Here is a 42,373-nt window from a genome sequence, read left to right on the forward strand (position 1 = left end):
TACCTCAAATTTTCAATCATCTCAGCACCTTGTTTCCTCAGTGCGGTGTGGGAATCTAAGTGAACCCGCACCCGATGTCAACAACTTTTTAAGATCTTTTTTTTCAGTTCAAATCGAAGCTACTCTTAAACGTCATACCCGTCAGGGCTGTATTCGTTTTAAAACCTCAACTCGTCCTATATTAAATGATCTTAGCACCTTACTTCCGTTTGGCGCGGAGAGAGAACCTATTCGGAACCCCGTCCAGTGTCAACAACTTTTTGATTTTTATTTTGCTCAAGCTCTATTTATATAGATGCTTGATTCAAGCGATGCTTTTTAAACTTATTCCAGCTCGTTTGCATCGATCTAAATATCAAAAAGTTCAATGATCACGTTGCCTTACTTTCGTTCAGCGCGGAGATGAAACTTAGTGAATCCATCCCCGAGTGTCAATCACTTTTTAAAACTTTTTTTGAAGCGTTCAAACAGTTTGCTTGAAGCACTTCAGCAGGCGGCAGGGACTAATCAAAGTATGCGTTCTGCTCTCTTAAAATTCTAAAAAGTTTAATGATCACTGCGCCTTACTTTCGTTCAGCGCGGAGATGCAACCTAGTGAAACGTCCATCTCCTGTCAACCGTTTTTTTGCTTTAAAACAAAAAAAACCTCAGTCGCCCGCGAGCCAATTTCTGGCCCTCAACAACCGGGAAGCAGGTTCTATAAAAACTAACCAACTCAGTCAATACGTTTTTGAATTATTATTGCTAGATCTTGAATGGAGATACAACGGGGAGAAACTATATAAATAGATAAGCCTAGAAAAGCTTTAGAAACAACCATAAAACATAATAATTCTAAGCCCCCATATAGTCGCATAGCTGCCCCACTACTCAGTTTAGAAAAATGAGCAGAACATGGACCACCGACCATCGACACTGTACTTGCTACATTAAATAGTTATAGGGCTAGGTATCCTTTATAAAGAATAGAGAGGCAGGAATTGTTCGTGCCGCTCAAACATTGCAGCAATCGAGGAGTAAGCAAGAAATTGCTATAACTAGTACTCAAAAAAAAGGCGCGATTCTTATCGCGCCTTCAGGTGACCTATTTAGGTTTATTGCTTTCATCAAGCAAAATGACATTAGGATGATGCTGCTTGATTTCTTCATCATCAAGCCATGTATAAGTACATACAATAATCTTCTGTCCTGGTTTACCTTTATGAGCCGCAGCTCCATTCAAACAGAATTCACCTTTTTTGCCTTCGATTGCGTAAGTTGTGAGACGTTCTCCATTATCGACATTTAAAACATCAACACGCTCAAATGGAACTATCCCTGCTAATTTAAGAAGTTCAGTATCAATAGAAATAGAACCTTCGTAATCAAGGCAAGCCTCAGTAATAGTGGCCCTATGAAGTTTGGACCGTAAAAGACAGCGTTTAGCCATCGTACACTCCTCCTATGGATGTATACTTTCGCTATGCAAAAAAAGGCGGATAGCACGGAGGGTTGATATTTGCAAACATCAATACCCCAAACGAAAAAATAAACATTCTTAAAGAGGAGACAAGCGCGATAAAAAAATTAGATGAAATGATAGCCTTTAACTATTCAAATGATGGTACTTAATTCTGTTTTAAAAAGATTCTTTTATGTCTGATCCAAAATAAGAGCAAAAAACCAGCAGCTAAAATAGATGCACCCTCCGGGATCGGTGTCGGAGAATTCGTTATGTCACCCTTGCTATAAAACCATTTTCCGGAAGAATAAGTATTTGTTCCTGTTAGATAGGAACCTTCAGCTATCTCAGCCCACTCAACTGAAAACTCATTAAAAACATTTGGAGCTTCAAAATAAATAGTAGGTAAAACTTCCTTAACACCTGCAATGCTCGAGCCTGTAAGGATAACGCTTGAATGAGTCTCATCAGCGTAATCCCAGCTCCACCCTTCTAGGCTTTTACTGCTGAATTTAACATTCTTTATAGATACATCATCATTCGTAACCCACAACTGCATCTTGTAAACGCCTGAGGACTCATTATACCAATTGGAACCTTTAATTGTGGAAGCGATGGAATTGCTAGCAAGAGAAAGCAAAAAGATTAAACTAAAAAGAATTAAAATTTTGTGATTCTTGTTCATATCGCCTCCTAATTATTTTCACCCACCGCCTACAGCGGGAAAAATTCCCAAACGATCACCATCTGATAAAACAGAATCCAAGCCTGATGAAATCCCATTTATGAAAATTATTTTAACATCATCAGTATCAATACCAATTTGATTTAAAACATCTTCAACTTTTGAATCTTGCGATATTGGAAATTTGTCAGCATTTTCCGGACACTTATCAGCAAGAGTAGCATAACATAATAAATTTATATTCACTTCTAAACCCTCATAAAATCTAAACCATTTAACATTATATTTAATGTACTTTTTTATAACTATTGTCAAATAAATATTTTCCTACACCAGATATAATCTATTTATGACAAGTTTAAATTTTAAGCAAAAAAAATCCCCCGCCAAAAGGCGGGGGATAAATAAAACCTAATTGAAAATCTAACGGCTTAGGCGAAAGCTTTTTCAAAGTTAGGAACAACCTGTTTTTTACGGCTCATTACACCGTCAAGCCATACGGATGTTCCTTCAGGAGCAACACCGAAAGCTTTTTCAACAACTGCAGGATTATCAGAAACGATCAGCATTTCTGAACCTTCCTTCATGATGTCAGTCAAAAGCAGGAAGCAGCTGTGACGACCGTCGGCTTTAACTTTTTCAAGTTCAGCGTAGAGGTCAGCTTTAATGTCATCAAATACGGAAAGATCAACAACTTCAAGCTGTCCAATACCGATTTTGTTACCGGACATATCGAAGTCTTTGTAATCACGGAAAACGAGTTCATTCATTGAAGCACCAGCAACAGCGGACTTAACGTTGAACATTTCCATTCCAAGAGCAGTTACGTCTGCAACACCGGCAATTTTAGCCAGTTCTTCTACAGCAGCTTTATCAGCATCGGTGCAGGTTACAGATTTGAACATAACTGTATCACTAAGAATTGCACAGAGAAGAACTCCAGCTACTTCTTTAGGAACTTCTACATTGTAGAATTTGTACATGGAATTGATAACTGTACCGGTGCAGCCTACAGGCCAAACCCACATTTCGAGGGGATTTGAAGTTGTAACATCACCAAGTTTGTGATGGTCAACAACTGCAACAACTTCACCCTTATCCAGGTTATCAAGGCTCTGAGCAAGGTCAGAGTGGTCAACGAGGATGATCTTTTTGTCAGTAGCATCGGTTACAACTTCAGGAGCTGCTACACCGAACTTTTCGAGAACAAAAGCTGTTTCAGGAGCGAGTTCACCCTGTGCAATAGCTTTAGTTTCTTCTTTAACTTTAGACCAGAGGTCTGCCATAGCAATCGCGGAAGCGATAGTATCGGTATCCGGATTTTTGTGTCCAACAGCATAAATAGCCATAATAAAATTCCTCCTCAAAATTTGCTAGCTTAGTTGAGCTTGTGTCTTCTATCACAATCTTTTTGTACTGCCAAGTCATACAGGAACAGCGAGTACAAAAAAGCCAGATAAAACTATACCGAATGCCAACGTAGCATAGGCTTTACGGAGCCTAAGAGCCAGAAGGCCTCCAAGACTTGCGGCAATCCACAGATAGGACCATTGAAGATCAATGGCTGCAATGGTCAAACCCCATTTGTGAAAAATTGCCCGAAGCACATAATAAAGAATCAGTACACTTGACCAGAAGAAAAAGAAAGAGGCAATAAAGGTTCTAAAAATGGAAGAATAAACAAGCTCACCGGGGATAGGATCATTCGTGCTCCCCTTCCGTGCCCAGTTAATCAGCTTCTGGTAGCCTTTATTGTGCAACTGCCTCAAAGAAGATTCTATCAAAACTCCAATTTTAGCTAAAGGCATACATGCCAATAAGACCAACGCAATTTGACGCGCCTGAGTAAATTCAAATTTAGTAACGAGAACACATGCAGCTAATGTAGGAGCTATAAGCTGAGGAGGGATATAAGTACCAGCGGGTATATTATCGAGCCAAAAAAGTTCAAAGAAAATAGCAATTCCAAGACTTGCCGAATAATCTCCAGTCAGGGCACCCCATAGGAAGCCGATCACAAGAGGTCTTTCAAGCAGACCTATACTTATTGAAGTCCTGAATAGTGAAAACAGCGCAAAAAAAAACTTACACCCGCCAGCCATAGGGGAAATATGCTCTGCCAGTCAATTAACATGCTCATGAGAACCTCACCTGAACAGGATCATTGGGGACACATCGGAAATCCAACTCAATACCTATGTTAACGAAATATCTAAGACATGATTCTTCTTCGGAATTTAAAGCAACGCTCGGAGAAATCTGTTTTTTACCAGGACTATAGTGAATGTTGCCAATATTTAGGGCATCAAAGCTCAATCCTTTATCCAAAGCTCGCTTAACATCATTGCAGGATGAAAAAATAATTAAGTAACTTGAATTCTCTGATGACGAATCAAGCTTGGCAACGGCTTCGGAAACAGCATCAACCCGAGTAAAGATGCAATTTACAGATTGGGGAATAGCAAGCGACATAATCTGCTGCTGCAAACTGTCTTCAGCAGTTTCATCATTAGCAACCAGCAAATATTTAGCATGAGTATATGGTAACCAGGTTTCGATAATCTGACCATGAACAAGCCTGTTGTCAATTCTTACCCACTGCATGACAATCCTAGCCTTTTTTCCTTTTTCGCAACATTTCTCCGGCCACAACAATTCCCTTGATACCGGCCTGAAGAGCCTGCTCCGCCATTTCATGCAGAGGGTCTTCTCTACGCTGTAGGGCTTTCAGCAACACAGGAAGGTTGACACCACTCACAACTTCGACCTCATCAGAAAGAAAAGATAGGCTAAGATTGCTTGGAGTCCCTCCAAACATATCAGTAAGGATCAATACTCCCAGACCTGATTTTACTTCTGCAACAGCTTTTTTGATGGAATCAACAGCGGCATCCATCCCTTCAGAGACATCAACACTCAATCCAACACAATTAGCTATAGGACCGACTATCAATTCCGCAGCCTTTATCAAGGCTTTTCCAAAGTCTCCGTGTGTAACAATGACAATTCCATTACTGCCGGCGGTTTCACTCATTTTTTTACCTAGAAAAACTGGTATTAATCCAGATCAATATGTTTATGCTCAATACTTACTGAATACCCGCAGGAACTCAGATCTGCATATATAGTCTCGGCCACGGCTACGGAGCGGTGCCTTCCACCGGTACACCCCATTGCAAGGGTGAGTCTATACCGCCCTTCTTCTTCATAAAGTGGCAATATATACTTAAGAAAGTTAAGGTATTTATCAATAAAGACAGACCCCGGTTCTTTACCAAGAACATAATTCAAAATTGATTTATCCTTACCGGACAAAGGGCGTAATTCAGGCTCAAAATAAGGATTGGGCAGAAAACGTAAATCCATGACCATATCCGCTTCGGTAGGCACATCATATTTAAAACCGAAGGACATGACATGCACTCTCAACCCTGAGCCTTTTTCTGTTAAAAAGACCCATTTTTCCTGAATTTTTCTACGTAGATCGTGTATGGAAAAATGGGTGGTATCAATTATGAGATCAGCTTCATTGCGTAATGGATTTAAAATAATTTTTTCTTCCTCAAGAGCCTGTTCAAGACCTATGGCTTTAGACTCAAGAGGGTGAGGTCTTCTGGTTGTCGCAAATCTTCTGACCAGCTCAGGAAGCCTCGATTCGAGAAATATTAAAGCTGGATTAATACCCTTCTCAACAAGTTCGTTTCTGGTCTGTGACCACTCTTCGACAAAATTTTTCTGCCTGAGATCCATACCAAGGACTAATCCACGATATGTTATGTCATTGCCTTTAAACAACTTGACCAGACGAGGCAGCATACTTGCCGGAAGCCCGTCAACACAGAAAAATCTCAAATCCTCAAAAACTTTGAGGGCTGTTGATTTACCTGCTCCGGACATACCACTTACAACAATGACCGGAAAAGAATCCGCGCTATCCACCTCTGCCTCCGCAATCAAACGCTTTGAAGAACCTTCCAAAGATCATCTTTACTTTCAGTCTGCATAAAAGCTTTCCTGAAAGCATCATCCTTAACCAGTCTGGAAATCTGAGCCAGAGTTCTTAAATGAGAACCGGCACCCTGCTCAGGAGCCAGAACCAAAAAGAAGATATGACATGGTTCGTGGTCAAGTGAATCAAAATCAATACCCTTCTCACTTCGACCAACAACAACATACATATCTTCGATGGAGTCAAATTTACCATGGGGGATGGCAATGCCATCCCCTATGCCTGTTGTACCTAATTTTTCACGGTCAATAAGGACCTTGTAAGCTTCGTCAGGGTTCATATCAAGACCTGAATCTATCAGGACCGAAACCATTTCCTTTAGAACACCTTCCTTGCTATCACTTTCAAGTTCATGAATAACAAGATCCTTTGCCAAAAAAGCACCTATTTTCATTATACTAATATCCTGGGTCTATTAAACCGAAATCGCCATTATCACGACGATAGATTACGTTTATTCCCTCGCTGTCAGCATTGCGGAAAACGAGAAAATCATAGTCTAATGAATCCAGCTGTAAGGCGGCCTCTTCGACCGTCATTGGCTTGGGTTCAAACTGATCCGACTCGACTATACGCGGAGGTCTGTGTTCCTTATCTTCAAGGTCAAAACTGATCACATCCATCCGAGCCGATGTAACTTCACTACGCCGGTAGCTGCGCATCTTTTCACGCATCCGCCTCAACTGGGCTTCAAGCTTATCAAGGACCATATCAATAGTAGAATACATATCTTCAGACTCTTCAAATGCAGAGATGTGAATATTGTCTGAATAAAGTACAACTTCCGATATATGCCTGAATCTATCCACGGAAAGATTCACCTGCAACTCAGTATTATCTGGATTGGTAACAAACTTCTCAAGCTTGCTAAAACGGGTATTTGCATATTCCTTCAGATGTTCAGACGGATCGAAGTTCTTAAAAGTGAATGCTACGTTCATAAGGATCCTCCTTAAGTTAGGGTGAATATGCTATTCCAGTATAACTGGCTAAAAGACCTTCTTGCGCTTGGAAGAAGATTCTATACCCAGCGCGGTTCTGTATTTGGCTACCGTCCTCCTTGCAATATTAATTTCAAGCTTCTCTTTCAGATATTCAGCAATTTTTTCATCACTATAAGGCTTTTTGGGATCTTCTTCAGAAATAAGCTTCTTTATCATGGCCTTTACTGATTCTGAACCTACCTGTGAACCGTCATCCAATTCCAACGCACTGTTAAAAAAGAACTTAAGTTCAAAGACACCATGAGGGGTCGCAACATATTTATTTGTTGTTATCCTGCTCACAGTAGATTCATGCATATCAATATCTTCAGCCACTTCCTTCAGAATTAAGGGTTTGAGCTTAGTTACACCATTTCTAAAGAATTCATCCTGAAACCTTACTATTGATTCAAGAACTTTAAATAAAGTCCTCTGCCGTTGGTAAAGACTCTTCATGAGCCATTGGGCAGACCGCATCTTATCCTGAAAATATTCTTTATCGGCTCCCTTTGCAGCTTCTGTTGTTTCCACATAAAAGGAATTCATCTGCAATTTCGGCAGCCCGTCATCGTTTAGTACAATAACAAATTCTCCATCATACTCATAAACATAAGCATCAGGACTGATATAGAAAGGGTCACCCCCGGAAAAACTTGCACCGGGAAGCGGGTCCAGAGTCTGAAGCAAATCCAGATAGCTTTTCAAATCTTCCATGCTCAATTTAAATTTTCTGGCCAGAGGCTTATAACGCCTTCTTTCCAGATCTTCTAAATGATCACGAACCAGAGAAACTAAAATAGGATCGTTGTCCAACTTTAAAACTTCGAGCTGTACGGTCAAGCATTCTTTTGGTGTTCTTGCTGCAACACCAACAGGATCAAACCTTTGAATTCTATGAAGAACTGATTCAACCTCATCGACTGAAGCAGAACAGATCTCACTTATTTCTTCAACCCCTATGCAAAGATAACCGACCTCACTCAAGTTACCTATTATGGCTTCTGCTATTTCACATTCTTTCTCAGTAAAATCGGAAAGAGTCATCTGCCAGCCAAGATGGCCATCAAGCGTTGTCGACTTGGTAAGACGGGCATCATAAGATAGACCGTCTTCATAAGCTTCAGACTCTCTAACTATTGATTGCTTGGAAGAGCTGGAAAATTCTCCCAGATAATTCTCCCAGTCAGCATTCTTCATCAGCTCTTCAGTCTCTCCACTTGCGGAAGACTGATCCTTGTCACGAGCTTCAGAAACCTCCTTCTCTTCATATTCTTCAAGAAGGGGATTTTCCATGAGCTCCTGCTGAACTGTATCCACAAGCTCAAGACGGGAAAGCTGTAAAAGCTTGATCGCCTGTTGCAATTGTGGAGTCATCACAAGTTGCTGAGTAAGCTTAAGCTGTTGTCTTAATTCCAATCCCATATTTTACCATTACCAATAAAGTCTTAACACATTATTTTTATTAACTAAAAAAGCATTAAACAAAGAAAAAAGAAAAAAAATACATTTTTAAAGAATAATATAAAATACTACTTGATTTTAGAATGACATACTTAATTAAATCTTGCAACAAAGAGTATGAATATTACTGTAATATATAGTTTTTTATAAAAACAATTTTACACATGAAAAAAGTGTACCAATGTTCTGAACGCCTGTAAATCTACAAACTATAAATTACTTTAAAAACAATTTTGAAGATACGCTAGCACCACTCGATATAACCACCTAAAAAAATTATTTTTTTAGATAAGCACCATAAGTATAATATTGAATATTTAAAATAATTAAAATTCGAAATAGCTATCCAAATCCATTAGTTAGAAACAAAATTATTATCTAAAATTAGGAACGATCATTTTTTCCCAAAATCCATAAAAAAAAGACAGAATTTACACTATGTGCAAAAATCCTGTCTCAATTTAAACCTATAAAAGCTTTTTATCAGCACTAAAAAAACATCGCTACAACCGAAAACTATCTCCCAGATACAAACGTCGAGCCTTAGTATTCTTTACTATATTTTCAGGAGCTCCACTCAAAATAACCCGCCCTTCATAAACAAGATAGGCTCTATCGCATATTGTCAGTGTTTCTCTAACATTGTGATCTGAAATCAAAATCCCGATTCCCATCTCTTTCAAAGTGGAAATAATATCCTGAATCTCGATAACAGCAATAGGATCAATACCGGCAAAAGGTTCATCAAGCAGAATAAACTTGGGATTGTTAATTAGAGCCCGGGCAATTTCCAGTCTGCGCCTTTCACCACCGGACAGGTACATCGCTTTTTGATCTGCCAGACGCAAAATACCAAGCTGATCCAAAAGTTCATCCGCTCGCTTTGAAACGTTTTTAGATGATATTTTGGTATGTTCGATTATTATTTCAAGATTTTTACGTACTGATAATTTTTTAAAAATAGAACTTTCCTGCGGAAGATAACTCAATCCATGCCGCGCCCTTTCATGAAGAGGCCAAGTGGTTATTCTATGTTTATTAAGATAAACATCACCCTCAGTAGGCTTTACCACGCCAACAAGCATGTAAAAAGTTGTTGTTTTACCTGCGCCGTTAGGGCCGAGTAATCCCACAACTTCCCCTTCATCAAGTTTAAGGCTGATTCCTCTGACAACTTCTTTAGGGCCGTAAGATTTGACTATTTTATTTGCTATTATCGAAGGCATAATAATTCCGGAATAGTTACTGGTTCAACATCAAGAGGCTAAGGGGAAACATCCTTCGGAGTGAAGAAAATAGCTTCTACAGGTTTATCGCCACCGATAACTTCGCTTCTGCTGTCTTTCAAATAAAATTTGATAGTCTTTCCCTGAACAATATTTTTGCCATCAGCAAGTCGAGCTTTTCCATCCATAATAATTATAGACTGATCAACTAAAAATGTAAGCTTATCACAAGTCCCTTTGCGATTACCCATTACGACGTCAACATTTCCATAAGCAACAATTTTTTTAATTTTATTACTTGCATCATTTAAAGATTCGCTCCCCTGACGCAGGAAAGCTGTCAAGGAATCAGAAGTCAGAGTAATATCAAGTCTGGTAACTTTTACATTTCCTAAAAAGGTTACCTGATTTTTGACTTCACTAAAGGTCATCTTTGTTGAGACGATTTTAATCGGAACCTGATCCTTTGGAGAAGCTTTCTGCTTTTTGGCCGAATCATCAGACTTTATCTGCTTAGGAGCCTCGGCCTTCAAATAAGTACCATAAACATACCCGATGGCCTGCGATTTATTGTGAACAGCTGCGCCTGACTTATAAACCGGATACCATTTTCCCTCAGCCTGTCCAACCAGAACAGTGTCACCTTTTTCAAGCTTACCAACTATCAGCGAATTAACGTCAGGTTCGGAACGAAGATTCAGCACTGTAGAGGGATACATTTTTTTTGTGGGTAGAATGTCTTTAGCCTTTACAGCCGCTGATTTATCCTTTTTTACGGATGCTATAGTCATCCCTGAGAGTTTCTTATTCTCAATACTTGAAGGGTATTGAGCAAGAAAAGGCCCCCAGACATATCCCCAGACAGGAGTATTTTTCTGAACTGCTGTATCTATTCTATAAACAGCAAACATACCGTCATGCTCTTCACCAACCTGAACCCTATATCCGGGGAAAAGAACTCCAACAGCTTTTGCTCCTGCTGACGGCTTGGCTATTACCGAAACTTTTCGTACAGCATAGCGGATTGTTGAATCTGAATTATCAAGATCAACATCCGAGGATTTGATAAACCCGATAGCGCGACTTTCTGCTTCAACCTTCTGTCCGCTTTTAAAAACAGCATACCAGCCTTCCCGCAAAAAACCGACCTTGATCTCATCACCTTGTTTTAATTCACCGGCAACTTTTGATTTTTGAGATCTCTGAGCAAAATATTTTATTTTCCTACCAATATATCGAACATCGCCCCAGTCTACAGTCTCTGCAGATTTAGGAGCTGTGGAGACAACTTTTTCGGAAATAAAACCGACAGGTACAGACTTTGCTTTTGCAAAAGCAGGGTAAACTGAATACCAACCCTTCTTTGCCTTACCTACTTTAAAAACTTTTCCAGCAGAAAGAATCCATGAAACAGAAGAGTCATAATTCGGCTTTTCTCTAAGATTTGCAATTGTTCTGGTAACCATAAGGTTTCCTGAAGCTGCGAAAGATGCAGCAGAAAAGACCAGTGTTACAAAAAAAATAAGTATTACCGGGATAATGAAAGATATTTTGGGGAAGATTCTGGTAAAGTTGTTCATAGCTTTTTTCAAATATTGCTCACTTCTGCTTAGATGTGGTTAGAACATCAGGAGAAATCAAGGCTTCAACATTATTATCAACTGTTATTTCACGTGTTTTTAAATTTACGCTGACCTTAGGGGCCTCAACAAACAGCGAATGACTGTTCAAAATAACATTGCCATTTAAGATCAGAAAATTTTTTTTCGGATTAAAATGAAGATTTTCAGCTTTTAAAGCTAACTCCCCATAATGACCGCGAACATTTTTCCACAAACGAAGTCCTTTACCTTTCTGGCTGACTTCACCGTGAACAGCTCTGACCACAACTTCCTTGCGATCACGTCCAAGAAAATAAGTTACTTCAGGTTTATCGGCAATAACAAGTCCCTTCTCCTGATCATAATCAGCACTACCGGCTTTAAGCTTCCATTCAATATCGCCGCCGGTTCCCTGAGTAAGTTCGATACCATCCACGGAAACATCAGAAGTCCCGTTACTTCTCACGGGAGGAGCTTTTATTTCCTGCCTGATACCATAGAAAACAGGGTTATAATGCCGGGCAAGATAAGCTCCGACAATAACGCCACAAACAAGCATGGCTATGCCAAGGCCCCAAACTCTGCGCAGGCTCATTAAAAGGCCCACTCCTTCCAGACTTTTTCAAGAGTACCCTGACATTGCATTATAAAGGATAGAGCTTCACGGACAGCACCATTACCGCCTTTCCTTGATGATATCCATCTGGCAAGCCCTTTTATTTCAGGCTGAGCATTGGATACAGCCATAGGTAATCCGACTCGCTTCATAACAGCAGCATCAACCCAATCATCACCAACATACGCAACCTGTTCCGGGCTTAAATTTTTCATAACTAAAAGTTTTTCAAAAAAAGGAACTTTACGAGGGTTGCCCGGATAATAGTCGGTGATACCCAGCTCTGTTATCCTTGTCCTTACGGCTTCGTTATCAAGACCTGTTATAACAGATATTTCAAGTCCGGTGGATTGAGCCAGCTTAATTCCTAATCCATCCTGAACGTTGAACCTTTTTGAAATATGTCCCTCATGGTCATAATAAATTCCCCCATCAGTAAGGACACCATCAACATCCAGAATAATCAGCTTGATATTTCTGGCGATATCTTCAGCACGCATAATTGATGCTCCATCCTGAAAGCAGATCTTTTATCAGGTTTTCAGTTTTAGAAAGCGGCCAGCTGTTAGGACCATCACAAAGAGCTTTGTCCGGATTAGGATGCACTTCCATAAAAACACCGGATGCTCCGGCTGCAACAGCTGCTCTGGCCAGAACAGGCACAAACTCTCTCTGTCCGCTGGAACAGCCGTCCCCTCCGCCCGGAAGCTGAACAGAATGAGTGGCATCAAAAACAACAGGACATCCAAGAGACTTCATCAATGAAATGGAACGCATATCAACAACTAAATTATTGTATCCAAAACTTGAGCCTCTTTCTGTAAGCCAAATTTTTTCATTACTTGTAGATTTTATTTTACCTACAACATGCCGCATATCAGCTGGAGCCACAAACTGTCCTTTCTTAACATTAATGACAGCTCCGCTACGGCCTGCTGCAACAAGAAGATCTGTCTGGCGGCACAAAAAAGCCGGAATCTGGATAACATCTGCAACTTCTCCAACAGGTCCGGCCTGATCAGGAGTATGAATATCCGTTACAACCGGAAGACCTGTCTCAGATTTAATCTTTTCCAGCCATTGCAGCCCCTTTTCCATTCCAGGACCTCGAAAACTATCTACAGATGTCCTATTGGCTTTATCAAATGAACTTTTAAAAACTAAAGTTAAATCCAAACGTGATGCTATTTCAGCAAGACATCTGGCAGCTTCAAGCGCAATATCAAAACCTTCAAGAGCACAAGGGCCTGCTAAAATAAAAGGACCGTGTAAACTTTTTTGAAAAAGCTCATCAGGAGTCAAATCAAAATCCCCTTTATTAAAAAATGGCTAGAGAAATTAAACACTATACATATTGAAAATTTAAACTATGACAGAAACAAAAACCAGCTTTCCGGGGTATAAATAGCACCGGAAAGCTGGAAAAGTATATCATAATTTTATCCCCGGGAAAAAACCGGGAATTTATTGGGATAAATCAATTACTTATTCTCCAGCGCAGCTTTGATGAAATCCCTGAATAAAGGATGTGGATTCATAGGATTGGATTTAAACTCAGGGTGGAACTGGCAGCCGACAAACCAAGGATGATCTGCAACTTCCACAATTTCAACAAGAGTTTCATCAGGAGAAAGTCCGCTCAAAACGAGACCGCTTTCAACCAGCTTTTCTGCAAAAGCTTCCTTGTTGAATTCGTAACGGTGACGATGACGTTCCTGAATTTCAGTTTTACCATAAGCAGCCATAGCTTTTGTTCCTTCCACAATTTTACATGGATAGGAGCCGAGGCGCATGGTTCCACCCTTATCACTATCTTCACAGCGGCATTCGGTCTTCTGTGTACGATAATCGTACCACTCTTTCATGAGGTAGATTACAGGATTTGGATTATACTTATCAAATTCTTCAGAGTTTGCATTCTCAATGCCAAGGACATTGCGGGCATACTCAATTACTGCACACTGCATTCCAAGGCAGATACCAAAGAAAGGAATTTTGTTTTCACGGGCATAGCGGATAGACATAATCTTTCCTTCCACACCGCGAGCTCCGAATCCTCCGGGAACAAGAATTCCGTCAATATCTTTAAAATTGCTTTCCAGATTTTCAGCAGTAATTTCTTCAGAATTGACATATTTAAGCTTAACAGCGACATCATTTGCCACGCCTCCATGAATAAGAGCTTCATGAAGACTTTTATATGCCTCTTTCAAATCAACATACTTGCCTACAATTGCAATATTGACTGATCCTTTCGGATTTTTAAGCTTGTGGACAAGATTTCTCCAAGGATCAAGGTTGCAATTTTTAGCAGGAAGACGAAGAAGAATTGCAATCTTCTGATCTAATCCTTCCTGATAAAATGAAAGCGGAACTTCATAAATTGATTTAACATCAACAGCGGTGAAAACAGCATCACGATCAACATCGCAGAAAAGAGCTATTTTACGTTTGAGGCTTTCATCAAGGTCAACTTCACTGCGGCAAAGAATAATGTCCGGGTGAATACCAATACTGCGTAGTTCTTTAACACTGTGCTGTGTGGGCTTGGTTTTTACTTCACCGGCAGCTCTCAGGTATGGAACAAGAGTCAAATGAATGTATAAAACATTTTCTCTTCCAAGTTCGGAACGCATCTGACGGATTGCTTCCAGAAACGGCAGACCTTCAATATCACCAACTGTTCCGCCTATTTCAATCAGAGCAACATCTTCTCCATTTGAAACACCCAGAATAGCCTGCTTAATTTCGTCTGTTACATGTGGAATAACCTGTACTGTTCCGCCGAGATAATCACCACGTCTTTCTTTTGTAATAACACTGTGATAAATACGTCCGGAAGTGAAGTTATTGTTCTGATTCATCGGCACGCCGAGATAACGTTCATAGTGACCAAGGTCGAGATCTGTCTCGGCTCCATCGTCAGTTACATAAACTTCGCCGTGCTGGAAGGGGTTCATTGTGCCAGGGTCGACGTTGATATAAGGGTCGAGCTTTTGAATTGTGGCAGTCATACCTCTGGCCTTCAATAAAGCTCCTATAGAGGCAGCGGCAAGGCCCTTTCCCAATGAGGACAGAACTCCTCCGGTGATAAATATAAACTTAGTCTTCATGTTCCTCCCGTCCATAACGGAATAATCTAATTTTTTTTACCTTATCTGTTTATAATAAAATAAACGATGAATAAAGTCAGTATCTATTAAACAAAACAAAGCGGACAGCGCCCCTGGCAGCCTAAATCAGGAACGTCAGGCATAAAAATTAATGTGGCCGATCGTCCTGTTTGTGATATAGACTGTTGACGGGAAGCTGACCCGCAATTATGTTCCTCTTCGCAAACACGGACAAGCTAGTCTGTGACTATTTCGATTGTCAACTCTGGAGGAGAAAATATATGGCCCGCGTCAAAGCTCTGGCTATTACCGGATATGGAACCAATTGTGAACAGGAATCAGCACATGCAGCAAAAAAAGCTGGAGCTGATCAGGCCGACATCGCATTCTTTTCTGACCTTGTAACAGGAAAAACAAACCTTGAAAGTTACAATTTCCTGATTTTTCCTGGAGGATTTCTTGACGGAGATGATCTCGGAGCCGCTCAGGCAGCAGCATTACGCTGGAAACATGCCTGCACAACAGACAACAAACCTCTAGTCTCTCAAATCAAAAACTTTTTTGAAAACGGTGGCATTATTCTGGGAATCTGTAACGGATTCCAGCTTCTTGTTAAGCTTGGCCTGCTGCCTGCTGTTGGAGGCGAATACTTTACCCGTCAGGTTTCCTTGAGCTACAATGATTCAGCTCGTTTTGAAGACCGCTGGGTAAAAGTTAAAGCTAATGCAGAGTCTCCGTGTGTCTTCACTAAAAATATTGATACACTGCATTTACCTGTCCGTCATGGCGAAGGTAAAATAATCCCCAAAGATGAAAATTTTCTTGATGAACTGGTAAAGAACAACCTCATAGCCCTTCAGTACGTTGACGAGGAAACTGATGAAGTGACTATGGAGTATCCAGCAAATCCAAATGGTTCCCCACTTGGAATAGCCGGTCTTACAGATCCTTCAGGAAGAATCCTTGGACTGATGCCGCACCCTGAAGCTTTTAACCACCCCACTAACTATCCCAAATGGACCCGCAGCGATGTTCCTACTCTGGGAACCGCTTTGATCAAAAGCGGAGTTGATTATCTTAAGAGCCTATAGTTAAAATTATTAATAAGATCCCCGACACTCCGGGGATCTTATTTTTTATTCCCTCAAATAAACTATGGTTACCCCCATATGTTGAAAAATAATCTTATCCAGCTGATAGGGGATGCGCCCCAAAATCCACCCGAAAAAATAAGCTGGCAGGAAATGATTGAAGTTGCTTTCAATCAGGCCTGCATGGCTTCAGCAAATAATGAAGTTCCTGTGGGAGCAGCTTTATTTTCTGGAAACGGAGATTTGATTGCAACAGGCCAGAACCGCCCGATTCAAGGCAATGATCCCACTTCGCATGCTGAAATAGAATGTCTGCGTGAGGCCTGCCGTATCACCCAAAATTACAGGATTCCGGCAGGGTCGATTCTCGCCGTAACACTTGAACCATGCATAATGTGCATGGGAGCTATTATCCATGCAAGAGTCAGTGGTATTGTTTTCGGTGCATACGACAAAAAAGCAGGAGCACTCATATCTAATCTGAGTCCATCAGACATAAACTTTTTAAACCATAAAGTATGGGCTGTTGGTGGAATTTCCGAAAATAAATGCAGGGAATTACTGCAAAGCTTTTTCTTACGCCGGAGAAAAAGACCCAATTGATTTAATTTTAAATCAAAGGCTTAAAATAATTTTTTAAAAAGAGCGTTATTACAAATGGAAAATATAGACTTCATATATAGTGCACTTGAAAAAGTAAGATCAACTTCACCACTCGTATTATCGATCACTAATTACGTTACCGCCAACATCAATGCCAATACTCTCCTTGCTGTCGGGGCTTCACCTATTATGTCTCATCAGATTAAAGAGGTTGAAGATCTGACTCGCATATCGGATGCTGTTGTCACTAATATGGGCATCCCGCTCGATAATCTTGTGGAATCAATTTTTTTAGCCGGGAAATGGGCCAATAAAATTGGTAAACCCTTAATATTTGATCCTGTGGGTGTTGGCGCGTCAAAGTTTAGAAATGAAATCTGTGCAAAAATGCTTAACTCGACTTCCCCTGATATCATTAAAGGAAACGCGTCAGAAATTATGGCCTTAGCCGGTCAGGAGAACTCAACAAAAGGCGTTGACAGCTCACATGCTTCAATTGAAGCCGAAGAAGCGGCCAGACTGATAGCCTTAAAATACTCCTGCACCGTATGTGTCAGCGGTGAAATCGATTTGATCACTGATGGCTGTCGAAAATTCCTTATAGAAAACGGACACCCGCTGATGGCCAGAATTACAGGTTTAGGATGTTCCGCCGGAGTTTTAGCCGGAGCCTTTGCAACAACTTCAAATGATAAGACTGAGAGTATGGTTTCATGCATGGCGGTTCTGGGTATTGCCGGAGAAATAGCAGCAGAAACAGCAGAAGGTCCGGCTTCGATGCAGCTAAAAATAATTGATAAGCTTTATACGATAACCAAATCAGAGATTGAAAACAGACTCAAACTTTCCTGCCAGAAATACAGCTAAAATTGTGAAAATTTGAATAGCTGCAATATTATTTAGAACATAGAAGAGAATAAAAGAAGGCCGTAACCATTTCGAATGGTTACGGCCTTCTTTATAATTTATGACAAAGAATTTTAACAGGCTTTGGAAGAAATGACCTCGTAAGCCTCTTCGTGCTTCTCGGGTGATTTCGCAAATTCTGCAGTAGCTGTGAACAGCACATCTGTGGAACTGTTAAGAGCTGTCTCAGCTGAATCCTGAATAACTCCTATAATAAATCCGGCAGCAACAACCTGCATTGAAACGTCATTGGGCACGCCGAATAAACTGCACGCCAGAGGGATAAGCAGCAGCGAACCACCGGCAACACCGGAAGCTCCACATGCCGAAACAGAAGCGACCAGACTCAATAATAAAGCAGTAGCCATATCAACATGAATTCCAAGTGTATGAACTGCGGCAAGGCTCATTACAGTAATTGTTACAGCAGCTCCACCCATATTGATTGTTGCCCCGAGCGGAATGGATACAGAATAAGTATCTTCATGCAGTTTAAGTTTTTTACAGAGATCCATGTTCACCGGAATATTGGCTGCAGAACTTCTTGTGAAAAATGCTGTAATTCCGCTAACCTTCAGGCAGGTAAATACGAGAGGATATGGATTTTTTTTAGTCAGAAGAAAAACTATCAACGGATTAATAATAAGTGCGATTATGCACATACAGGAAAGCAGCACAAAAATGAGGTGCTGGTAGCTTGCGAGGACAGAAAAACCAGTAGTTGAAATAATATTCGCGACAAGACCAAAAATTCCGACAGGGGCAAACCTGATTACTAACTTAACAACCCCAGAAACCCCGTCAGATGCGTCTTTCAATATTTTTTTAGTTGCTTCACTTGAATGCTTAAAGAAAAATCCGAGTGCAATGGCCCATGCAAGTATCCCGATAAAATTCCCTGTGGCTAAAGCATTTACAGGATTATCAACAATCTTGAACAGCAGAGTGCGCATAACTTCCATTATCCCGTCTGGAGGAGTTATTGCTGTCTTAGAAGCGGTCAGGGTCATTACAGTTGGAGAGAGGAAACTCATCACAACTGCTACAAGGGCTGCCATAAAAGTACCAACAAGATATAAAACAATAATGGACCTCATATTAGTATGAGTTCCTTTTTTCTGGTTGGCAAGTGAAGCCGCTACAATAACAAACACCAAAATAGGTGCAACTGCCTTTAATCCCTTAACAAAAAACAATCCTAAAATGCCGACTGATTTCCCGGCTTCTGGGGCAAGAACTGCAACCACAACCCCAAGTATAATTCCTATTAGGATTTGAAGAACGAGACTACCTGAACAAATTTTTTTAAACAAAGCCGCAACTGAACCCATGTTCTACCCCACAAGGTTTGAAAATTTGATTTGAGTGCTTTGCGTTTTAGCTCTGTTAAACTTTTTTGTCAATTTTCAATGACAAAAATGACAATACTCGTAATTATTCGTATTTTTTTTTCGCATTTATAATTAGTTATACTCAAATACAACTATATACGTTTTAGTATTTTTTTCAAAAAAATATACAAAATTGAACTAACACATTTTAATTTACTAGAAATTTGTAAGTGTTGATAGAATTTGGTCTGTAAAAAATATTATGAAAACTATTCAGAATAAATAATAAAATCCCTCACCATAGCTGGGAGCGATAAACTTCCAACGGCAGTGAACAAATATATTATTTAGAATGGGTGTATACTTTTCTTGCGGGTGAAATTAATTTGTGCAATGGTTAATCACTTACAAATAATAAAGAGAGTAAATAATATGGAACTAAGACCACTTGGCATAACAAAAGATATTATAGAAGAGATGGGCCTCAGCATCACACACATGTATGATGATCTGGTTTTTATTGATTACAATCCTTTCTTAATTCAATTTGATGATAGCAAGCCAAGTTCCTTAAAAATTTTCTTCAATATTGACTGCAAAAAAGATGTTGCGGAAAATCTGGAACAACAACTCAAGAATGCTGCGGAAAAAAAGAAATTCTCAATAGTTAACAGCGGACATTTTGAAATGAAACAAAAAGAAGGAACCGAAGAGATTGAACTGAAATTTATTGATTAGCACCAACTGGTTATATTTATGCCTTTAAGTTGGTCTCTGAGATGATAAAAATCTCATTCTAGGGAACCAAGCAGTTGTGCTGTTCCCCAGAATGAGAATAATTAAATTCTTTATGTTAGATATCCTTAACTGAAACTCACTTTCCATATCTCGGGCAAAGAGATGAAAATGCTAAGACCCTATGGATTATACCGTTAACAACTTTTCATTGCTTTTTATCAGTTTAGTTAAAGGGTCTCCCCAGAAAATAACTTCAATGCCCAAATCAAGAAGTGACTGCTTTACGTCCAAACGGTCTGCGCAAGCTTCGCAAGCACTAAATTCCACTCCTTCATTTTGAGCCTCAGCAATTAAAGAGCGTATATTCTCATCACTGGACGCCAACTGAGCAGTCGCACCCCAGATAATAACCCGGACATGCTTCCACCACCCCCGCATGGCAGAAGCTTTGGCATACATTAAAACCATCAATTCGGAAGTAACAGGGTCAGCATTAGTCCATAAAATATTTAATCTGTCATTTTCCATACCCATTCTTCTCCTGATTTTTAAAAGTAAAATTACTTTTAATTATGTGAGTACATTCATCAAAGATCTTATAACCTTTCTCGCCTACAACATACCTCAGCTTCTCATAAAGGCGAACTTTTACGATTAAAATAATTTGAAAAGAATTATACTCCCCTCTCACAGATCATTGCATCAAGCATCATGTAGCATCAAGAATGGTCGATTCTCGCCAAGCCACTCTACGCCAAATTCAAAGCTTTCTTGGACATATGGATTAAAAAGTTTTGGATTGATATGTTCGAGAACTGCAAGTTGACCATGACATTCTTGATGCTTCCGATGATCCCCAAATAGAGAAAAACTCTAAGACTGCAACGAAGATTAAGTAACCTCTTTAAAATTCAAACGCACATTAAAAAGCACATCACAAAGAGAAAAAACAAAACAAGGGTCTAGGAAAAACATCCTAAACCCTTGTTTTTATTATGGCGGAGAGGGTGGGATTCCCTCTTTTCGATATGTAAGCCCCGGAATTGTTGGCTTTTTATGTCTGCTTCCGATGTCTTGGTGTAGCAGTTTGGGGAGCAGTTGGTCAAGAGGAAGTCAGGAAGCACAATTGACAGTACATGTGTATAGTTATATCTAATCCTGCATAAAGCAGGAGATTGAATATGAAACCAACTACTACAGATTGTCGCAACATTGCCCGTGATGGTGGAGGGCTTATCCTTGATTCCAAGAACTTCACGGTTACAGATATGAGAAACATTGCTTGTGATGCAGCCAGCAGTGGGGCAAGAATCGTTATTAAAAATCCTGGCAGGCTCACCGTGACCGACATAAGAAACATTAGCCGAGATGGCAAGGGCTCCGTTGTGTTTGACTTTGCGTAATAGGTATAGCTGTTCAGCAACAGAAGCGGTGTTCTATTGATCACCTGCTTCTTACCACAGCAAATCATAAGAAGGATCAATGGCTGACGTGACGGAACAATTGGGGGCTGTGTGCAGAATCGCTGGCCCAAGCGATTACTCAACGATTTATGCTACCTGCGAAGGCTTTGAATTGTATCTTGGGATGACAGGGCAGGACTATTCTTATGCTATCCGATGCAATGAAAGCGGGAATGAGTTCGGACGGGATCGTTGCCCAAGCTGCTCCGAACTGCGTTCTAGCTTGTTGGATGCTTTGTATCGTGTTTTTAATAGTAACGATGACTTTGACGAGGACAGTAAGTTCTGCAGAGCTTGGGTCGAGGTAACAGAGCATACAAAACAATAGCTCCTTCCCCCTTCTCAACCTTATTACTGGCGGTATGGGGTCCCCTGTCGCCTTTCATTTTGCTCAGATTGTATCCTCCAATAGACGTTTGAAGCCACGCCCCTTGCCTGTGTTTTTCAGAGTTCGTTGATTGCCAGAGTTACCGACCCGCCGCCAAATCGTGAATTTCTTGAGTCGAAAAATGGGCAAGCAATCTTGCAATCGTTGAATCAAAGGTTCTTTCGAATGCCTTGTCGTTCGCGTAGCTCTTGTATAGGTCCAGCTCCCGTTTTCTTTCCGAGTTAACGGCAAGCTTGATGAGCTTCTTAAGAGCCAAATCGCTATTTAGCTGATCCGGATTATTGGCAACTTGTTCGGCGTATTTGGGATTGCTAACAACGTGTTTGGCAATATTGATCAGTTTTATTTTCTGCTCTTCCGGGGTGGCATCCCATCCATCGAAATGGCGTTCATTAAAAACCTTTATTATTTCATCAAGCTGATCCTTCTCCTCAAGGCCGTGCATACCTCTCGGGTTCGGATTCTGCGGTGGAAGCTCTGATCCTTCCGAGTCCAGTTTGATCTTTACGCCGAGTTTGCTTCTCTGCAAGCCATAGGTCGAGAGGTCGATACTGTTCAAGAGGTCGTCGATTTGATCGTCTTCAGGGTTCCTGACCTTGAGCTTGGGAATCAAGAATTTTAGGAACCAGTGCAGCATCTCCCATTCCATGTTTTCAAAAGGAATGATGCTGGCAACCTGGGAGTAGATTTTTACGAACTGCTTTGCCTTGATCTTGAAGTCGATCTTTTCATCGTCATCAAGGTCTTCTTCAAATCGTTCAACCGTCGTATCCAAAATCGGTGAAAGCTGATCAGCATCAGCTTTTTCAAAAAACAGCTTGTTAAACTCTTCAACTTCATCCCATTCGTAGACGCCGGTAATGTCGAGCTGTTCCTTGATGTCATGCAGGACATTCACGTCTGTTGGCTCAGACAGGGATGTTGCCGTATAGAACGGGTCAAAGGCGTTCTTGATCTCTTCCACGGAATTGAAGAAGTCGAGGACAAACGTATCCTTCTTGCCCATCTTGTCGTTGCAGCGATTCAATCGGGACAAGGTCTGGACAGCCATACCCCCTTGAAGCCGCTTGTCTACGTACATGGTGTGCAGGAGCGGTTCATCAAATCCAGTTTGGAACTTGTTGGCGACAACCAAAATTTTATAGTCGTCCAGCTTGAACTTTTCGGCAATTTCGCCGCCAGGAAATCCGTTCAGCGAGTTCTCAGAGAGCTTCACACCATCCACTGTTTTGTCACCTGAAAACGCCACCAGCGCGCCGAAGGGCATATTCCGTTCATTCAGCTCTTTTCGAATAGCGAAGAAATAATTAATCGCGCTATTGATGGATTGCGTAACCACCATCGCTTTGGCTTTGCCCTTGAGCTTTTTCTTTTGCCATACGCTGCTGATAAAATGGTCCACCATGACTTTGGCTTTGGCTTCGATGGTATCAGGATGCGACTCCACAAACGCCTTGAGCTTTCGTTGTGCCTTTGATTTGTCGAAAATCGGATTATCTTCGATGGATTTATGGATTTTGTAGTAGCTCTTGTAGGTCGTGTAGTTGGCAAGAACATCCAGGATGAACCCTTCTTCGATTGCCTGCCTCATGGAGTAGAGATGGAAAGGATTGAATTTCCCGTCTCTGTCCTGGGTTCCGAATTTTTCCAAGGTGGCAGGCTTTGGCGTAGCCGTGAATGCGAAGTAGGAGGCATTGGCGTTCATGCGACGACCTTTCATGGCGGCAAGAATCTTGTCCTGCCAATCCATTTCCTCTCCCTCTTCTCGTTCTCCGAGGCTCGTGTTCATCTGGTCTGCCGCCCTGCCGCTCTGGGAAGAATGCGCTTCGTCGATGAGTACCGCAAAATTTCTTTCGGAAAGGTCTTCAATGCCTTCCACGATGAAGGGGAATTTCTGAACCGTGGTGATGATGAGCTTTTTGCCTTTTTCGAGATTCTCTCTGAGTTCTCGTGAGCTGAAGGCAGGAGCGACGATATTTTTGACTTCGGCAAACTGCTTGATGTTGTCGCGTATTTGTTTGTCCAGCACCTTCCGGTCCGTGACTACGATCACGGAATCGAAAATGTTTTTCGCCCCGGCCTGATCGTAAAGTTCAATGAGCTGATATGCCAGCCAGGTTATGGAGTTTGATTTTCCTGATCCTGCCGAGTGCTGGATGAGGTAGCTGTTTCCCACTCCGTTTGCCTTTGCATGCGCCAGGATTTTTCGAACCACATCGAGCTGATGGTAGCGCGGGAAATAGAGCTTCCGAGTTTTTTTCTTCGTCTTCGGGTCTTTCTCAACCACCTCTTTGCTGAAATGCTCGATGATGTTGGTCAGGCTCAAGCGGGTAAGCACCTCTTCCCACAGATACGCGGTCTTGTGCCCGAGCATGTTCGGCGGGTTGCCCTTGCCGAATTTGTATCCCTTGTTGAAGGGCAGGAAGAAGGTCTTTGCTCCGTCAATCTTGGTGGCCATGAACACGAGGTCCGGGTCCACTGCAAAATGAACGAGACACCTCCTGAACTGAAAAAGCGTTTCTCTGGGGTCACGGTCATTGCAATATTGCTTCCTGGCGTGATTGACGTTCTGTCCGGTCCAGGGATTTTTCAGCTCAAAGGTCGCTATGGGAAGACCGTTTATGGAGAGCACCATGTCCACGGACTTGTGCGGCTCGCCGACAGAATAGTGAACCTGTCGGGTGATGGTGAAGATATTTGAGTTGAAAAGCCGAATAACCTCTGGGTTCAAGTCATTGTACGGAGCGCGGTAGAGGAGCGTCAAGTGGGCATTGTCAATGGACAACCCTTTCTTGAGTACGGACAGAATGCCGTCCGCCTTGATCTTGCGGTCCAGCCGTTCAAGGACCATGCGACGCCAATTATGTTGCGAGGAGAGCTTGTCCAATTCCTTGGGCTGGGTCGCCTCCAGGAATCGCCAGAACACTTCGGTATCCAGTGCAAAATGCGAATCGAAATTGGCAGGATTCCCGGCTTCATATCCATCAGCAAGGAATGCGTTTTCAATATGGCTCTCAAGAGCTGCTTCATCGGTTTGGCTGGGCATGGTGACTCCTAGACTTTGATTTCCCCTGTGACTGCTGAGGAGATGAGAGACTGTTTATACTCATGTAAAAGATCAATCTGGCGCATTTCTTTTAGATGTAGACTGTCATATTCTTTTTTTATTTCTTCTACGTATTGAACAATTTCCTCTTGCTCATTAATGGGCGGGACCAATGACTTCACATCATAAAAATTCTGGTTCGATAAATTCTGCAATCCAACAGTCATCCCATTTGATGCACCAGCATAAATACATTTATATGCTGGGGTGTGATAAAGATATTCATAATATCTTGTTTCGATTTTTTTTTGTGGTTCAAATACACCATAATGAAAAGTAACTATCCCTCTGTGTGTTGATGCAAAGAAGACACCTAAATGCCCTTTGAACCTATTTACGACTAAATCATCGGGAAGGCAGACTTTAAAATTGTTAAAATGAGCAGGTCTTAATGATCTTTCTTTCATTTCTTTTGATGGGATTAATCCATCAACTTGCGACAACGAAAGAGGCAGTTCGTGTCTATTTGTTACTTTTCTTGAATTTTCTCTGAATATGCGCCTGTTATATAACACCTCCCAATGAGCCGGAATCTCCCCAATCCATTCAACTCCGCTATCTTTCATGGGCGCATCAGGATTCAGCCCTTTGGTCACCGCCTGATTGATAAGAATGGACTTCTGCTCCTGAAGCAGCTCAATGAGCTTTTTCTTCTTGGCAATGGCTTCGTCGATTTCGGCTGTTTTTTTGTCGAGGAAGGAGACGATACGCTCTTGAACACCGCTTTCAGGGATTGGGATAATCATCCTTTTGAAGTCCCTGAAATCCAGGTTTTGTCTTAGCCCTGACCCCATACCATAGAAGACTTTAAGAAGGTCGTAAGCGTGAAGAACATAATACGTGAACTTTGGATTTGCAGTGCCGAGAGGCTTCAAAGATAGATATGCCGAAGTGATGATCCCTTTATCGTTTGCATATCCACATCGAAGGCTTGTTTTATCATTCTGTAAGTCCGTCGTTCTGATGATTGTGTCTGCTGGTTCTATGAGTTGGTAACCTTCAAAGGATTCAGGAACTAGGCCATGAAGCTTTTCTTCTGGTTTGATTACGATTCTGCCATAACTCAGCGAGAGAACAGTGTCTTCTATCATTCCAGAATTTTTATTTTTGTTCTCTTTGAACAGTTTGAACCCTTGCCAAAGGTTCCATTCCTCAGGAATCTCGCCAAGCCATTCGACACCACTGTCTTTGTATGATTCATACCGGGGTAGCTGCATCATTATTGCGCTCCCTCAAAGTTCATCAGTTTTTTCAGCAAGCCATCGGTTTCCGACTCCAACTGAAGAATGTCGGCGGCAACCTCTTCCAAAGAGCGAAGCGGGGTGTGCTTGTAGAAATGCTTGTTGAAACTGATCTGGTAGCCGATCTTGGTCTTTTCAAGATCAATCCAGGCTTCTTCCACATGAGGACGCACCTCTCGCAGGAAGTATTCGTGGATGTCTTTCTCAAGCGGAACCACTTCGGAATCCCGAAGCTCACTGTCTGCCTCGTATTCAATGAAGTTGTCCTTTTTATCCGTCGGATAATATCCATAATCAGGCAGATCGTCTTCTTCAGCTCTGAGCCTGTTCAGAAGCTGGTCGAGCTTGTCGCCTTTGAGTTTGTGAACTTTCTTGATTACTTTTTCCGCGTTTTCATCACGCCAGCTCATAGCGTTCAGAATTTGCTTTTTCTGCGGAGCGGCAAGCTTGATTTTCAGGCCCTTGAGGATGCTGTTAATCTTGTCCACGAACAGGTTATAGTCCATGAACAACGCATCGCCGATTGCGTCAGCAAGGCTTTGAGCCACCTCCATGAGCTTTTTTTGCTCACGCCATCTGGTCACCGAGAGCAATGCGCCTTTGTTCTTGGCGGTGATGCTGATTTCTTCCCGGTCGATATAGCTTTCAATGCGGTCCTTGTGCTGCTTCAAGTCCACGTACACGTCATCACCGAACTTTTCGTAAGCCCATTCCGAGATTTCCCGGATTGCTGGCATAAAGCGAAGAGAGGCAATGTGCTCTGGTGTGAATTGCGCAGCAAGACGCAATGGTCTGTCCACAACGATCTTGTAATATCCGAAGTCGCTATTCTTGAAGACCTTGGATATTTCATTCTGATCCATGCTCAAATAGAGCTTGGTAATCTGGTCAACATGATCAGGTGAAAGCTCACAGTTTTTAGCCCCAAGGTTCTTTCGAAGCGAACGATACATCTCCGAAGCATTGATGAGCTGAATCTTGCCTTTGCGCTCTTCCGATTTGTTGTTGGAGAGTATCCAAATATAGGTGGTGATGCCGGTGTTGTAGAACAGGTTTGTGGGAAGCTGAATGATGGCTTCCACCCAATCGTTCTCAATGACGTGCCTTCGGATATTGCTGGCCCCACCTCCTGCATCGCCCGTGAACAGGGAAGAGCCATTATGAACACAAGCAATCCGTGATCCCAGAGGGGATGAAGACGGACTCTTCATCTTGTTGACCATCTCCATCAGAAACAGGAGCTGACCGTCAGAAGAGGCCGGGGTAGCATCCTCCGTGTTTTCGTCTCCCCAATAATCTTCCAGCCGCACCATGAAGCGAGGATCAACGATTTCTTTGCCGTCCTTGATGAACTTTGCATCCGAACTCCAGGACTTTCCGTAGGGTGGGTTGGAGAGCATGAAATCGAACTTCATGCTGGAAAACTCATCAGTAGCCAGGGTCGAGCCAAACTTGATGTTCTCGGGATCATTGCCCTTAATCATCATGTCCGATTTGCAGATGGCGTAGGTTTCGCCGTTCACTTCTTTTCCGTACAGATACACGTCAGCGGTGGTTTTGACCCCACCATTCGGGTCAGTGATGTACTTCTCGGATTCCGTAAGCATCCCACCTGAACCACACGCCGGGTCATAAATGGTCAGGACGGGAGGCAGATTCCCATTAACGGGCTTGAAGAGCAGGTTGGTCATCAGGTGGATAACTTCACGCGGCGTAAAGTGCTCGCCAGCCTCTTCATTATTTTCTTCATTGAATTTGCGGATTAACTCCTCGAACACATAGCCCATACCGAGGTTGGTCAACGCCGGGAGCAATCGACCATCCGAGGCGCGTACAGGTTCTGGACCCAGATTGATCTCCGGCGAAACGAATTTTTCGATGACATCAAAAAGTACGTCCGCAACAGCCATCTTTCTGGCTTGGCTACGCAGGTCAAAATGCTGGATGATCTCTTTTACGTTGTCGCTGAATCCATCGAGGTAGTTGTTGAAGTTTGCTTCAAGCTGGGACGGATTGTTCAGGAGCGATTTTAAAGTGAACAAAGAAGTGTTGTAAAAGACATAACCAGACTCTTCGCACAACGGGCTTGAATCCAGCACCGTCATTCCAACTTCTTCTCTCTGATATTTTACTTCTTGAAGTACGGCTTCTTTGCTTGGCTCAAGCAGACAATCAAGTCGCCGAAGCACAAACATGGGGAGGATGACATCTCTATATTTCCCTCGGACAAAGACATCTCTGAGGCAGTCATCAGCAATTGACCAAATAAAAGAAACCAGTTTGTTATGTGCGGTATGGTCCATGAATATTCCGTTATATTTCAATTCAATTTTTGAGTATGAAGGAGAGTAGTTTGTCGCTCTCATTTTTTAGAGGCAACAGTATAGATTTTTGATTAGAACAGCAAACTATAAACCTCTAAAATGACACAAAAGTTACTTCATTGGCTTTGTAATTGTTTGCCAGCGTTCCTTGATCGTATATCACTCCACCCGATATTTGCTCCGTAGTCGTCAACCGACCGTTGGCAAGCTTCCCGGTCACTAGATGATTGATACGGATGAATAAAAAACAACATGCTATGTGGCAAGCATTCTGTAGAGCGTCTGACGGCTCACCCCGTACTCCTGCGCCAGGGCTTTCTTCTCTGCCCCTGCCGCCACTTTGTCCTTAATCTCCTGGATCTGTTCAGGCGTGAGCGTAGGCTTCCTGCCACAATGCTTGCCCTTTGCTTGGGCCTTTGCAATTCCTTCCCTTTGACGTTCCTTGATGATCTCACGTTCAAATTGAGCCACTGCCCCGATGATCTGTAATTGCAGGGTCTGGAATGGGTTGTTCTGCCCGGTGAAGGTCAAGCGTTCCTTGTGGAACTCTACGGCAACGCCCTTGCCCGTCAGGGTCTTGAGGATGGACAGGAGGTCGCCGAGATTACGCGCAAGGCGGTCGATAGAATGAACGTGGAGCGTGTCGCCTTTCCTAACGAATCTCAGACACTCTTCAAGGACAGGACGCTTCGTAGTCGCTGCGCTGGCCTTCTCCTCATAGACGTGGGCAAGCTCAACCCCGTCAAGCTGACGGTCTGTGTTCTGGTCTACCGTGCTTACTCTGATGTATCCTACATGTGCCATATCGTTACCCTCCTGATAGCTTAGCGTGTTACAGAAGGTCTAAGGGATACGGGAAAGTGTGTCAATAAAAAACAATGTGAGGTTTTGTTACACGGTGAAAAGCGGGTTGCGAGGTGTTGGGATAATGCTCCAGAAGGTGTATCTTGTGAGACAGTCAATCTCCATCCCTCCCCTCCTACCCATTGGTAAGACCCTCCCTGCCTATCGTTCACCTGTCGTCGGCTCCTGGCTCCCTGTAGGCCAGCGACCGCCCCCACCGGGGGGAAGCGGCGTTTCTGGTATATTGTAAAGCGTCTCAGATTTTTTAGTCAAAACCATCTATCAGATGGTCTCAGATACTTGACAAAAGCCATCCCGCGCATATATTGAAAGAATACGTTATAGGAGGATTTCAGTATGGGTTACGGGAAATGGATTTTAGGTGGTGCTGCGGTTGCGGTTGGTGGAGTAGGTTGCTTCTTCGCAGCTCCTCTCATAGCCGCAGCAGCAGGTGGAGCCGGTTTACTCGGAGCCGCAAGTACCGGAACGGCGATTGGTACATTATCAGGAGCTGCGTTAACAAACGCCTCGTTAGCGGCTTGTGGTGGTGGTGCCTTGGCTGCAGGAGGCGGAGGCATGGCCGCAGGAACCACTGTGATTGCAGCAGGTGGAGCTGCAATCTCTGGAGCAGCGACAGTTGGAGGAGCTGCAACAGTTGAAAAAATCAAAAAGGACTCATAATATTCTTGAGCCTTAGCAGAAATTATGAAACGGGAGAGTACGCTTATTGTCCCTCCCGTTCTCTTTCAGGTTACTTCCGGCCCACCTTCACAATCCCCATCTTGACCGCCGTCTTCCAGTTGATCTCACCATTCGTAGCCGTCAGAAGGACAATCTCATTGCCCACCTGTCGGGCCTCAAGGATACCTTCCCCAAGGTCAGCGTTCAGGATTGCCTCAGGGTTCACCTTATCCAGGTCTGCCATGAACTCCCCGGCAAGGGCTTTGTATCCGGCAGTGGTACGGCTCACGGCATGGTCCATGATGGCTTTGTGAAGTTCTCTGGGCATATTCTCACGGACCCATTCAAAACACTCGTCAGGGTCAATGCCCATGTCAGACACGGCCTTGTATGCCTGGGATTCAAATTGAGAGCGAAGGTTCCCTACGATCTCAGCCATTTCACCCGGTTCCTTGCCTACCTGGGAGGCGGCACGACCGATGTAGTTCTCAATGTCATCCCCGGCGGCAATACGGTCTAACGCGCCGAAGATGGTGGACTCATCGACCATGCTTCCGAGCGCATGAAGCATCTTCTCGTTACCTTCATCGAGAAGTTCCTCTCGGCTTTCAGGGGTGTCCTGAGAGGGCTTCTCCTGAGAGGTGTTGGGAGAGGTGGCCTCGGAGAACGTGCCGTCAGGGTTTTTGGTCAGGATGCCAGCGGCAACCATGTCTTTGACCCTGGCCTCTGTACCGTCTCGAAGGGTAACGATGGAATCCTCCGTCAGACCGTCACGGCCCATGATGGGTGTGCCGGAAGCGGTACGGGCGGTATCCAGGTAGTGCGCTCCGTTTCTCCTGGCCTTCTGCTGTTCATCCCATACGTCATACGTGGTCGGCTCATGGTGGATGGTCAGACGACCGGAGGAATCACAGGTCATGCCAGGGCCATTGGTGCTGATGTCTCCGGTCCTGGGGGTGACGGGTTCTTTCGGGGCGTAGATGTTAGACATGCCTTCGTCGTAGGTGTTGTAGTCGTACATGATATTTCTCCAAGTTATCGTGGGGTTTGATGGTTAATATGTTTCGGCTCAATTTTGAGCTGAATGATATAAACGATGTTTTGCCGTTTATTCCCTATAGTCTGTGAACGGTTCATTCATCCCTGTCACTCTGCCTTGCAGTACCTCCCGCTCTTCCCGTTCCCGCTTGAGGATGTACCGGGAGACACGCAGGGCTAGTACTCCGATGCCAGAGTTGCATAGCTTCTCTGACAGGAAGTCCTTCACTCCTACGGTGATGCGGTCCTTGCGGTAGATGGTCTTGCCTTCCCATTCCTTTCGGGAGGACGGAAGGCGAAGGATGCGGGTAACGAGGGAGTGACGAAACTCACGGTCGCTCTTGAACCGCCTGGGGTCATCTTCCTGCATGATGAACATGGCAATGATGACCGTCAGAATTTCGGAAGGGGTAACTCCGGCACTGCGAAGCCTGACAAGCCAGTTACTGACGCGAGGCCATACGGCTTGAGATTTGTGGTTGATCTCGTACCACTGGGCTTTTGCCATGAGGTCGCCAAGCATTACCCTGGCAGACGTGAGAGCGGCGTGGTTCTTGTTGGCCTCAGTGAACGCCTGGGCTTTCTCCAGGTATGGTTTGAGTTCTCCCTTGGTCACGGTCTTGCCAAGCGGGTGTCCGGTGTCTCGGTTCCTGTCGTCATGGTAGCGGCAATACTGTGAGAAGTTCTTGCGGTACTGGAAGCATCCAGGGACTGAGCAATGTGTCGGGTTGGCCTTGAGACGTGCAAGACGTTTCCGGTCCTTGTCGTTCATATCAGACCTCCCGCTATTTCTTGCCATAGTACCTGTTGTAGTTGTCCAAGGCAGAAGCTCCGATAGACAGACCAGCACCGATCATACTCGGTCGGCTTACAGGCGACGGGATGTAACGCTGGAAGCTGGAGCCACGGTTCTTGGCCTCACGTCGGAAGCCGGATACGGCGATGTCATTCTGGACTGCATCCATCTCCAGGTTCTGCCTCATGGCATCCCTGTAACGAGCCTCCTGGCGATAGAAGTCAGCCATGAGGTTCTCGAAGGAGACACCAGCGGATTCACTGGAAGCCATTGCCGTACCAGCCTTCTGGAGACGCTCGATCTGGAGGTTCTGTACCTCTTTGGCAGTCTGGTCCTGCTTCTGCATCTGCTGCATGTTGGCGGCAGCGGCTTGTTCAACGTAGTTCTTGTTGGCGATCTGAGCGTTCTGCATCATGGCCCGATTGTTCTCTTCGGCCATCCTGGACTGGTAGTTGGCCTGGGCCTGGGCTTGTTCAGAAGACATCATGTAACTCGCCCCGGCAGTTGCCGCACTCATCGCCATTGCTGACCAGAACATCACTGTAGGACTAATTGCGTCACACATGGGCTAGCCTCCTAATGCTTCCATTCTTCGTCGTCGTAGGTGGGGAGGTCTTCGGTCATCTTCTCAAGGGCCTCTTGCATAGCGAGAGGGTCACCGATGGAATCCAGGGTGATACCGTTGTCTCGCAGGAATTGCCGAACTACGTTGAGGAAGGATGCCTTCGGGGTGTCTTCTGCTTTCAGTTGGTCGATCATCGTATCTCTGAGAGCGAACCAAAGGGACTTGAGTTGTTCTTGATCTGCTTTATTCATTTCGATCTACCTCCACGCTACTTGATGGAACTCTTGCCCCTGGACCCTGCCAGCATGAGGAACGTGATAAGTTCTCGGTCTGACTCGTCTCCGGGCTGGAGGTTTCTGAGATGGTCGGCAAGGATTACGAGAGAACGACGAACGACCACGGAGGGCGACACGGAACGACCACTCATCTTATCGCCGTACCAGTTGCGGATGAACTCCAGGTCTGCTTCAAGCTCCGGGGTTGTGCAGAAGCCGTACTTCCGGTTTCTGCCGGAACCTTTCAAACGGACCTGGGGCTGATTGTTTTCGATCTTCAATGCGTCATTGTGCTTGGTGTTCTTGGACATGATGAAACTCCTGTATGTAGTGTTGAAAAGGCGCACATTCGATAAAAAGAGGCAGGACAGCCCATGTTTGAAGACTGCCCTGCCTGATGCCCCACGATGAGGGAGGAGACACGTAAGGGCGGGAGGAGAGGAACATGAAGGAAATTAAAGGCCCACCGCTCCCATGACTCGCAGACACAAGACGGGAGACAGTGGGCCTATGACTCTGCCAGGGGAGCTACCCTGGAACCAGAGACTGACCCAAAGGAGGAGGAGAAATATGGGCGCAGCTCTTACGAGCCACTGGAAGAGGGAGTAAGTGGGTGAAGGGCTTTCGTTCCTCGCTCCCACCTACTCCCATCGTGACGGGGTTACTGTAGGTGTTCTGTGGTCGTCCACTGGATTCACTGAAGCTAGCTGAAGGGCTACCAGTGTATTCTACAGGGTTACTACAGGTTTCTATGATAAGGGGTTAGAGAAGAGGTAAGATAGGTTACACCTTAGGTTATCTATAGATTTCTTTAGTATATCTATCTTTACCCTCACCCCCTATATCCCCCTCTCCCATCGGGAGGGAGGTCTTTCTTCTTACTAGTGGGCCTTAATTCCGTGGCCTCATTCTTCTTACTAGTGAGGGTTAATTTTAACTCACTGTAATAATGTGACTTTCGCTATCCGTAAATTGCCTTCGTTTGTTTTACCTCCGACCACCAGTCGAACACGGTAGGAAGCCCCTTCCCGACGAATAAAGCCCCGATGAAAGGAACCTGGATGTAGAGCCAGTTAAGGGTGATCTCAAAGATAAAGCTCTTGAACTCAATTAGCATGGTATACCTCCAGTTGATCTTGAAGTTTGAGTAAAGAAAACTGGAGTCAGTATATGCAGGATTGAGAATATAAAGTCAATAGTTTCAGTGTTGTATGCAATCTTGCCAAGTGATAATTGGCCTGGAGTTCAGGGCGAACCTTCTTGATCGTGAACAGCCAGCCATTGGCGTACTCGATGGGGAGCATGGTGTACTTCCGACGCTGACCGGAGCCGGGAAGCTGCGTGTTCATTTCCGACACGCAGGTCGAAAGAACCTGATCTTCCATGATCTTCACACGTTGGGTCGGCCAGCTAATACCAAGTGCATCGCACACATGGCGCGGCGAGAAGTACGCCTTGCCTTCCTCGGTGACAGCCGCCAGGACACGTTCGCCGCATTTCGCTCACATTTCGCTTCTGACGCATTTTACACAGGCCTCTCTTGTCGTTTATAATCTGGCAAAAGAAAATGCCTCAGAATCAAAATATGGGCGTTTTATGATTTCAAGTGGTCAATCTCCAGACCAGGATAACAGAGCTTTTCAACGCCTTCCTTCAATCGCTTGAGGGGATACCCATTGCCGCCATACTTGCGGCCTTCTGTGGTCGGAGCGTGGCCCGTCAGAGCGTCACTGACTTCCTCTTGGACTCCACCTTCACGAAGCCCATCCTTGAAGGCGTGACGGAAGCTATGAAAGACTTTGAGCTTGTCGAATCCACCATACTTCCTGGCGTATCTTCCCCACCACTTCGACCATGAAGCTGTGCGTTTCTCTCCCGAAGAGGCGAGGTAGGGGAACAGACGTTTACGTCCTGATTTTTTGATTTCTTCCACGTAGTCGAGGAAGCCAAGCTCTATGATCTTTGAGTGTATCGGGACACGGCGTTTTGAGCTTTCCGTCTTTCTGCGCTTCCCTTCGTCCAAGGTAGACATATCCAGGTATTTGATGTTCTGATCTTCCCGAATGTCATCCAGTGTTAATTGCCCGAGTTCTTCCAGCCGTGCGCCAGTGAAAGCCGCAAGCAAGGGCAACCACTTGGCCGCTTCTCCCGCTCCTGCCTGGGGTCTGTCGTTTTCGGTGTAGATCGGGAAACGGAATATCGTGTTGAGGTCTTCAACGGAGTACGGGAGACGTGCGGTCCTTTTCACTTTCATGGCCTTGACCTTCACGCCTGATGCCGGATTAGTCTCGATGTAGTCATTCGATTCTGCCCATCCGAGGACAGCTCCGATTGCTCCTAAGGCTCTGTCGTTGACAGTGCGAGGGGATATGACAGGGGTGTCTGGATGTTCCCGGACGTACTCCAGGAGCTGTGGAACCGTCATGTCCTTGAGCTTGCCCACTCTCCGGGATGGATACTTGAGCATGGCGTCCTTGTAGTCTCGGACATGCTTCTTCGTAATTTGAGATACAGGAAGATCGCCGTGAAGCTCCACGAACCGACGAACGTATGTCCCGAAGTCCTTGACTGTTTTCTCCGGTCCATCTGCTGCAAGGTGTTCCTCGGCCCACATTGCATGAACCTGGGTGATGGTAGGGTCATTCTTGTCGGTATCCATAGGGGTGACAGTGACGGGTAACGCTGATTCAGGTGGGGTCTTTACAACCCTTCCTTCATGCCGGGCCTTGAGAGCTTCCAGGGTTTCCACCTTGGCTTTCAGGAGGGCATACGCCAGTTGTTTGTAGACTTCGCTTCCCTTGGCAACCTTCATCCCGATCTGATCCAGGAGGTCATCGAGTTCTACAGAAATTCTGTTGAGATTTCCCGTAGCGAGACTTTCCCTTGCTTCGACATAGGCAAAGGTGATTGCGTCATCCCATGACTGAAATTCTGTAGGAGAAAGACCGTTAATGCGCGATTCTTCATCGGCTTGAAGAGCCTCATGCCTCCATATAGCCGTGATACGTTCAACTTCGATCTCGGACAGCTTATCGACTGCCTCAGCGTCCCTCTGGCGGCGTTTCTCGGCAAACTCTTGGTCGAGCTTCACTGAGGCAATACGAGTTTTTTCTAGGGCCTCCTGGTAGTTTGCTGTTCGGAGGCTGTAGGTGATCTCTTTCTTGCCATATACTTCTTGAAGATCGACCGGAATTTTGGCTCTAAATTGCCAGTTTCTGGTTCCCTTCCTCAACGTCATTCGTGGGTGTTTTGCCATCTCTTCCATGTCCCCCAGTGTAGCACTCTGGTGTAGCAGTTGGGAAGCAGAAAAGATAAAACCCCCGGTCACTTTCAATGATTCCGAGGGTTTAAATAGGCAATGGCGGAGAGGGTGGGATTCGAACCCACGTATGGTTTCCCATAACTCGATTTCGAGTCGAGCGCGTTACGGCCGGACTTCGCTACCTCTCCGCTCTATATATATTGGCCGAAAAAGGACTTCCGGCCTTGGGAAAGTTGGCTATATATACTCTAGACCTTAGGATTGCAAGTCATTTCAGCTGAAGACGCTGCTACTCCACAATATGCAGGACTATAGCTCCAGGTTATGATTCACAATCCAAGCTTCCCTGAAGGATACTTAGTAACTTTAATGTGCCTGATTGTTATAAACTTCTCACGGTGATACCAATTTTTTTTAAAACTAATCACAGGAGAATAAAATGAGTCTAATTACGGTTGATCTCAATAAATGCAATCATGATGGATTATGTACTAAAGTCTGTCCGGTTAATATCATTAAGCTAAATGACGGCATTCCATATTCGGACAAAGAGAACGAGCACAATTGCATAGAATGTGGTCACTGCGTTGCTATATGCCCAAAAGGAGCTTTAACCCACTCTACGATCAAAACAGATATTTTTTTACGAACACCAGAAAACATTCCCGAACCGAGTTCGTTAGAAGCACTTCTCCTATCTCGCCGCTCAACTAGAATTTTCAAACGCAAGCCTATTGACCGTCTGGAAATTGAAAAAATTATAGATATAGCTCGTTGCGCGCCTACGGCTTCAAACTCCCAGAATATTTTTTGGACAGTAATTTTCGATCCTAAAAAACTTGAAATAGTTAAAAAACTCACTTTGGAATGGATCGCGACAGATCCGAAAAGGTCATATCATCTTAGAGCTGCCGAATCAGGATATGATGTTGTTTTACGAGGAGCTCCTACACTTGCCATAGCACATTCTCCAGAAAACTATCTATGGACTGAAACCGATTGCGCTATTGCCCTAACCTATATGGAACTTTTAGCAACTTCTAAAAAATATGGAGTCTGTTGGGGCGGGCTTGTTACAATTGCTGCCAGACAAAATAGTGAACTTCAAAAAATTCTTGGAGTTCCCGCTGACCACAAAATAGGTGGAGCTATGATGCTTGGGAGACCTAATCAGAAATACAAATTGATTCCACCTAGAAATAAAGCAAATGTGAACTGGATTTAAAATGTGAACTGGATTTAATCAGCTTAATATTTAATTCTATTTACGGGTGGAGTTGTCACTACCCTGCTCTGCCCGTAATTCAGTTAATCTACATATATTTAATATCTTGAATTTATTTAAATAAAAAACAATATAAAAAACACTCTTGCCAATATTAAATGCAAACCTTTAATATGTTGCCGTGAGTAACGAACATAAAATAATAAGAACGATTTTAGTTGATGATGAGCTTCCAGCCATAGACGAACTTAAATACCTACTTTCGTCAGTTAATGATATTCAAATTATTGGAACGGCCGGAAACAGCAGTAAAGCGGTTGATATTATTCGTGAAAAAAAACCGGATCTTGTTTTTTTGGATATACAGATGCCGGGCAAAGACGGTTTTCATGTCCTTTCAGAAATAATGAAAGACCCGTTCACCCCACTTGTAATATTCATTACGGCATATGATGAATATGCTATCAAAGCTTTTGAAGAAAATGCCGTCGATTATATACTAAAGCCAGTACACATGGATCGACTGCTAAAATCTATCGATCGGGTCAGATCGCGCATCGAAGAAAATGACGAGGCAGAAACTTCATCAGCATCTTTGCAGAAACTTTTGGCTGAAGTTGGATTGAAACCCGGAATTTCAAGAATAACCGTAGAGCACTCCGGCAGAAACATTCTGCTCAATCCAGAAGAAATATTATATTTTGATTGTGAATCAAGGAAAGTATTTGCAATTACCGAAAAACATAAGCTCCCCTGCCAATCAGATTTAACTCTTGAAAGACTTGAATCACGGCTTGATAATTTTGCATTTTTCCGTGCAAACAGATCCCAACTTGTAAACCTTGCTTTTGTCCGTTCATTTGCGCCTTGGTTTAATGGTAAGTATATACTTACTCTCAACAATTTTGAAAAAACAGAAATAACTGTCAGTAAAGCCAGGGTTAAAAATTTCAAATCTGCGATAGAACTGTAATTAAATGAATACATACGAAATAATACTAACTCTCGCAGAAAGATTCGGCCTTCTTGTAGGCGGAGTTTTTCTGGTAATGACCTTCACTCCGGCACAAAAAATAGGCTTTACCCATGAGCAAGGCCCTTCAAGAACCTTCCTGATGACTTTATTTTTTGGAGCCTGCGGAATTCTTGGAACTTACACTGGAAACTCAGTTTTTGAATCTGTTGCAAACCTCAGAGCAATGGTTGTCATCACCGGAGGACTCTTTGGAGGACCACTGGTTGGGATCGGTTCCGGTCTTATAGCCGGAAGCCACCGAATCCTTATGGATATAAACGGATTCAGTGCATGGCCATGTGGAATTGCAACAGCCATCGAAGGTTTTGCTGCTGGCTATATCGGAACTTTTTTTTCATCCCGGGCCTTAAGCTGGAAAGTTGCCGGCACACTGGCCCTGCTTGGTGAAACCCTGCACATGTGCCTTATACTTATTCTTTCAAGGCCATACAGCGAAGCCATTAATCTTGTAAAACTGATAGCTCCTCCAATGATCATAATAAATACCATAGGTTCGGGGCTGTTTGTTGAAATTATAAATATCTTTTCCAGAGACAGGGAAAGACGTGATTCCGTTCATGCTCAAAAAATACTTGATATAGCAAACCATACAGTCAGCTACCTGCGCTCGGGACTAACAATTGAATCAGCTGAAGCTATGGCAGCCATAATCAAAACAAGAGTGGGAGTAGCTGCTGTAGCCGTAACAGATTCACGAAATGTTCTGGCGCATGTCGGGGCCGGAGATGATCATCATCTTCCGGGATGCAAAATAAGGACAGAGTCAACTCACGAAGTACTTGAACGCGGAGTATCATTATATCTAAACAGTAAAGAAGCTATCAGATGTGAGGAAAAATACTGTCCGCTCACTTCCGCAATGGTTGTCCCTCTTAATAAAGGCGGAAAAATTGTTGGCACACTAAAATTTTATGGAACAAAGGACATGCCACTCAATGTGACCCTCCAAGAGCTTGCCAAAGGGCTTGGAAACCTTTTTTCAACCCAGCTTGAACTTGAGGATATTCAAATCAAGGAACAGATGCTTGCCCATGCAGAAATAAGAAGACTTCACTCTCAAATAAACCCCCATTTCCTTTTCAATTCGTTGAATACAATAACCTCTTTCTGTAGAACAGATTCTGAAAAAGCCAGAAATCTGCTTCAGGATCTTTCTTCGTATATGCGCCGCAATCTTGATTTGAGTAGAGGATATGTTCCGCTCTCCGAAGAACTTGAACAGCTTAAAAGCTATCTGGCCATTGAACAGGCCAGATTCGGGGACAGAATAAATGTTGTACTGGACATCGAAGAAGAATGCCTTGAATGGCCAATACCTCCTCTTATCATTCAGCCACTTGTTGAAAATTCAGTCCGCCACGGAATTCTTTCTAAGGAGGAAGGTGGCACAATACATATTAAAGCCCGTAAGAACGATGAGTTGCTGGATATTGAAATAATCGATGATGGTATAGGTATGGATAAAAATACGATCCATAATGCTACGGTTAAAAGTGCCATGGAATCGAGATCACAGGGAATAGGCGTTCGTAACTGTATGACAAGGCTTGAGCAGATATACGGCCCACAGCACACTCTCAATATAACAAGCTCTCCCGGTCAGGGAACGTCAATTGATTTTCACATTCCGGCATTGAAAAATTCAATTCATCGCCAACAAAACAGAACATAAGTCAACTTAAGCATTCAAAAGGTCATTTCACGCAAATTGTGTAGAAAATGTCACAAACAATAATCTACTAGAAATATTCCCGCCACGGGGTAATAGTTTTCTACGGAGGTTTGTTTATGCTTTTCTTTTTTGTCTGTGTGGCTGCACTAATCATAGGTTATTATACTTACGGAACATTTGTTGATAAAGTATTTGCACCTGATGAAAATCGCACTACACCCGCCTATGCTATAAATGACGGTATCGACTATATGCCGATGCCCAAATGGAAACTCATCTTTATTCAGGTTCTTGATATCGCAGGCATCGGACCTATTTTTGGTCCTATTCTCGGTGCTCTTTACGGACCTGTTGCAATGCTCTGGATCGTCTTCGGATGTATATTTGCCGGAGCCGTTCATGACTATTTCAGCGGAATGCTCTCACTTAGAAACAATGGAGCAAGTGTTCCTGAGGTTGTTGGAGAATACCTCGGAATGTCAGCCCGTCAGGTAATGAGAGTCTTCTCATTCGTCCTTCTTATGCTTGTTGGTGTAGTTTTTGTTCTAAGCCCTGCAAAACTGCTCACAGGCCTCACCGGCGTCCACTCCGGTATTTTTGTAGCATGTATTTTCGCATATTATTTTCTGGCAACAATTCTTCCCATTGATAAGATCATCGGACGTTTTTACCCGATTCTCGGAGTCCTCCTTCTTACAATGACAGTAGCCCTTGTTATTGCTCTGTTCTTCTCAGATCATACAATACTTCCAAATCTTGATTTCGCAGTTAATACCCACCCTGCAGACAAACCTGTATGGCCGCTTCTTTTCATCACACTTTCATGTGCAGCAATATCAGGATTCCATTCTACACAGTCCCCGCTCATGGCACGTTGTGTTAAAAATGAACGTGAAGGACGCTCCGTTTTCTATGGTTCAATGATCATCGAAGGTATTATCGGACTCATCTGGTGTACTCTCGGACTTTCTTTCTACAACTCACCTGAAGCTCTTAACGCAGTTGTAACAGCTGGAACCCCTGCAGCTGTTGTCGCAGAAGTTTCTAAAACCCTTCTCGGACAGGTCGGAGGCTTTCTTGCCGTCATCGCGGTAATTGTTCTCCCTATTACAAGTGGTGATACAGCTTTCCGTTCAACCAGACTTATTGTTGCTGAAAGTTTCAATGTGGACCAGAAGTCGACAATTAAGCGTCTTGTAATTGCAGTTCCACTGTTCGTCCTCGGTTACATAATTTCAACCCAGAACTTCTCAACAATCTGGCGTTACTTTGGTTTTGCTAACCAGACACTGGCAATGCTGGTCCTCTGGACTGCCGCAGTATACCTTGCACAGCGTGAAAAAATGCACTGGATTGCAACCATTCCGGCAACATTTATGACCGCAGTCTGCGTCAGCTTCATATGCATGGCTAAAATAGGTTTCAACCTTGATTACAATATCTCACTGATTGCAGGAATTATCGCTGCGGTTCTGGCTTTTGGCATCTTTATCTTTAAGTATGTCATCAACCATAAACCGATAAACGACCCTGCATAAAACACCTTCAAGTGCACCGAAACAGAAAAGGCCGAATCCTTTAAAGGATTCGGCCTTTTCTATATAAAGAACCGTATGCAAATATTTATACAATCTTCTCGTAAAAAAACGATCACTAAAGACAGGCTAAAATTATTAAAAACTGATCAATAAGATAATTACTTTTTGTAGAGAGTGTTCTTATGGAAAAAGCAATAAAAATCTTCATCAGCAGACATTAACTTTTTGAAAAAACCAGATTTGCGGTTTTCTGACTCCTGCGCTTCCGGCGAAGCTGAGTTTAATATTTTTGCACCAAGCATTAAACATATTGAGACGACCATAAAAAAGCCAAGTCCGATAACAAAATCAATTTCAAATTCCATAATAGTCCTCCTGACAATGGTCAAACTATACTTTTATTGAGTATGTCAACAGGAAAAACTAATTATTTTTTTCACATAGTAAAAAATATGATTCATATTCAAAGCAATAAAAAATTTTATAAATAAAAATTCTTATAAATTACTATTTTAAACCTAAGTTGCATTATTACTTTCTATGGACAGTATTAAAATACATTTTCTGAATAAAAATTGATCAACTTACAATATAAAAAATTATGCCACAGAAGCATTAATACAATTAATATATTCCTAGTATAATTCTAAATAGGTTTTAGTGTTCCACAATGAAACATTACTATACAATGACCCATGAACTTTAAATAGCAGACCTTCACACAAAATTACTAACCAACACTATTCTCTAGCTACGGACAGACAGACATGGGACAATAAAAATACCATGTCAGCACTCCCGGGTTTAATCTGGTAGAATACCAGTAAAAGCGAAACTCACAAGGAGGGCTGACATGGCTAGACTTACAATATCATCAATTAGTAGGTTTGTGGAAGGCTTTCAAAGTCAACGTTTTTTCGTAGGTATTGATGTACATAAACGTAGTTTTAGTGTGGCCTTGCTTAGAGCAGATGGAATGGTTGAGAGCTGGACGACTCCAGCTGATGTTGAAGCTATTACCAACAGACTGGCATCACTTCGCATATATATTTCAGCTGTGTGCTATGAGGCTGGACCGACTGGTTTTGGGCTCGCACGCAGGCTTCGCTCTGCCGG

At 43.3% G+C, this 42,373-nt stretch carries 42 protein-coding genes, 1 tRNA gene and 1 pseudogene; 11 read left to right on the top strand and 33 right to left on the bottom strand.

The features are described 5' to 3' along the window. Positions 1-1,084 precede the first annotated feature (1,084 nt). The 17 genes from panD to G496_RS0112950 all read right to left on the bottom strand — a co-directional run bounded on the left by panD (position 1,085) and on the right by G496_RS0112950 (position 15,135). A complete protein-coding gene (panD, locus tag G496_RS0112865; protein ID WP_027179634.1) occupies positions 1,085-1,429 on the bottom strand; it encodes an aspartate 1-decarboxylase in 345 nt (114 codons plus the stop codon). A 178-nt stretch (positions 1,430-1,607) separates the two neighbouring features. Next, a complete protein-coding gene (locus G496_RS0112875; protein ID WP_027179635.1) occupies positions 1,608-2,126 on the bottom strand; it encodes a hypothetical protein in 519 nt (172 codons plus the stop codon). Between the two features lie 18 nt (positions 2,127-2,144). Then, positions 2,145-2,441 carry a MoaD/ThiS family protein gene (locus tag G496_RS0112880; protein WP_245577924.1) on the bottom strand — a complete coding sequence of 99 codons (297 nt, stop codon included), beginning with the start codon at positions 2,439-2,441 and terminating at the stop codon, positions 2,145-2,147. Positions 2,442-2,557: 116 nt separating this feature from the next. Then, complete coding sequence (locus G496_RS0112885) at positions 2,558-3,475, bottom strand: manganese-dependent inorganic pyrophosphatase (protein WP_027179637.1); 918 nt, start codon at positions 3,473-3,475, stop codon at positions 2,558-2,560. Positions 3,476-3,550: 75 nt separating this feature from the next. After that, positions 3,551-4,228, bottom strand: a complete 678-nt coding sequence (locus G496_RS0112890) for a PTS sugar transporter subunit IIC (protein WP_027179638.1) — start codon at positions 4,226-4,228, stop codon at positions 3,551-3,553. A gap of 34 nt (positions 4,229-4,262) precedes the next feature. Further along, positions 4,263-4,730, bottom strand: a complete 468-nt coding sequence (locus G496_RS0112895) for a PTS sugar transporter subunit IIB (RefSeq protein WP_027179639.1) — start codon at positions 4,728-4,730, stop codon at positions 4,263-4,265. Positions 4,731-4,737: 7 nt separating this feature from the next. Further along, entirely contained in the window at positions 4,738-5,160 is a 423-nt protein-coding gene (locus G496_RS0112900) for a PTS sugar transporter subunit IIA (protein WP_027179640.1), read from the bottom strand. A 23-nt stretch (positions 5,161-5,183) separates the two neighbouring features. Continuing rightward, the gene (gene rapZ, locus G496_RS0112905; protein WP_027179641.1) at positions 5,184-6,065 is read right to left on the bottom strand and encodes an RNase adapter RapZ; all 882 of its coding nucleotides are present in this window, start codon (positions 6,063-6,065) and stop codon (positions 5,184-5,186) included. 14 nt (positions 6,066-6,079) lie between these two features. Next, positions 6,080-6,529, bottom strand: coding sequence for a PTS sugar transporter subunit IIA (locus tag G496_RS0112910; RefSeq protein ID WP_027179642.1), 450 nt, complete (start codon positions 6,527-6,529; stop codon positions 6,080-6,082). 4 nt (positions 6,530-6,533) lie between these two features. Then, complete coding sequence (gene hpf / locus G496_RS0112915; RefSeq protein WP_027179643.1) at positions 6,534-7,076, bottom strand: ribosome hibernation-promoting factor, HPF/YfiA family; 543 nt, start codon at positions 7,074-7,076, stop codon at positions 6,534-6,536. A 48-nt stretch (positions 7,077-7,124) separates the two neighbouring features. Then, a complete protein-coding gene (rpoN, locus tag G496_RS0112920; protein WP_027179644.1) occupies positions 7,125-8,540 on the bottom strand; it encodes an RNA polymerase factor sigma-54 in 1,416 nt (471 codons plus the stop codon). A 542-nt stretch (positions 8,541-9,082) separates the two neighbouring features. Next, the gene (gene lptB, locus G496_RS0112925) at positions 9,083-9,805 is read right to left on the bottom strand and encodes an LPS export ABC transporter ATP-binding protein (RefSeq protein ID WP_027179645.1); all 723 of its coding nucleotides are present in this window, start codon (positions 9,803-9,805) and stop codon (positions 9,083-9,085) included. 38 nt (positions 9,806-9,843) lie between these two features. Next, positions 9,844-11,397, bottom strand: coding sequence for an LptA/OstA family protein (locus G496_RS19740; protein WP_245577925.1), 1,554 nt, complete (start codon positions 11,395-11,397; stop codon positions 9,844-9,846). Between the two features lie 7 nt (positions 11,398-11,404). After that, positions 11,405-12,001, bottom strand: a complete 597-nt coding sequence (gene lptC, locus G496_RS0112935) for an LPS export ABC transporter periplasmic protein LptC (RefSeq protein WP_156900651.1) — start codon at positions 11,999-12,001, stop codon at positions 11,405-11,407. Continuing rightward, a complete protein-coding gene (locus tag G496_RS0112940) occupies positions 12,001-12,522 on the bottom strand; it encodes a KdsC family phosphatase (RefSeq protein ID WP_027179647.1) in 522 nt (173 codons plus the stop codon). The genes lptC and G496_RS0112940 overlap by 1 nt, the downstream gene beginning before the upstream one ends. After that, on the bottom strand, positions 12,512-13,324 hold the full coding sequence (gene kdsA / locus G496_RS0112945; RefSeq protein ID WP_027179648.1) for a 3-deoxy-8-phosphooctulonate synthase: 813 nt from the start codon (positions 13,322-13,324) through the stop codon (positions 12,512-12,514). The genes G496_RS0112940 and kdsA overlap by 11 nt, the downstream gene beginning before the upstream one ends. A gap of 179 nt (positions 13,325-13,503) precedes the next feature. Further along, entirely contained in the window at positions 13,504-15,135 is a 1,632-nt protein-coding gene (locus G496_RS0112950) for a CTP synthase (RefSeq protein ID WP_027179649.1), read from the bottom strand. 281 nt (positions 15,136-15,416) lie between these two features. Between G496_RS0112950 and G496_RS0112955 the strand changes: the two genes are divergently transcribed. The 3 genes from G496_RS0112955 to thiM all read left to right on the top strand — a co-directional run bounded on the left by G496_RS0112955 (position 15,417) and on the right by thiM (position 17,696). Then, positions 15,417-16,226 (top strand): phosphoribosylformylglycinamidine synthase subunit PurQ, encoded by an 810-nt coding sequence (locus tag G496_RS0112955; RefSeq protein WP_027179650.1) that lies wholly within the window; start codon positions 15,417-15,419, stop codon positions 16,224-16,226. A 78-nt stretch (positions 16,227-16,304) separates the two neighbouring features. Then, entirely contained in the window at positions 16,305-16,829 is a 525-nt protein-coding gene (locus tag G496_RS0112960) for a nucleoside deaminase (protein WP_051295036.1), read from the top strand. A gap of 54 nt (positions 16,830-16,883) precedes the next feature. Then, positions 16,884-17,696, top strand: coding sequence for a hydroxyethylthiazole kinase (gene thiM / locus G496_RS0112965; RefSeq protein ID WP_027179652.1), 813 nt, complete (start codon positions 16,884-16,886; stop codon positions 17,694-17,696). Positions 17,697-17,809: 113 nt separating this feature from the next. On the opposite strand, the gene sstT is transcribed toward thiM, so the two are convergent. After that, positions 17,810-19,066: a serine/threonine transporter SstT gene (gene sstT, locus G496_RS0112970; protein WP_027179653.1), complete on the bottom strand. Its 1,257-nt coding sequence runs from the start codon at positions 19,064-19,066 to the stop codon at positions 17,810-17,812. Between the two features lie 432 nt (positions 19,067-19,498). Between sstT and G496_RS0112975 the strand changes: the two genes are divergently transcribed. Further along, positions 19,499-19,804: a hypothetical protein gene (locus G496_RS0112975; protein WP_027179654.1), complete on the top strand. Its 306-nt coding sequence runs from the start codon at positions 19,499-19,501 to the stop codon at positions 19,802-19,804. Positions 19,805-19,990: 186 nt separating this feature from the next. On the opposite strand, the gene G496_RS0112980 is transcribed toward G496_RS0112975, so the two are convergent. Further along, a complete protein-coding gene (locus G496_RS0112980; protein WP_027179655.1) occupies positions 19,991-20,332 on the bottom strand; it encodes a DsrE family protein in 342 nt (113 codons plus the stop codon). A 653-nt stretch (positions 20,333-20,985) separates the two neighbouring features. On the opposite strand from G496_RS0112980, the gene G496_RS0112990 reads away from it, so the two are divergent. Beyond that, complete coding sequence (locus G496_RS0112990; protein WP_034633260.1) at positions 20,986-21,207, top strand: hypothetical protein; 222 nt, start codon at positions 20,986-20,988, stop codon at positions 21,205-21,207. A gap of 527 nt (positions 21,208-21,734) precedes the next feature. Here G496_RS0112990 and G496_RS0113000 read toward each other — a convergent pair. From G496_RS0113000 to G496_RS0113015, 4 genes are all read right to left on the bottom strand, one after another. Further along, on the bottom strand, positions 21,735-24,701 hold the full coding sequence (locus G496_RS0113000; RefSeq protein ID WP_027179658.1) for a type I restriction endonuclease subunit R: 2,967 nt from the start codon (positions 24,699-24,701) through the stop codon (positions 21,735-21,737). Between the two features lie 8 nt (positions 24,702-24,709). Continuing rightward, a complete protein-coding gene (locus tag G496_RS0113005; RefSeq protein WP_084407571.1) occupies positions 24,710-25,981 on the bottom strand; it encodes a restriction endonuclease subunit S in 1,272 nt (423 codons plus the stop codon). After that, the gene (locus G496_RS0113010; RefSeq protein ID WP_027179660.1) at positions 25,981-28,305 is read right to left on the bottom strand and encodes a type I restriction-modification system subunit M; all 2,325 of its coding nucleotides are present in this window, start codon (positions 28,303-28,305) and stop codon (positions 25,981-25,983) included. The genes G496_RS0113005 and G496_RS0113010 overlap by 1 nt, the downstream gene beginning before the upstream one ends. A gap of 276 nt (positions 28,306-28,581) precedes the next feature. Beyond that, a complete protein-coding gene (locus tag G496_RS0113015; protein WP_027179661.1) occupies positions 28,582-29,130 on the bottom strand; it encodes a recombinase family protein in 549 nt (182 codons plus the stop codon). Positions 29,131-29,526: 396 nt separating this feature from the next. On the opposite strand from G496_RS0113015, the gene G496_RS19745 reads away from it, so the two are divergent. Beyond that, positions 29,527-29,850, top strand: a complete 324-nt coding sequence (locus G496_RS19745) for a hypothetical protein (RefSeq protein WP_051295037.1) — start codon at positions 29,527-29,529, stop codon at positions 29,848-29,850. 70 nt (positions 29,851-29,920) lie between these two features. On the opposite strand, the gene G496_RS0113025 is transcribed toward G496_RS19745, so the two are convergent. From G496_RS0113025 to G496_RS0113065, 9 genes are all read right to left on the bottom strand, one after another. Further along, the gene (locus G496_RS0113025) at positions 29,921-30,871 is read right to left on the bottom strand and encodes a hypothetical protein (protein ID WP_027179662.1); all 951 of its coding nucleotides are present in this window, start codon (positions 30,869-30,871) and stop codon (positions 29,921-29,923) included. A gap of 87 nt (positions 30,872-30,958) precedes the next feature. Then, positions 30,959-31,660, bottom strand: a complete 702-nt coding sequence (locus G496_RS0113030) for a hypothetical protein (RefSeq protein ID WP_027179663.1) — start codon at positions 31,658-31,660, stop codon at positions 30,959-30,961. Positions 31,661-31,673: 13 nt separating this feature from the next. Further along, the gene (locus tag G496_RS0113035) at positions 31,674-32,249 is read right to left on the bottom strand and encodes a virion core protein, T7 gp14 family (protein ID WP_051295038.1); all 576 of its coding nucleotides are present in this window, start codon (positions 32,247-32,249) and stop codon (positions 31,674-31,676) included. 11 nt (positions 32,250-32,260) lie between these two features. Next, positions 32,261-32,500 carry a hypothetical protein gene (locus G496_RS0113040; protein ID WP_027179665.1) on the bottom strand — a complete coding sequence of 80 codons (240 nt, stop codon included), beginning with the start codon at positions 32,498-32,500 and terminating at the stop codon, positions 32,261-32,263. A gap of 17 nt (positions 32,501-32,517) precedes the next feature. Then, complete coding sequence (locus G496_RS0113045; protein ID WP_027179666.1) at positions 32,518-32,835, bottom strand: hypothetical protein; 318 nt, start codon at positions 32,833-32,835, stop codon at positions 32,518-32,520. A 650-nt stretch (positions 32,836-33,485) separates the two neighbouring features. Next, positions 33,486-33,641, bottom strand: a complete 156-nt coding sequence (locus G496_RS21155; protein ID WP_156900652.1) for a hypothetical protein — start codon at positions 33,639-33,641, stop codon at positions 33,486-33,488. Between the two features lie 46 nt (positions 33,642-33,687). Next, positions 33,688-34,005, bottom strand: a complete 318-nt coding sequence (locus G496_RS20950; RefSeq protein WP_084407572.1) for a phage antirepressor N-terminal domain-containing protein — start codon at positions 34,003-34,005, stop codon at positions 33,688-33,690. A 113-nt stretch (positions 34,006-34,118) separates the two neighbouring features. Then, on the bottom strand, positions 34,119-35,789 hold the full coding sequence (locus G496_RS19750) for a site-specific integrase (RefSeq protein ID WP_156900653.1): 1,671 nt from the start codon (positions 35,787-35,789) through the stop codon (positions 34,119-34,121). A 94-nt stretch (positions 35,790-35,883) separates the two neighbouring features. After that, a tRNA-Ser gene (locus G496_RS0113065) sits at positions 35,884-35,974 on the bottom strand. A 251-nt stretch (positions 35,975-36,225) separates the two neighbouring features. Between G496_RS0113065 and G496_RS0113070 the strand changes: the two genes are divergently transcribed. The 4 genes from G496_RS0113070 (at position 36,226) to G496_RS0113085 (ending at position 41,257) form a co-directional block, all read left to right on the top strand. Continuing rightward, positions 36,226-37,011, top strand: a complete 786-nt coding sequence (locus tag G496_RS0113070; RefSeq protein WP_027179669.1) for a nitroreductase family protein — start codon at positions 36,226-36,228, stop codon at positions 37,009-37,011. Positions 37,012-37,192: 181 nt separating this feature from the next. After that, a complete protein-coding gene (locus G496_RS0113075) occupies positions 37,193-37,984 on the top strand; it encodes a LytR/AlgR family response regulator transcription factor (RefSeq protein WP_027179670.1) in 792 nt (263 codons plus the stop codon). 4 nt (positions 37,985-37,988) lie between these two features. Beyond that, complete coding sequence (locus G496_RS0113080; protein WP_027179671.1) at positions 37,989-39,719, top strand: LytS/YhcK type 5TM receptor domain-containing protein; 1,731 nt, start codon at positions 37,989-37,991, stop codon at positions 39,717-39,719. 116 nt (positions 39,720-39,835) lie between these two features. Next, positions 39,836-41,257 (top strand): carbon starvation CstA family protein, encoded by a 1,422-nt coding sequence (locus G496_RS0113085; RefSeq protein WP_027179672.1) that lies wholly within the window; start codon positions 39,836-39,838, stop codon positions 41,255-41,257. A gap of 158 nt (positions 41,258-41,415) precedes the next feature. Here the strand turns inward: G496_RS0113085 and G496_RS0113090 are convergent, their stop codons facing one another. Beyond that, entirely contained in the window at positions 41,416-41,622 is a 207-nt protein-coding gene (locus G496_RS0113090; RefSeq protein ID WP_027179673.1) for a hypothetical protein, read from the bottom strand. A 488-nt stretch (positions 41,623-42,110) separates the two neighbouring features. On the opposite strand from G496_RS0113090, the pseudogene G496_RS0113095 reads away from it, so the two are divergent. Next, positions 42,111-42,373, top strand: a pseudogene (locus tag G496_RS0113095) (IS110 family transposase); the annotation flags it as partial.

This window comes from Maridesulfovibrio bastinii DSM 16055 (genome assembly GCF_000429985.1).
Classification (GTDB): Bacteria; Desulfobacterota; Desulfovibrionia; order Desulfovibrionales; family Desulfovibrionaceae; genus Maridesulfovibrio; species Maridesulfovibrio bastinii.

Coding starts and splice junctions, on each gene's coding strand:
- G496_RS0112955 (WP_027179650.1), top strand. CDS start 15,417: ATGGCCCGCGTCAAAGCTCTGGCTATTACCGGATATGGAACCAATTGT.
- hpf (WP_027179643.1), bottom strand. CDS start 7,076: ATGAACGTAGCATTCACTTTTAAGAACTTCGATCCGTCTGAACATCTG.
- G496_RS0112980 (WP_027179655.1), bottom strand. CDS start 20,332: ATGGAAAATGACAGATTAAATATTTTATGGACTAATGCTGACCCTGTT.
- G496_RS0112890 (WP_027179638.1), bottom strand. CDS start 4,228: ATGGCTGGCGGGTGTAAGTTTTTTTTTGCGCTGTTTTCACTATTCAGG.
- G496_RS0113030 (WP_027179663.1), bottom strand. CDS start 31,660: ATGAACGACAAGGACCGGAAACGTCTTGCACGTCTCAAGGCCAACCCG.
- G496_RS0113070 (WP_027179669.1), top strand. CDS start 36,226: ATGAGTCTAATTACGGTTGATCTCAATAAATGCAATCATGATGGATTA.
- G496_RS0112910 (WP_027179642.1), bottom strand. CDS start 6,529: ATGAAAATAGGTGCTTTTTTGGCAAAGGATCTTGTTATTCATGAACTT.
- G496_RS0112950 (WP_027179649.1), bottom strand. CDS start 15,135: ATGAAGACTAAGTTTATATTTATCACCGGAGGAGTTCTGTCCTCATTG.
- lptB (WP_027179645.1), bottom strand. CDS start 9,805: ATGCCTTCGATAATAGCAAATAAAATAGTCAAATCTTACGGCCCTAAA.
- G496_RS0113040 (WP_027179665.1), bottom strand. CDS start 32,500: ATGAATAAAGCAGATCAAGAACAACTCAAGTCCCTTTGGTTCGCTCTC.
- G496_RS0113000 (WP_027179658.1), bottom strand. CDS start 24,701: ATGCCCAGCCAAACCGATGAAGCAGCTCTTGAGAGCCATATTGAAAAC.
- G496_RS0112960 (WP_051295036.1), top strand. CDS start 16,305: ATGTTGAAAAATAATCTTATCCAGCTGATAGGGGATGCGCCCCAAAAT.
- panD (WP_027179634.1), bottom strand. CDS start 1,429: ATGGCTAAACGCTGTCTTTTACGGTCCAAACTTCATAGGGCCACTATT.
- G496_RS0113080 (WP_027179671.1), top strand. CDS start 37,989: ATGAATACATACGAAATAATACTAACTCTCGCAGAAAGATTCGGCCTT.
- G496_RS0113035 (WP_051295038.1), bottom strand. CDS start 32,249: ATGTGTGACGCAATTAGTCCTACAGTGATGTTCTGGTCAGCAATGGCG.
- sstT (WP_027179653.1), bottom strand. CDS start 19,066: ATGGGTTCAGTTGCGGCTTTGTTTAAAAAAATTTGTTCAGGTAGTCTC.
- G496_RS0112900 (WP_027179640.1), bottom strand. CDS start 5,160: ATGAGTGAAACCGCCGGCAGTAATGGAATTGTCATTGTTACACACGGA.
- rpoN (WP_027179644.1), bottom strand. CDS start 8,540: ATGGGATTGGAATTAAGACAACAGCTTAAGCTTACTCAGCAACTTGTG.
- G496_RS0113045 (WP_027179666.1), bottom strand. CDS start 32,835: ATGTCCAAGAACACCAAGCACAATGACGCATTGAAGATCGAAAACAAT.
- G496_RS19750 (WP_156900653.1), bottom strand. CDS start 35,789: ATGGAAGAGATGGCAAAACACCCACGAATGACGTTGAGGAAGGGAACC.
- G496_RS0112940 (WP_027179647.1), bottom strand. CDS start 12,522: ATGCGTGCTGAAGATATCGCCAGAAATATCAAGCTGATTATTCTGGAT.
- G496_RS21155 (WP_156900652.1), bottom strand. CDS start 33,641: ATGCTAATTGAGTTCAAGAGCTTTATCTTTGAGATCACCCTTAACTGG.
- G496_RS0112975 (WP_027179654.1), top strand. CDS start 19,499: ATGGAACTAAGACCACTTGGCATAACAAAAGATATTATAGAAGAGATG.
- G496_RS19745 (WP_051295037.1), top strand. CDS start 29,527: ATGGGTTACGGGAAATGGATTTTAGGTGGTGCTGCGGTTGCGGTTGGT.
- G496_RS0112895 (WP_027179639.1), bottom strand. CDS start 4,730: ATGCAGTGGGTAAGAATTGACAACAGGCTTGTTCATGGTCAGATTATC.
- G496_RS0113015 (WP_027179661.1), bottom strand. CDS start 29,130: ATGGCACATGTAGGATACATCAGAGTAAGCACGGTAGACCAGAACACA.
- G496_RS0113010 (WP_027179660.1), bottom strand. CDS start 28,305: ATGGACCATACCGCACATAACAAACTGGTTTCTTTTATTTGGTCAATT.
- G496_RS0113085 (WP_027179672.1), top strand. CDS start 39,836: ATGCTTTTCTTTTTTGTCTGTGTGGCTGCACTAATCATAGGTTATTAT.
- G496_RS0112875 (WP_027179635.1), bottom strand. CDS start 2,126: ATGAACAAGAATCACAAAATTTTAATTCTTTTTAGTTTAATCTTTTTG.
- G496_RS0113090 (WP_027179673.1), bottom strand. CDS start 41,622: ATGGAATTTGAAATTGATTTTGTTATCGGACTTGGCTTTTTTATGGTC.
- G496_RS0112990 (WP_034633260.1), top strand. CDS start 20,986: ATGAAACCAACTACTACAGATTGTCGCAACATTGCCCGTGATGGTGGA.
- G496_RS0112885 (WP_027179637.1), bottom strand. CDS start 3,475: ATGGCTATTTATGCTGTTGGACACAAAAATCCGGATACCGATACTATC.
- lptC (WP_156900651.1), bottom strand. CDS start 12,001: ATGAGCCTGCGCAGAGTTTGGGGCCTTGGCATAGCCATGCTTGTTTGT.
- G496_RS0113025 (WP_027179662.1), bottom strand. CDS start 30,871: ATGTACGACTACAACACCTACGACGAAGGCATGTCTAACATCTACGCC.
- G496_RS0113005 (WP_084407571.1), bottom strand. CDS start 25,981: ATGATGCAGCTACCCCGGTATGAATCATACAAAGACAGTGGTGTCGAA.
- thiM (WP_027179652.1), top strand. CDS start 16,884: ATGGAAAATATAGACTTCATATATAGTGCACTTGAAAAAGTAAGATCA.